Raw genomic sequence first — 57,671 nt, 5'->3', positions numbered from 1 at the left:
GCCGACGACCGCGTCGACCACCACACAAGGCAGCAGCGCCGACCACGCGTCCTCGCGCCGCCGCGCGTACCGCACCTGGCCGACCTTGCGCGGCACGAGCTCCTCGCGTGAATACCGCACCGTCCCCACGCCGACGACAAGGACGTCGAAGAATCCCTCTCCAGATCCGACCACACGCCCGAGCGCGCCTTGCGGGACCAGGCGCTCGCCGAGCGTCCGATCCACGCGGGTCGTCACCTCCGTCCCATGCGGGAGCGGGACGGCGAGGGGATCGACGTCCCCCATGCCGGAGAGCCTTCGCGACATGGGGGCGAGCTTATCGCTGCCCTCGCGCGCGAGCCACACGAATGCGGCGCGCGGACCGCCGCGCCCGTCGTGGGGCTGACGTGCTCTCGCGAGCGCGGAGGGGGCCCTTTGGCGCCGCAGGATGGGGGGCGCACGGCGCGTTCGGGGGCCTCGGGCGCCGCAGGATGGGGGGCGCACGGCGCGTTCGGGGGCCTCGGGTGCCGCAGGATGGGAGACGGGCTCGCGGAGGGGGACGTGCGGCGCCGCAGGGGGGCGTTGCCGGGGTGGAATCGGCGACCTGCGGCGTCGTCGATCGGGCGCGGGGGAGCGCGGGGGGCCGTCTGGGGCGCCGCAGGGGGCAGGACGCGCCCGGGCATCAGGGGTTCACGGCGCCGCAGGTCGGGGGACGGGCGGCCGGGAGCCGGGTTGCGGCGGGGCAGGAGGCGAAACGCGGGGAGCGACCGCGATCCAGCGGGGCCGAGCTTCTCCCTGCCCTCGCGCGTGGGCCCCACGCATGCGGCGCGCGACCGCGAGCGCGACGAGCGCCGCGAACCCGCCCCAGGCCACACGTGTGCCCTCGTTCCTCCCCGCGACCTCGCAGCCGCAGCCCCGCGCCCCGCCCGGCGGAACGGCGCCGCGCACGGCCGACGTCGCCTCGTTCTTCGCGGGCGTGACGCCTTCGAGGGGGCCCCACGCGCCGGACACGATGAAGCTCGCCCAGTAGTACGGGTGGCTATGGTCCGGCCGCCCGAGCAAAGCGAGCTGCGACTCTCGCATCGCTTCGGCGCGCCCTTTTCCTTCGCGGAAGAGCTTTTGGTAATACGTCGTCATGAGGTCGCGCGTCGCCTCGTCGTCGACTTGCCACAGGCTCATCACCTGCGTCTCGGATCCCGCGAGCACGAGCGCGCGGCGCAACCCCCGCACGCCTTCGCTCCCGGCCCGCTCGCCGAGGCCCGTCTCGCACGCGCTCAGCACCACGAGCTCCGTGCCCGTGAGATCGAGCGACGAGGCCTCGTACGCCGTGAGGATCCCGTCGTCTGCCTGCCCTTTGCGCACGTTCGCGCCGGCGAGCGCAATGCCCGAGAGAAACATCGGGTGCGGCACCGGCAGCTTGCGCCCGTCCACCTCCGACGCGACCTGCGGCAGGCTCTCGGGCGGCACTTCGAGCTCGAGCCCGCGCGCCTTCCCCTGCCCTGCTTTCCCGTCGCTGCCCAGGAAAAACCCGTGCGTCGCGACGTGCAGGATGCGCGGCGAAGAGGCCTGCTTCAGCGCCGTCTCCGTGGCGACGCGTTCGAGCCGCACCGACGGGTCGGGCAGGAGGCGTCGAAGGGCATCCGCCTCCTCCGCGGTGCCCGGGAGCGGCGAGAATTTCACCCGTGCAATCGTGGGCAACGAGCCTTTGGGCGCGTCCGGCAGCGCCGTCGCCCCCGCCTCGCCGGGCGCATCGTAATCGGGGTTCGCCACGAGCAGCGGCGCAGAGCGCCGCGCCCCGCCCCCCGCGCCGAGCCGGAGCAGATCACGCCCGGTCGAGAGGTAGGTGAACGAATACTTGGTGATCAGAAACTTGTTTTCCCGATCGATGAGCGCGCCGAACGGAACCAGCGCGAGCGCCGCGTCGGGCGAGATCAAGACGTGCTTCACCGGGCCGAGCTCCGCGCCGACCTGCCCGAAGAGGACGTCGTGCAGCAACGCGAGCTGCGTCCCGGTCTCGTGGGGCCGCGCGCTCGGATCTTGCAGACCCTTGCGGATGATATCGACCTTCCGGTCGATCTCGAAGGCATCGACGCTCATCTGATGGTGCCAGACCCTGCCGTCCGGCCAGAGCACGTAGACCATGTATTTCGGTCGGCCGAGCCTCTCGCTCGCTGCGCTGTAGAAATGCGTGCTGCGCGGCTGGTACCGGACGAACTCCATCAGCACCGCGTCCTTCGGGATACGGGCGGCGACGGCCTCGATCGTCACCTTCGCCCGGCCGCGACGATAACCCGCGCTGCGCTCGGCGATCCGAGCCTCGATCACGTCCGCCTCCGCGCGGAGCCGATCCGTCTCGGCGTTGTGCTCGGCCACGGTCATTCCGCGCGGCCCCCGCGTCATGGCGGCTGCATACGCGCCGCGCACCCGGGCGAGCTCGTCGAGCAAGGTGCGGTCCTCGGGGCTCATGCGTTCGCGCAGCGCGCCCACGTGTGCGGCCGACGCTTCGAGCACGCGCGCCTTGTTGCGCAGCACTGCGCCGAGGGCGATCCGCATGACCTCCGGCCGGCCCCTGCCATCGCCCCCGTATTCGAACGAGACGACACGATCCATGAGCGTCTCGAGGCGCGTCGCGTAGAGCGTCTTGTCCTCTTCCGTACCGCCGACGAGCGCGCTCTCCAGCCATTGCTCCTCGATATCGAGCGCCTTCTCGTAGAGCCCCGCGGCCTGCTTCCAGTCGCTCCGCGCCCAGAGGAGCGCCCAGTCGCTGTAGACCGTGGCGAGATCGGGGTGCCGGGGCCCGAGCGTCCGCGTGAGGATCGCCTCGGCGTTCCGATAATGCTCCGCGGCGAGGTCCTTCTGGTTCGACCCCGTCAGGAACACCGCGATGTTGTGGTGCAGCCGGCCCACGTCGGGGTGGTTCGTCCCGTGCACGCGCGCGGCGAGCGGCAAGGCGCGGTTGAATTGGTCGGCGGCCTTGTCGTAGCGGCCCATGCCGCGATAGAGCGCGCCGAGGCTGCCAAGGTCATTCAAGAGCGAACGTTCGGGGCCGGCCTTCTCGTGAATCGTGATGGCCCGAAGAAACACCTTCTCGGCCTGGGGGAGCCTCCCGGTCGCCATGTAAAGCCCGGCGAGATTCGCGAGCACCGTCCCGAGGGCCGATTCGCGCGCCGCGCCGCCCTTCTCTTCGAGGGCGACGGCGCGCTCGTAGAGCTTCTCGGCGCCCTTCGAATCGCCCTTTTTCTTGAGCATGGTGCCGAGGTTGCCGAGGGCCGTGGCGAGCAAGTCGTCCGAGCCCTTCGACGCCTCCAGGATCTCGACCGCGCGGCGCAACAAACTCTCCGCCTTCGGGGCATCGCCCGTCGCGAGGTACATTCCGCCGAGATCGGAGAGCGCCGAGCCCGTCTTCGCGTGCTCCTTTCCGTACTTCTGCTCGCGGAGCGCGACGAGCCTCTGCGCCGCCGCGAGCGCCTCGCCATACTTTCCCGCGGCATAAAGCGCCTCGACGTCCTTTTCGATCCCCTCGTCGTCGAGCCTCGCCGCGGCGGGCTTCGCGGGGGCGTCTGCGCGCGCGTCCGCTCCCGAGAGCGTGCCGAGGGCGAGGGCGAGAGCGAAAGCGACGTTCGCGAGGCGGCGCATCATGGAGGTTCTACCATCGCTCGCCGGGCGCGTGGTAGCCTCCCGCGCCATGCGTCGGTTCGAGTTCGTGGAAGGGTCCTCGAAGAAGTTCTGGCAGATCGAGCGAGATGGCTCGCAGCTCTCGATCCAGTGGGGCAAAATCGGCACCGCGGGTCAAAGCCAGGTCAAGGATTTTCCGAGCGATCCGAAGGCCCAGGCCGAGCACGACAAGCTCGTCGCCGAGAAGACCAAAAAGGGCTACGTCGAGGTCGCGGCCCCGGACGCATCGGCGGCGCCGGCCCCGGCCCCCAAAAAGGCCGCTGCGCCCGCGCCTGCGCCTGCGCCCGCCGTGTCGAGCGCGACGGAGGCCCCGGCCCCGAAAGCGGCGAGCGCCCCAAAGGCCTCCGCGGACGAACCTGCGCAGGCGCCTCTGCCCGCGGCGCCTGTCGTCGTCGACGTCCCTCGGCTCGAGGACATTCGCCCGAACCTGCACATCGCGCATCGCAAAGGGGCCCTCCGCCCCACGGCCGAGGAGCTCGCGGCCGATCCCTGGCAGGCCGTGCGGACGGCGTGGGCCACCTGGGCGCCGCATTGCCCCTGGGATCAGATGGCGATCCCCGCCGAGCTCGCGCCGGCCGTTCGCGAGGCGCGCGCCTGGCTCGAAGGCAAGGGCCCGACGCCGGTCTCGCCGCTCGCCGCCGCCGTGCTCGACGCATTTCTCGACATGCCTTCCGGCACGCCCGCGTATCCCTTCCTCCGCGCGCTCGCCGAACCCTCGATCACGAAAGACGGTCCGAGGTGGCTCATCGACGCGACCCTCGAGAGGGTGCGCGTCCGGATCGAACCTTACCCGTATCAAATCCGCAACAAGGAGGCGAAAGAGTTCAGCGGGTTCGTCCTGCACCCGGAGACCTCGGGGCGCTACGAGCTCGATGCGAATGGTATCTCGAAGTTCGCGGTGTATACCCAAAACCTCCCCGACGACACCTACGCCGCCCTCGTCACCGCCATCACGACGCGCTGGCCCACGCTCTCGTACTGGCAAAAGCGCCTCGCGCTCTCGTTGATCCCCGACCACACGCCGCTCGCGGACGCGCTCGGCGAGGACTGGCTCGCGTGTGATGGGCACGTCGAGGGGTACGTCCGGCCCTCGTGGGACAAGGACGGCATCAAGCCGGAGTTCCATTTCGCGTACGCGCGCCCGATGCTCGTCAAGCTCGCGAAAAAGGCCGTCGGGATGTCGTTCTCCGGCGGATACTTCGGCGGGCATCTCTGGACGATCTTCGACCTTTGCGGCGCGGACGTGGTCCCGGTTTGCCGGATCCATTGCGACAGCGCCAATTATGCGAACATCATCGTCGAAGGGCTCCACGTCGCGGGGCATGTCCGCGGGCCCGAGACCGCCTCGCTCATGGTCTCGCAGCTCGCGCAGAAGCGCGAAATCGCCCAGGTCGCCGAGGCGTGGCTCGCGAAAAACCCCGCGCTCGCCGTCCCCCCGCTCGCCGATGCGATCGCCGCGGCCTCGACGCTCGGGGATCGGGCCGCGCCGGTGTTCCTCGGGATCGACCGCGCGCACCCGGGCCTCGCCGACAAGGTCGATCTTCGTCCCGCCGCGCGCACGGCCGTGCAGAAGCTCCGCGAAAAGATGGCCTCGCGGCCCGAGGCCTCCCCGGACGAATTGCCCCGCGTCCTCGCCCATCCGCCCTGGCTCTCGGACCGGAGGGCCGCCGCGCTCCCCGTCGTCGCGAACGTCACGATGAAGGCGTATCCCGAGGCGCTGCACGACACCTACAAGATCCTCTCGCAGGCGAAAGCGGAGCGCGAGCAGACGCGAAAACACACGAAGACGTCCTTCGAAGATGCCTCCGAGGACCTGGGCAAACGCTGGTACGGCAAGTACGTCTCGTCCAAGCTGAACGAGCTCTCGGACGCGGACGTGAAACGAGCGTTCACCGAGTGGCCCGCGAATGCGTGGGACGGCGGCTACGGCCTGCTCGTCCCGCTCGTGGTGCTCGGCGAAGGCGCGATCAGCGGCTATCCCCGGATCGCCTCCAGCAATCCCGCGCATTTCGCGGGCGCCCTCGGGGACGTCGTCGAGTCTCCGCGGCTCGCGCCCTTTTTTGCCCACGCGCGCTCGCTGAAATCCGCGCGCAAACCCGCGGAGCGGTGGTTCTTGAAATTCCCCAAGGCCGCGGCCGTGGGCCTCGTCCCCGCGGCCGTGGCTTCCCATAACCAGGCGCGGGATCGCGCGGAGGAAGCGCTGCGCTTCCTGGTCACGAAGGGCCAGGGCGAGATCGTCCGCGAGGTCGCCGAATCTTACGGCCCCGAGGTCTCCGCCGCCGTGAAGGCCGTCCTCTCCGCCGATCCGCGCGATCGGATCCCGGCCAAGCTGCCAAAAATGGGCGATTGGGCCAAGCCCGAGGCCCTGCCGGCGCCCCTCCTCGCCGGCCGGGCCAAGGCCTTGCCGCGCGCCGCCGTCGAGGCCCTTTTCGTCATGCTGGCGATCTCCACGCCCGAGGCCGTGTATGCCGGCATCGAGGACGTGCTCGCCGCCTGTGATCGCGCCTCGCTGGAGGAGTTCTCCTGGGCGCTCTTCAATGAATGGCAGCGCGCGGGCGCTCCTGCCAAGGAGGCGTGGGGTTTTCAGCAGCTCGCCTTGCTCGGCGGCGACCATGTCGCGCGCAAGCTCACGCCGCTGATTCGCGCCTGGCCCGGGGAGAACCTCCAAGCCCGCGCCGTCTCGGGCCTCGACATCCTCGCGCGTATCGGCTCCGACCTCGCGCTGATGCACCTCAATGGCATCGCGCAGAAGGTGAAGTTCAAGGGCCTGCAGGAGAAGGCGCGCGAGAAAATGGATGCGGTCGCGCAGAACCGCGGCCTCTCCGCCGACGAGCTCGCCGACAGGCTCGTGCCCGACCTCGACCTCGACGAGGACGGCTCGCGCACGCTCGATTTCGGCGCCCGGCAGTTCCGCGTCGGGTTCGACGAGGCCTTGAAGCCGTTCGTCGTGGATGGGTCCGGAAAAACCCTCTCCGATCTCCCGAAGCCGAACAAATCGGACGACGCCACGAAGGCCAAAGAGGCGGATGCCACCTGGAAGACGCTCAAGAAGGACGTCAAGGCGATCGCGCAGAACCAGATCACGCGGCTCGAACTCGCGATGTGCGCGGAGCGGCGCTGGGAGGTGGATTCGTTCCGCGCCCTCTTCCTCGAACACCCGCTCCTCGTGCACCTCGTGCGGCGGCTCGTCTGGGGCGTCTATACCGAGGAGGGGAAATACCTGAGCGCCTTCCGCGTCGCCGAGGACAGCTCGCTCGCCGATGCCGACGACGCGGCGTTCGATTTGCCCGACGGCGCGTACGTCGGAATCGTCCACCCGCTCGCGCTCCCGGACGCGACGCGCGCGGCGTTCGGCCAGATCCTCGGCGATTACAGCATCGTCCAGCCCTTCCCGCAGATCGGCCGCGACACGTATGCCCCGACGAACGTGGAGGCGAACGACAGCAGCATCAAGCGCCGCGCGGGACAATTCGTCCCCGTGGGCAAGCTCCTCGGCCTCGTCGAGCGTGGTTGGCGCAAGGGCGAGCCCCAGGACGCGGGCTGGATCTGGGACATGTACAAGCCCTTGCCCGGCGGCGCGACGGCGACGCTCTCCCTCCGCACCGGCATCTCCGCCGACATGCAAATGACGGAGCCGAAGCAAGAGATCGGAGAGGTGTACGTCGGAAAAGACCGCGAGGGCGAAAAGCTCGGCACGCTCTCGCCCGTCGTGTTCTCGGAGCTTGTACGGGACCTCGTGCAGCTCGGGAGCGCCTCGTGAAGAAGAAGCAAGCGGGTTTGCAGCGCGCCCCGGCGGAGCTGCATTTCAAGGACGAGCTCGCGCGGCTCGCCGCGGAGGACACGGGCCCACGCCCGCCCGGGTGGAAGCTCTCGCCGCGGGCGGTGCGCGCCTTCGTGCTCGGGGATCCGGCGCGTGACATCAAGCCGAAATTCGTCGGCCATTCCGCGGTGATCGATCGGGCCATGGTCTCGCTCGCGACCTCGCGCGGGCTTTTGCTCATCGGCGAGCCGGGCACGGCGAAGAGCTGGCTCTCGGAGCTGCTCGCCGCGGCGATCTCCGGGCAATCGACGCTCACGGTGCAAGGCAGCGCGGCCACGAGCGAGGACCAGATCAAGCATTCGTGGAACTACGCTTTGCTCCTCGCCGAGGGCCCGGGCGAGCGCGCGCTCGTGCCCGGCCCCGTGCTCACGGGCATGCGTGACGGCAAGATCGTGCGATTCGAGGAAATCACGCGGTGCCCGGCCGAGGTGCAGGACGGGCTGCTCTCGATCCTCTCGGATCGTGTCCTCACGATTCCCGAACTCGGCGAACAAGGCGTGGTCTTCGCGCGGGAGGGCTTCAACATCATCGCCACGGCGAACACCCGCGACCGCGGCGTCAATGAAATGAGCGCGGCGCTCAAGCGGCGCTTCAACTTCGAGACCCTCTTCCCGATCGGCGACCTCGCGGCCGAGATCGAGCTCGTCCGCCGCGAATCCTCGCGCCTGCTCGACGCCTCGGGCGTGAAAATGACCTTGCCCGAGCCGGTGCTGGAGGTCCTCGTCACGACGTTCCGCGAGCTGCGCACGGGCGTCTCCGGCGACGGCCAGCCCGTCGAGCGGCTCTCGACTGTCCTTTCCACGGCGGAAGCGGTCTCCGTCGCGCACGCCGTCGGCGTCCGGGCGGCCTTCCTCGGCGACGGCGCCGCGCACCCGGGCGACGTGATCGATTGCCTCGCGGGCGCGGCGGTGAAGGACAACGCCGAGGACCTGGAGAAGCTGCGGCGATACCTCGAAACCGTGGTGAGCAAACGCAAGGCGCCGCATTGGGCCGCGCTGCACGCGGCGCGGTCGAGGCTCTAGGCCCGTGCCCGGGAGGCTCCACGTCGTCGGCGTACGGCACCACAGCCCCGCGTGCGCGCGGCTCGTCGCGGCCGTGCTCGCGCGCGTCGACCCGGCCGTGGTGTTGATCGAGGGGCCGTCGGACTGGAACGTCAAAATGGCGGAGCTTGCGCTCGACCACGCGCCGCCGATCGCGATCTTCACGCATTACCTGACCGAGGACGGCCCGGTCTCGTCCTTCACGCCGTTCTGCGCGTTCTCCCCGGAGTGGGTCGCGCTCCGCTGGGCCTTCGAGCACGGAAAGACCGTGCGGTTCTGCGATTTGCCCTCGTGGAGCAAGGCGTTCGTCGGCGTGGAGAATCGGTATCGCGACGAGGACGACCGTTATGAACGAGCGCTCGAAGCGCTTTGCCGCCGCACGGGCACTTCGGACCTCGACGCCTTGTGGGATCACCTCTTCGAGGGCCGCGCCCCGGACGAGCTCGAACCCGCGCTCGAAGCCTATTTCCAGCAGATCCGCGGCGACACGGAGGCGAGCGAGCGAGACGCGCCCCGGGAAGCCTTCATGCGGGACCATGCCTCGTGGGCGCTCACGCGCGGCGACGTCGTGCTCGTATGCGGCGGGTATCATGCGCCCGCGCTCGCCTCGATCACGCCCGGCGGCCCCGAGCCCGTTCCCCCGGCGCCTCCGCTCGGCGGCCAGAGCCACCTCGTGCCCTGGACCTATGCCCGCATGGATAGCTTCGCCGGATACCAGGCCGGAATGCCCTCGCCGATGTGGTGGGAGCTCGAATGGAAGCTCGGCGCGGGCGTGGCGGAGGCGATGCTCGATCGCTGCCTGGAAGCCTTGCGCAAGAACATGCAACGGCCCACGGTCGCCGACCATATCGCGGTTCGCACGGCCATCGGCGGGCTCGCGGCGCTGCGCGGGCACGAGGCGCCGAAGCGCGTGGACGTGCTCGACGGGCTGCTCTCCGCCCTCCTCCGCGAACCACTCCCCGGCCCGCCGCCCTGGTCGCGGCGTGGCATCGTGACGGGCGATTTGCACCCGACGCTGGCGACGCTCCTCCGCACATTCACGGGCGATCGGGTGGGCCGGTTGTCCGCGGGGACGGAGCGACCGCCGCTCCTCCGCGACGTGCACGAGACGCTCTCCCGCCTCGGGCTCTCGCCGCCGAGGAACCCGCAGACGGTCTCGCTCGATTGGCGCATCGAGGGGGATCGCGAGCGATTGCGGGTCCTGCATCGATTGCGATTGCTCGAAATCCCGGGGTTCGTCCGGGTGCGGGGGCCGGCGTGGGGCACCGATGCGCGCATGGCCGAGGCCTTCAAGCTCGTCTGGCGGCACGATCAGGATCCGGCCATCATCGAGGCCTCGCGCTGGGGCTCGACGCTCGAAGGCGCGGTCTCCTTGCTCCTCTCGCACCGCTTGCTCGCGGCGGATTCGCTCGGCGCGCGCGTGGACGCGCTCGGGGACGCGGCCTTCGTCGGGCTCACGAAGCTCGCCGGCGAGATCCTCGATCTCGTGGCGAATGCGGTCGCGACGACGCCCTCGTTGGGCGCGCTCGGGCCGGCCATCGAAAAGCTCCTCGGCCTGTGGCGACACGGCGAATGGCTGGAGGTCGTCGGCGCGCCGATGTTTGCCCCGGTGCTGCGCGCAGCCGGCGAGCGGTCGTTGTCGCTGCTCGCGGGCATTCAGGGGACGGATCTGCTCCCGGCCGATCTCACCGCGATGCGCTCGCTCGCCGAGCTTTTGCGCCATGGCGAGGCGCTTGGCCTCGATCCGGACGATACCCGCGCCGTGCTCGCGCGCAGGGCCACGGACCGGGCCGCGCCCGCGATGCTGCGCGGCGCCGCGCTCGGCGCGATCTGGCTCCTCGACACCGAGGCCGCGCCCGTGGATTCGGCCGTCGACGGCGCGCTCTTCGCCGCCTCGGAGGGGCGGCTCGGCGATTACCTCGCGGGCCTGTTTGCCCTCGCGCGTGGGCCGGCGCTGCGCGACGAGCAGCTCATCGGCGCGGTCGACGCGGCCCTCGGCAAGCTCGACGAGGGCGCCTTCCTCGTCGCGCTCCCCGCCTTGCGCCTCGCCTTTTCGTGGTTTCCTCCGGCCGAACGCGCGCGAATCGGCGCGCTGCTCGCCGCGCGCTGGGGCAAACGGGCGGATGCGCCCTGGATCGGGGACGTCCCCGCGAACGTCTTGCAAGCCGGCCTCGCGCTCGACGCGCGGGTGCTCTCCTGGGGCCGCGCGCTCGGGGTGCTCGAATGAGCACGTACGACGCAGAGACGCGGTGGCGGCTGATCCTCGGCCCCGCCGGCAATGACGGGCTCGGGGCCACGGACGCCGGAGCCGGCAATGCCGGGGACCTCGAACGCGCCCTCGCCTGGCTTTACGATCGCGAGGCCGACGGCGAAGCGAGCCGCTCGATTGCACGCGGCGGCCCGGGCAGCGGGCCCGAGCACCCGCTCGACGTGCCCGAATGGCTCAACAAGATCCACGAGCTCTTTCCGAAAGAGGCGATCGAGCGGCTCGAGTCGGATGCGCTGCATCGTTATGGGATCCTCGACGTGGTCACGCGGAAGGAGGCGCTCGAAAACGTCACGCCTTCGCTCTCGCTCGTCGAGGCGATCCTGCGCTGCAAATCCCGCATGGACTCCCACGTGCTCGACGCCGCGCGCGCGGTCGTGAACAAAGTCGTGGAGGACCTCAAGAAACGCCTCTGCGATGAAATCGAGCATCGGCTCGGCGCGACGCCGTTCCGGCACCGGCGTTCGCGCTTCCGCGTGGCGCGGAACCTCGACGCGCTCCGGACCATCCGAAGAAATCTCCAACACTGGGACCCAGACAAACGCCGGCTCGTGATCGAGCGCCCGGAGTTCTTCGCCCGCGTCCGGCGCTTCGGGCCGCGCTACCAGGTGATCGTGCTCGTCGATCAATCCGGCTCGATGGCGCGCAACATCATTCACGCGGCCGTGGTCGCGTCGATCCTGTGGAAACTCCCGTCCACGCGCTCGCACCTCGTCGTGTACGACACGGAGGTCGTCGATCTGACGCCCTACGTGGACGATCCCGTCGAGCTCCTCATGCGCGTGCAGCTCGGCGGGGGCACGGACGGGGCGAAGGCGCTGCAATACGCGGCGGAGCTCGTGGACGTGCCGCACCGGACGGTGCTGCTCTGGATCACCGATTTCGAGGATCACGCAGACAACCTCGTTCGGGAAGTGACCGCGCTCGTCGGCGAGGGGGTCACGGTGTTCGGAGCGGCGTCGCTCGACGATCAGGTATGCGGCGCCTACGACCACGGCGTCGCGCAGGCGGTCGCGGACGCGGGCGCGCACGTGGCGGCCACGACGCCGAGCAAGCTCGTGGGCTGGCTCGTGGAGAAGATGCGGCGATGAGGGCGGATCTCGCAGCCCTGACGCCCGAGGCGCTCGCCGCGCTGGCGAACGTGGGCCTCGTGAAGCGCGCCCAGCGGGAAATCGAGGCCGGACAGGGGCCGAAGGTCCACGAGGACGAAAAAGGCGTCGTCGTCGCGACCTTCCCGGACGGCATTTCGACGCAGCTTCTCCCGGGCAAGGCGCTGAAGGACACGCCCTGCGGGTGCGGGGCGAAAACAGTGTGTCGGCACCGCATCGCGGCCGTGCTCGCTTACGCGGCGGCGGCCGGGTCCGAGACGCGGCCGCCGTGGGAGATCAGCGCCGAGGAGCTTTTGGTTTGGCTCGGCGAACGGGCGCCGCTCGTGGACGCCGCGGAGGCCGCGGGGGTGGAGGTCGAGCTCGGGACGAGCCCGCCGATCGCGCGTTTCTCCGGGTGCACCGTGCGTTTTTTGGCGGGAGCCGATCTCGCGCATGCGCGGTGTGATTGCGCGACGCCGCGGTGCGTGCACGTGCCGCTCGCGGTTCGGGCGTTTCAGCGGCTCTCCGTGGAGGCTCGGGCGCGGGGCGCGGCGCACGTGCGCCTCGGGCCGCCGCCAAAACCCACGATTCCCACGGCCGTGCTCGCCGGCGTGGAGGGCCTCCTCGGACGAACCCTCGCGCGCGGGCTCGCGGACGCGCGCGGGCTCGCGCAGGCGCGCGAGGAGGTCCGCGCCCATTTGAAGGAATACCCCTGGCTCGACGGCTTGATCGAGGACATCGAGGCGCAACGCGAGGCGTGGGAGATTCGCTCGGCGCTGCACGACGCCGGGGAGGTGCGGAGGCTCGTCGCCGAAGGATGGGCGCGCGTGCGGGCCGCGCGAAGCGGCGGGGATCCCGCGGCGTTGCTCGGCCTCGGCGAGCCGCTCGAAGTCCCGCTCGATCGGGCGCGGCTGCTCTCGCTCGGCGCGCGGCTCTCGGCGGCGGGATCGTCGCGCTCTTTGGAGGTGCTTTTCTGGGACGGCGCCACGGTCGTGTCGTGGAGCGTGGCGATCCCCGACAAGGTCGATCCGGCCTCCGTCATCGCAGTCGCAGGTACGCCGCTCGGGGTCCTGGCCGGCGGGCAGATCATCTCGCGCCACCTCGTGCGTTTGGCGCGGCGAACCATCGAGATCCGGCGCGGCAAGGACACCACGGTGGTCCCGCAGCGCGGCGCGTGGGGCGACATCCCCGCGCCCTTCGGTTTTCCCGGGCCGAGCGCGCTCCTCGCCGACGAAGGAGGCAGACCGCCCTCGTTCCTGCGCCCGCGCGCGCGCACGGCGGCCCTGCGGGTCGTCGCGACGAACGGGGGTGTGCAGGGGTTGTCATGGTCGCCTGGGCGGCAAACGTTGTCGGGGTGGATCGAGGACGACGACGCCCAGCTCCGCATAGAGCGGGCGTATGAAGGGTTCGCCCCCGGCGCCCTCGCGGCGCTCGCGGAGGCGCTCCCGTCGGCACGTTACGTCTCGGGCTGGCTGCGTGAATCGCGCGGCGGGCGGGTGCTCGAGCCGATCGCGGTGGTCACCGATCACGTCGTCATCCCGGATCTCGCGCCGGCCGCGCCGATCCCCGCGCTCCCGATCGCCGCGCCCGAGGCCGCGGATCTGCTCGGCGTCGCGCTCGGGCGGCTCGAATCCGCGCTGGACGCGCTGGCGCAGGACGGCGTGCTTTCGGCGCGGATCCCGCCGCTCGCGCCGGCGCTCGCCACGGTCGGATTGCGGGCGATGGCGGCGACGTATGCACGCCTCGAAGCCGCGCGGGCGGCGGGGGATCTCGGCGAGGCGACAAAAGCCTGGGCCGACGCCGCGATCTCGGTGGCGCTCGCGCGGGCGTGAGCGCGGCTAAAGGGGGTACACGACCGTATTCGGGATCATCGTGGTGTCGTAGATGCACCGCTTGCCGCCGAACAGGAGCTTCCCGTCCTCGACCACCAGCGTGTCCCGGTATTGCCCGGCGACGAGCACGGTCGTCTCGCGCTCCACGAGCGTCTGGAGCAGCACGAAATTCGAGACGGCCTCGATCCGCTCCTCGCTCCGCCAGACCGGCCGGACGTTGCTGATGAAATGCCGGTACGTGCGCGGCGAATAAAACAAGACCTCTTTGAGCGCGGTCGCGCGATCGATCATCATCCCGCGCCCCTCACAACACACCAGCGCGAGCGGCAATCCGCGCTCCTCGTTTTCCCGGGAGACGACCTCATAGAGCGCCCCCGCCGTGAAAAAGAAGGGCCACCGTTCGAGCGCGCCCTCGTCGAGGGTGGCGGCGTAGTCGTAGAGGACGTCCTCCACGGCCGCCCGCAAAGCATATCCGCGCAGGGTTTCCGGGTTCATCACTCGTCCTCCGCCCTGACGAAGCCCATCACGTGCATGTAATGGTGGAAGAACGCCCGGAGCGCGGTCTCCGTCACCATGACGTTCGCGTCCTCCCGATCCCGCCCGCCCATTTCGACGACGGCACACGCGTCCCGGGCATTCCGAAGCCCCTCCTGCGTCGCCTTCAGCGCCTCGCCGTCGTCGAGGGAGACCAGGCCCGCGGGGCCGAACAGGTTCGCCTGGCGCAATCGCCGCGTCGAAAGCGCCTCGTCGTCGTCCTCGTAGCCGAAAAACGTCCACGAGAGCTCGGTGCTGTCGGGTCCACGCGGGACGATGTGGCGCGTCGCCAGCGAATTGCCCTGCTGGTGGAGGATCAGGTTCGGGAAGAGGGTCATCATGACGACGCCGACCCCATCGTGGAACTCCGCTTGCATGTCGAGCAGCCGGCGGTCCTGCAGCGTGTAATCGCTCTTGTACGAGGCCATCTCGCTCGCGGCCACCGTGAGCTGCCGCCCGCCGTGGCGCGAGACGAGCGCCGCATGCCGCCCGGAGGGGTCGAGCCGCACTTCGGACTTTTGATCCGCGCGGAACAGACCAAACGTGACGAGAAACGAATGCAGTAAGGTCGCGTGGTAGGGGTCTTTCGTGTTCTCCAGGATGAGCTTCCAGTTGCAGGGGATCCGCTGGCGCATGTATCCGAGCACCCGCAGGGGACGACCGTCGAAGACCCGATCGAAGTACGCGCGCATCGGATCGGCGAGGTATTTCTCGAACGGCTCGGGCTCCTCGGCATACGACGCGAACACGGCGCCGTTGTGGTTCGTCACCCGGAGCTTGCGCAGCGGGTGGTCAGCGAGGTCGAAATCGTCCGGCATTCCGCCTTCGCCCTGGATGCCCCGCTTGAACGGCACGCCGCAGAGGTTGCCCTCGAGGTCGAACGTCCATTGATGGTAGGGGCACAGGAAGCGCGTGGCCTTGCCCGCGCTGGCGCGGCAAAACTCCATTCCTCGGTGGGCGCACCGGTTTTCGAGGACGTTGATCTTGCCCTCCTTGTCGCGCACCAGGATGACGGAGCGATCGCCCACGTGGCTCCGCTGGAAACGCCCCGGTTCGGGGACCTCCGCGGCGAGACCCACGTAACACCAGGACTGCCCGAAGATCCGCTCCTGCTCGACGCGGAAGACCTCCGGGTCGTCGTAAATCCAGTACGGAGCCCGGCTCGCGCCTTCCGCCGGCCACACACGCATGGGTTGCTTGGTCATTGGACTCTCCATCCCCGAGGAGAACATCGGGACCAGGCAGAGTGCGAAAAAACGACCGTCCGCGCGTCGCCTGTGCGACTCTCGCCCCCCTGCTTGCTCCTGCAGGTCTGCGTGAAAAACACATGCCAGCAATGGAAAACCCGATCACGGGCGTTCCAGGGCGACGGATGAAGCTCGATCGACGTACCTTCTCGGCCCTCGCGCTCAGCACGCTCGCCGGGTGTGAGGAACGGACACCCACCCCCGCAGACGCCGCCGCGGACGCCTCCGCGTTCGCCCCAGCATCCGCTGCGCCCGCGCCCGCCGCCGCGCCCGCGCCCGCCGATGACGTCCCGCCCCTGTTCCGCGCGCATCCCGGGCTCGCGCCGCACCTGCCGCGCCTCGCGCTCGGCCTCTTGCCGACGCCCGTCGCGCGCGCCGCGAAGCTCGGCGAAAAGGCCGGGCTCGCGGGACTCTACGTCAAGCGGGACGATCTCGCCGGCGCGGCCTATGGCGGAGGCAAGACACGCAAGCTCGAGTTTTTCCTGGCCGATGCCCGCGCGAGAGGCGCGCGCGAGATCGTCACGTTCGGCGCCTTTGGGTCGAACCAGGCGGTCGCCACGGCCCTGTACGGCGCGGCGCAGGGCTTCACGGTCACGCTGCTGCTCGCCCCGCAAACGCCGAGCGCGTACGTCCGGACGAACCTGCGCGCCGCGCGCCGCGCCGGGGCTACGATCCGCGTCGTGATCGGCGGCGTCGCCGAGGCCGAGGCCCTCGCGAAGCGGGCCGCAAAGGCGGCCCAAGGCGTCGCGCCGTACCTCGTGCCCCCCGGCGGATCCTCGCCGCTCGGAAACCTCGCGTTCGTCAATGCAGGCTTCGAGCTCGCCGAGCAGGTCGGAGCCGGCCATTGCCCTTTGCCCGATTGTGTCTACCTCGCCATGGGCACGATGGGCAGCGCGGTCGGTCTCGCGCTCGGCCTCGAGCTCTCCGGGCTTCGGACCGAGGTCGTCGCCGTGCGCACGTCGAGCCCCGAGACGTCGAGCGAGGCGCGGTTTTTCGCGATGGCCCGGGAGACCGTGGCCTTCGCGCGTTCGCTCGATCCGACGTTCCCGGACGTGCGCCTCGGCCGCGCCCGCGTGCGATTCTCGACGAACCACCTCGGCGCCGGCTATGGCGCGCCGACACGAAAAGGAGAGCGCGCCATCACGCTCGCCGCGGAGACGGAGGGCATGGCGCTCGAACCGACCTATACGGGGAAAACCCTCGCTGCGCTGCTCGACGACGCCACGCGCCTCGCGGGGAAGGTCGTGCTCTTCTGGAACTCGCAGAACAGCCGGCCGCTCGTGACCGAGGGCGTGAAGCCCGAGGACTTTCCGCCCATCCTCCGACAAATCGTCGCCGATCGCTGAACGCCGCCGTCAGGGCGTCCAGCTCACGTCGACGGTGCGGCTCAGCATGAACAATGCATAAAGCCCGATTTGCATCGCCGGCGGGGCGATCGGCTCCTGGAGCGTCGCGGTCCGCGCGAGCGTCACCTGGAGCGGGCACGGGCCAGGTACCGCCGGATCCAACGGCGCAAGCTCGGCCTGGAGGATCTCGTATTGGCCCACGTCGTTCGGCAACGTGCGGCTCAGCGGCTTGATGCACGTCCCGTCGACGACGAGGCTGAGCACGTGTTTGCCCTCGGGCGCGGCATTCCAGGCGAGCTTCAGCGGAGCATCCCCGAGGAGCGGCTCCGCCGTGAGCCCGATCGGAGGCGGCACGGGGATCACGCGGTCGACGATGCTCCGGTCCGCCCGGCGCTCCAGATCCAGCGTGATATCCCCCAACAAACCCGCGGCATCGGCAAGGTATACGGGGCGATCGTCCTCCTCGACCTCACGCAGGGTGAGGGGGTTTCCCCCCATGCGGAGCCGCAAAGTGTCTCCGTCCGACAAACGCAACCCGCCGAGCGGGCTGGAGATCCGGACGCGCACCGTGGCGCCATCTCCGCTATCGGTTGCGTCCAGAGAGACGAGCATGTCGAGGGTCGAGACGTCGGTCGAGCGCACGGGCTCGTCCTCGCACCCGGCGAGCATCACCAGCGCGACGAGCCCGATCCAAAACGCGCGCGTTTTCATCAGAACACCACGAGCCCGGCGAAGACGCCCCCGCCGATCGATCGATAAAGCCGCGCCGGCTCGCCGCCCCGCACCTCGTCGACCCGCACGCGCGCGCCCAGTTGCAAGAGGCCCGTGCTCACGCCGAGCTCGACATCATGCTCCTGCAACGCGAGCTCGTTCGTGGTGATCGGGACGAAGCGGTAGGCCGTTTGAAGGCCCACGGTCCCCGTGGGAAAAATCCGGAACCGCGCGAGGCCAAACGGCGCGCCGTGATACCCCGGTTCGAGCCAAACGGGGCGGCCGTACTCGAAGGTGCCGCCCACGCCGAGGACGAACGATCCAGGCGCCCGGCCCTTCCAGCGGAACGGAGCGACGAGGCCCGCGCCGGAGAGGCCGATCTCGACCTGCGCATTCTCGTCGAATCCGATTGGGCCGCCGTTCAGGTGAATCTCGAAGCCGAACCGCTCGTGCGGGAAACGCACGACGTCGAGGTCGATGAAGCCGACGAGGACCTGGTACCGCGCGAGCGTCCCGAATCCCAGCATTTTCAGGCCCCGGACGTACATGACGCCCGCGTCGAGCCGCGCCATCTCGACCGTCGAGCGCTCCCGTGGCGCGGAATGGTTCCCGGCCGGCGCGGAGGGCGCCGCGACGGGCTCGGACGGCGGCGGGAGCTCGGGCAGAGCTTCGGCCGGCTGCGAGGGCGCGGCCTCGTCAGGCGAAGCCGCGCCGAGCACGAGGGGCGCGAGGAGGCAGAGGAGGGCGCGGGCGGCGCGGCTCTCGTGGGTTCGTAAAGCTCGGTTTTCCGTGGCTGATGCGCGCATGACTCACCGGGGTCGCACGAGGCGACCTTACCACGACCGGATGAAGTTTGATATCCTCGGCCCCGCCGCCGCTGGGGGCGGACGCGGCTCCTTTCTTTTGCGCGACGAGGACGACATGACCCACATGCGCTCATTCCATCCCTCGATGTCCGGGTGGGGCAAACCCCTGCTCTCCTTGCTGCTCGCCTCGGGCCTCTCCCTCGCAGCCGCCTCCTGCGGCGAGAGCGAGGGTCGTCCCGGGGGCCGGACCGGGGGCTCCACGACGGGCGGCACGCGCAACACGACGTGCGAGAAGGGCGAAAGCAAGGGCGAGGTGACGGCGCCCGAATACAAAATGACGCTCGGCGGCGAGACGAGCTGGTTCGCCTCGCCCGTCGTGCGCGACCTCGACGGCGACGGAAAACGCGAGCTCATCGCGGCCTATTATTCGGTCTTCGTCCACGACGCGGAGGGCAACGTGCTCGCGAAGGCCGAGGGCGGCGAGGGGCGCGTGTACGCCCCGCACGTCGTCGCCGATCTCGAAGGCGACGGGCTCGTCGACATCGTCTACGGCAGCGATCACGAGGTATGGGCGTACGAGTGGAAGGACAAGACGCTCGTGCCGAAGGCGGGTTTCCCCGCGAGCACGACGACCGCGAACAACGCGCCCGAGGTGCGCGGCATGGCCGCCGGAGACCTCGACGGCGACGGCGTGCTCGAGATCGTGGTGACGACGACGCAAACCGCGAGCACGGAGGACGGCGGGGCGCAGGTCTTCGTGTTCCGCGCCGACGGGTCGCTCCACCAGCCCGCGGGGCTCGGGTTTCCGGCGTGGCCGCGCTACAATGCCCTCACGGGCGCCGGGAACGACGCGGATCGCAATGGCATGGGGCATTCCGGGTACGGCTGTTACGGGCTCAACGTGGCGGTCGGGAACATCGACGACGACCCGGAGCTCGAGGTGCTCGCGACCTACGACAACCACCACATCCAGGCGTTCGACCACGATGGCGTGGCGCTCGATGCCGCGCCGTTCTTCACGAACCGCGCGAACGAATTCGAGGGCGAGCGCCTGACCTGGGGCCAGTTCATCCGCTGGGCCGATCCGAAGGTGGAGGCGGACCATTACAACCTGCACACGGGCGAGTGGCCGCACCCGTCCTTCGCCGAGTGGCTCCAGTGGACGGCGTCGCCGCCGAACGTGGTCGACCTCGATGGGGACGGGAAAAACGAAGTGCTGGGCGTGCCGAACGTCGAAAAAAACGAGCCGTACGAGACACAGGCGTATGCGATCATGGTGCTCGAAGGCGCGCACGGGGACGGCAGCCGCTCGGCGATGCGCAAGCCCGGCTGGGAGACCTTGCCGCGCGGGGAAAAGCCCATCGAGGTGGAAGGGTATTACCCGCCGGGCGGCGTGCCCGCGGCGACGACGGTGAACATCCAGGGCGACGACAAACCCGAGATCGTGGCGCCGTTCAACGACGGGTTCGTTTATGCGTTCGGCGCGGACGCGAAGCAGATCTGGCGCTTCAATTACACGCACGGCAAAGCGATCATGTTCGCGACCGAGGTGACCGTCGCGGACCTGAACCAGGACGGCTCACCCGAGCTGATGTTCGCCACGTATGGAGATCCGAACGTGCTCGACTCGGGGTATCTCGTGATCCTCGGCGCGGACGGGACGTTGCTGCACGACGTGCCGCTCCACAACACGGGCGAGCAGAATGGAAATGGCAACGGCGCGCCCGCGGCGCCCGCCATCGGGGACCTCGACGGCGACGGGCAGGTCGAGATCTTCGTGCAGACCTTCGAGCACGGGCTCGACGTGTTCACGGTGCCGGGATCGGCCGAGAATTGCCTGCTCTGGTCCACCGCGCGCGGCGGCCCGCTCCGCATGGGTCAGCCGAACGGAGATTGAGGTTCGATTTTTTGCTCGGTGACGGGTCGCCCCCTTCCCACGGGACGGAGCCGTGATTATCTAGCGCCCTTCCCGTTGGGAGGAGAACCCGATGAGCCAGAACGTTTTCGTCACAGGTACGAACAGCGGCTTCGGCCGCCTGATCACGCTCACGCTCGCGAAGAAGGGCCACACGGTCTTCGCGACGATGCGCGACATCACGGGCCGCAATGCGGCTGCCGCCGAAGAGCTCACGAAGGCCGGCGAAGGCCGCGTGCACGTGCTCGAGATGGCGGCGACCGACGACGCGTCCGTGAACAAGGCCGTGGCCGCGGCGCTGGAGAAGGCGGGGCACCTCGACGTCGTGGTGAACAACGCCGGATACGCGTCGCTCGGCCTCGAAGAGACGCTGACGAGCGAGGATCTCCTCCGGCAATACGACGTGAACGTGGTCGGCCCGCACCGCGTGCTCCGCGCGGCGCTGCCATCGCTGCGCGCGCGCGGCAAGGGCCTCGTCGTGCAGATCTCGAGTGCCCTCGGGCGCCTGGTCTTCCCGGTGATGGGCGCCTACGGGTCGAGCAAGTTCGCGCTCGAAGCGCTGAGCGAGGCGTATCGTTATGAGCTCAAAGCGACGGGCGTCGAGCTCACGATCGTGCAGCCGGGCGCGTTCCCCACGGAATTCGGCCAGAAGCTCGCTGTGGGCGGCGAGCAGGAGCGCGCCCAGGGCTACGGGCCGTTCGCAAACGCGGTGGAGATGATGGGCAAGAGCTTCGAGAAGATGTTCTCGGGCGACAACGTGCCGAGCCCGCAGCTCGTGGCGGACGCGGTCCTCACGCTCGTCGAGGCGTCCGCGGGCAGCCGCCCCGCGCGCGTGGTCGTCGACCCGACCTCGGGGCCCGTGACCGAGGGGCTGAACAAGGCGCACGCCGAGGTCCAGAAGCACCTGCTCGCGGGCATGGGCATGGGCAACCTGGCAGATTGAGCGGTCTCGCTCACCCCTTCCCGAGCCCGAGGACCTCGGCGTAAACCTCGGGATCGAACCCCACCACGAGCGTTTGTCCCACCCGCATCGTCGGGGCCCGCAGGCCGCCCGTCGGCCCGAGCAGGGCCCCGAGCACGTCCGCATCGAGCGGATGCGCACGCATGTCCAGCGTGACGCGCTTTTTTCCTTTCACCGCGACGACACGCTCGGCCTGCCGGGCGAGCGTGAGCGCCGCTTCTTCGCCGAGCTTCAGCTTGCCGGCGTCGGCCATTTCCGCGATCGACACATTTTCTTGCGCGAGAAACTCCCGCGCTCGGGTGCACGAGGTTCACCCCCTGCGATGATAATACCAGTCGGCTCGCTCGTTCATGCCGGATTCCTCCTTCGCCGGCACGATGAAGGGTTTTACCCGGAACGTCAAGCCGTTCGGCGATCGAAGAGGTTGCCTCGCGTGGCGCATGCATCCTAGACTGACAGCCCGCTCCGCTCCTCATCTACATCTACCTGCCATGGAGTCCGCATCATGAGCGTCTCCACCCTCGACGCAGAGGCCAACGCCCAGGCGCCCTCGCTGCGGCGCAGGCTCACGTTGTTCGACGTCCTCTGCATCGGGGTCAACGCCACGGTGGGATCGGGCGTGTTCGCGCTGCCCGACGACATGCACCGGGTGATGGGCGGGTTTTCCCCGCTCTCCTTCGCGCTCTGCGCGCTGCTCCTCATGCCCGTGGCGCTCTGCTTCGCCGAGCTCGCGGGCCGGCACGCCGACACGGGCGGGACATACCTCTATGCGCGCAATGCGTTCGGCGACCGGTCCGGCTTCCTCGTCGGCTGGTTTTGCTGGGCAAACACGTTCGTGAGCTGGGCGGCAAACGCGAGCCTATTCGTGGAGCTCGTGGGGATCCGCGCGCCGTTCGTGGGGTCGGCCGTCGCGGCGGCGGTCGTGATCGCGCTCGGGGCGGTGAATTATTTCGGAGTGAAACCCGGCGCGTGGGTCGTAAACGCGATGACGCTCGGCAAGCTCGGCGCGATCCTGTGTTTCCTCGTCGTGGCCGTGTCGCTCTTCGATCCATCGCGGCTCGGGGGAAAACTCCCGCTCGGCGCGCTCGGCGTGGGGCAAGGCGTGTATCTCGCGCTCTTTCCGTTGCAAGGCTTCGAGGTCGCGCCGATCGCGGCGGGCGAGACGCAAAACCCCCAGCGCAACGTGCCGGTCGGGACGCTCGGCGCGCTGTCGATCTCGGCGCTGCTCTTCATCGTGGTGCAGGCCGTGTTGGTCGCGACGTACCCGCGCATCGGCGAGGAGTCGGGGCAGCCGCTCGTCGACGCCGCGCGCTACATCGGGCCGACGATCGGCGCGATCGTGGTCGCCGGCAGCTTGCTCTCGGTCGGCGGATTCACGGCGGGCAGCGCGCTCGGATCGCCGAGGTACGCGCAGGCGATCGCGGCGCACGGGCTCATGCCCGCGGCGCTCGCGCGGATCCACGGGCGCTGGGGGACGCCGCACGTGGCGATCTTCTGGACGACGGTCATCACGGCGGCGCTCGCCTTTTTCTTCGATTATCGGCGCCTCGTGGGGATGTCGAACATCACGATCGTGATTCAATATCTGTTCACGTGCCTCGCGGTGCCGGTGCTGCGGAAGAAGGACGGCGAATCGAAGGGGTTCCGGGTGCCGGGCGGGAAGGTCGTTCCTTTCGTGGGCGCGATCGGATCGGTGGCGCTGCTCGCAGGCGCGGAGCGGCCGGAGTTCTTGTTCGCCGGCGTGACGCTGGTGCTCGGGATGCTGGTCGCGCTGGGCACGAAACGATTCGGGCGCGCCGAGGGCACGTGAATGCCTTGACAGGCAGGCCCGGGGGCTGATGCGATCCGCGCCATGCGGATGTCTGCTTCGCCCTGGTCTCTCGTCTTGCTGGCCCTCGCCGGCTGTGGTCCAGGCCCGGCGGTCGTATCGGACCCCGACGAGGCGCTGAAGCCACGGCCGTTTGTGTCCGCTGCGGTGTCCGCTTCGGCGAGCCCGTCTGCGTCTGCGTCCGCTCCCGACAAACCGAAGCTCGAAGTGGCGGGCGGCGCGCTGCCGCTGCCGCCTTTTTCGTGCGGCAAGGGCAAGGAAATCACGGCCGCGACGGGCACGTATTGCGTGTTCACGGAGCTGCGCTCGTGGCAGGACGCCGAGCGGCATTGCGAGGAGCACGGCGGGCACCTCGCCTCGATCACGTCCGAGGCCGAGGCGCAGGCGATCCGCGCGGCGATCGTCTCGCCCGTGACGGGCGAAAACCTGTGGATCGGGCTCGTCGAGCCGACGGAGGGGCGATGGCTCGGCCCCGACGCCAAACCGGCACGTTTCTTCGTGTGGAACGACGGGGAGCCGAACAACGACGGCGGCGCGGAGAACTGCGGGTCGTGGCTCCTCGGGAGCGGCCGCTGGAACGACGTCGATTGTTTCGTGCCGCGGATGGCGCTCTGCGAGAGCCGGTCGCCCGCCAGGACGAGAGGCGCGCTCAAGTGCGGCGAGGACAAGCGGATCGTCGTCGGAAAACGCGAGTATTGTTTGCAGGACGCCGCGACGTGGCAAAATGCGCAGGCGCGGTGCGTGCAATCCGGAGGGGACCTCGCCGTCATGGATTCCGCGGAGGAGAACGACGCGCTGTTCGCCGCCATCGGCGCGAAGATCGACGTCGGGTCGATGTGGATCGGCCTCTCGGACGCGGGCAAAGAGGACGACTTCCGGTGGGCCTCGGGCGAGGCGCTCGGCGTGCCCCCGTGGCGCGGCGGCGAGCCGAACAACCTCGGCGACGAGGATTGCGCGGAGTGGCTCCCGGGCGACGGGCGCGCGAACGATCTCGCCTGTCAGGAAAAACGCGCGAGCTTGTGCGAGAAGCCGAAGGCGAGCGTCGCGAGATGACGGCGACGTTCATCCTGGTCCACGGTCCTTTCCTCGGCGGATGGGGTTTTCGGCGCGTCGCGTCGCTGCTCGAAGGCGGGGGGCACACGGTCTTCACGCCGACGCTGACGGGCATCGGCGAGCGCGTGCACCTGCTCGGCCCGCACGTGGGGCTGTCGACGCACATCGAGGACCTCACGAACGTGCTCGTGTACGAGGATCTCCGCGACGTGATCCTCGTGGGGCAAAGCTACGGCGGTATGGTCATCACCGGCGCCGCGGACCGCGTGCCGGAGCGGATTGCGCAGCTCGTGTACGTCAACGGGCACGTGCCGACGAACGGGCGGAATGCAATGGGCGGGTTCGGCGGAGGGACGGCCGAGAGGCTCGGCGAGATGTCGGGCCAAAAAGGGCCCCGGCTCTTGCCGCCCTTTCCGTTCGAGGCGATGGGCATTGACGACCCCGCGGATCGAGCGTGGGTGGGGCCGAGGCTGACGCCGCATCCGATGAAATGCCTCGAAGAGCCGATCGTGCTCGCGCACGGAGAACCCCGGATGCCCCGCGCCTACGTCCACGGCACCGCGCGTGAGGACCTGATCGCCTTTTTGAAGGCCGATCCGATCGCCCATTTCGTGGAGAAAGCACGCGCGGACGGTTTTGCGTTCTACGAGCTGGCCGCGGGGCTGTTCCCCATGATCAGCCACCCGAAGGAGCTCGCCGAGGTGCTCGAAAGGATCGCCGCTTCCGCTCGTTAGGCGGCCGATGGGGCGCGCGTTTGTCCCTGCGCGCCGATCTCGCGGACCACCTCCGCGAGGCGGCCGGCGATCGCGCGGCGGTGGAAGGGTTCAAGGCCCACGGGCCGGGAGGGAAGGAGTGGCTCGCCGCGCTGGAACGAGCGCGCGATCCGTTCGAGCGCCGCAGCAATGGCAGCGGGCTCGCGCGGGGGCACGACGACGCCGAGGCGGTGGCGATCGATGAGGCCCGAGAGCGCGCCCTCGGGCGCGAGCGCGAGGCAAGGCCGGCCGACCGCCATGATGTCGAAGATCTTGCCCGGATAAATGGCCGCATTGCCGGGGATGTCGTCGACGATGACGAGCGCGAGGTGGCTCTCCGCGAGGAGCGAGAGCGCCTCGTCGTGCGCACGAAAGCCGAGGTGCCGGACGATGGGGAGCGGGGCCTCGTCGAAGACGGCGCGCTCGGTATCGACGACGCGGCCGACGAAGCGAATGTCGAAGAGGTTTGCGAGCGCGGGCGCGCGCTCCGCGAGGAGGCGGAGGCCAGCGAAGAGGCCACGCGGCGAGGTATGCCAGAAGGTCGTGCCGGCATAGGTCGCGACGAGCTTGCGTCCAGGCGCATAGGGCGGCGGAGGTGCCGCGGCGATGTGCGCGAAATCGTCCGGATCGTAGCCGTTCGTCAAGGTGATCACGCGGCGCGCGTCGAGGTCGCGATACCGCGCGAGCAGGTTCTGGCGGAACTCTTCGGTGGCCGTGAGGATCCGCGCGGCGCGGCGGACGAGAGCAGGCTCGATCGTGTCGATGGCGCGCGCGAGGAGCGGCCCGCCGTGCATTTCGTAGGTGGCCGCGGTGCGCCATTCGTCGCGGTAATCGAGGACGAACGGGACGCGCGAGAGCGGTCCGAGCAAAAAGGGCGAGAAGGGCGGGCCGCTGACGAGGACGGCGTCGACGTTCGCCGAGAGGCGGCGAATCGCGGCCGCGGCCGCGGGGAGCCAAAGGATCTGCGGGTCCGGGACGAGCGCGGCGGAGGCGAGGCGCGCGAGGGCGCGGCGCGCCCCGGCGAAGCGGCCTTTCGAGGCAGCGCCGCGCCAGACGGCGGCCTTTTTCTCGTAGCTCGGTTCGAGGGTGCGGACGCGGACGACTTTCACTTCGGCCGGGACGTCGCGAAGCAAGCTCTCGTCCCGGATGGGGACGGACGGGTTTTCCGCCGTGAGTACGGTGGTCTCGACGCCCCACGCAGGCAGGTACTTGGCAAACTTGGTGACGCGCTGGACAGCGACGCCGCCAACGGGCGGAAAAGCATAGGAAACGATGAGCAGACGCAAGACCAACCCCCCAGTCGACGATGGGGGCTGCGCTCGGACAAGCCGAGCTACGCCCCCATACCCCCGCGTGAAATGCCGGGCCAACGATTGCACGGCGGCGCGGGCCGGGCAAATGGGGGCCCGGTGTGAGCGAAAAGAGCGTCCTGGGCGCGGTTTTGTCCTTGGCGCCCCGGCGGGATCTCGCGTAGAGATACGCCTGCCGTGGATCTGCTCTACTTCGCGCTTCTCTGCTCCGTGCTGATCTTCGTGCACGAGCTCGGCCACTTCGTGTGGGCGAAGATCTTCGGCGTGAAGGTGCTCACGTTCTCGATCGGTTTCGGGCCGAAGGTGCTGCGGTTTCGAGGACGCGAGACGGAGTATTGCGTGGGGCTCCTGCCCCTCGGCGGCTTCGTGAAGATGCTGGAGGAGAACCGGCAGGAGCCGGTGCTGCCCGAGGATCGCAAGCGTACGTTCGAGGCGCAGGCGCTCTGGAAACGCGTGATCATCGTCATCGCGGGCCCGGCGATGAACATCCTGTTCCCGGTCCTCCTTTATTTCTCCGTTTTCGTGGGGGAGACGCGTTTTTCGCCCCCCACGGTCGGCTTCGTTTTGCCCGGACATCCGGCCGAGGGAAAACTCACGCCGGGCGATCGGGTGCTCGAGGTGGACGGCGAGCGAATCTCGACGTTCGCCGAGCTCGCGCGGATCATCGGGGAGAGCCCCGGCAAAGAGCTGCGGCTCAAGGTGTTTCGCAACAACGAGCACGTCGAAGTCGTGGTGGTGCCGGAGGAGAAGGTCGTCCGGAAGCCGCTCGACATCGTGGAGAAGGTCGGCGAAATCGGAATCAAGCCGAGCCGGCCCGCCGCCGTCGTGGGGATTTCGCGGCCCGATTCACCGGCCTACCGCGCAGGGCTCCGGACGTTCGACCTCGTGACGGAGGTGCGCGGGCGGCCGGTGAAGACGTTCGCGGACCTCGAAACGGCGCTGTCGGAGAACCACGGCGAGACGGTGCCGGTGACGTATTTGCGGCCGGTGAAGGTGCCACGCGCGTTCGGCGGGCTCGCGGACATGGCCGTGTACGAGTCGGGCGTGGCGGCGCTGACGCCGGAGGCGAGCGGGCACGGCGATCTGGAGTCGCGGACGGGGCTCGAATCGGCGGACCTTTATGTATTCGACGTGGCGGAGGGTTCGGCGGAATGGAGCGCCGACATGCGGCCCGGCGATCGAATCGTGGAGGTGGACCAGGCGGTGGTGACGGCGTGGGCGACGTTCCTCGAACGGCTGCTCGTGGCGCCGGATCGGCCGCACATGGTGACGTGGCTGCGGGGCGGGGTGAAGAAGAGCGGGACGATCCTGCTGCGGCGCGAGGACTGGATCGACGAATACGGCCAGCACCGGCCGCGCTATTTCGTGCGGGCGTCGAACTGGTCGCCGGTGGTGCCGGAGGCGTACGTGGAGCACGCGTCGCTCTTGCCATTCGCGCTCAGGAGCGCGCTCGACGAGACGTACGACGTGATCCGGTTCATCGTGGTGGGGATCGTGCGGATCGTCGAGGGCAAGGTGAGCATCTCGACGCTGGGCGGGCCGATCACGGTCTACGACGTGGTCGGCGAGGAGGGCTCGAAGGGCGTCTCGTATTTCGTTTGGGCGATGGCCGTGATTTCCATCAACCTCGGGCTCGTGAATCTGCTCCCGATCCCGGTGCTCGACGGCGGTCATCTCCTGTTTTTCCTGTTCGAGGCCGTATCGAGGCGGCCTCTGCCGCTGCGGGTGCGGGAGATCGCGAGCCTCGTGGGCCTGCTCGTGCTCTTTGCATTGATGGGGGTGGCGTTCAAGAATGACGTGGAGCGACGGTGGGACGTGATCCAAGGGCAGTTGAGGGAGCTCGTTGATTAGCGAAGCAAGGCTCATTGCGGCGCGGGTGCTCGCGCGGGTGTGGAGCGCGGAGGCGTTCGCGGCCGCGGCGCTCGACGCCGAGCTCGGACGGCGGTCCGGAATGGATCCACGCGACGCGGGGCTCGCGACCGAGCTCGTGTACGGGGTCTTGCGGACGGAAGCCGCGCTTGTCGTCAGGCTTTCGGCATTGACGCCGAAGAACAGGCTCGACCTGCCGTCGCCGATCGCGCGGGCGCAAGTGCTCATGGCGGCGTATGCGATCTGCTTTCTGGATCGGGTGCCGGCGTTCGCCGCGGTGAACGAGGCGGTGGGGGCGATCCGCGCGGAGGGGGACGTGCGGACGGGGTCGTTCGCGAATGCGATTTTGCGCAAGCTCGCGGCGGAGGTCGAGGCGAAGGGGCGGCCGTCGCTGATGGAGGCGGCGAGCGCGTCGGCGCCGGGGTGGCTCCGAGGATCGCTGCGTCGATCGCTCGGGCGGAGCGCGGCGGAGGCTTACCTCGCGGCCGGGCCGGTGCCGCCGCCGTTGGGGTTGTCGCTCGCGCTTTCGGAGGATCGGGCGGCGTGGGTCGCGCGATTGCGGGAGGTTTGTCCAGAAGGCACATTCGAGGAGGGGCACGCCTCGCCGCGGGCGATCCTCGTGCGCGGGGCCGGGGACGTGCGGCGGTTGCCGGGCGCGGGGACGGCTTGGATCGTGCAGGAGGAAGGGGCGCAGGTGGTGGCGCTCGCGCTCGGGGCGCGGCGGGGCGAGCGGGTGCTCGACGCCTGCGCGGGGCGAGGAAACAAGACGTGGCTGCTCGCGGACGAGGTGGGCCCCGAGGGCGCGGTCGATGCGGCGGATCTCTATGCGGCGAAGCTCGAACGGTTGAAGGAAGGGCCAGCGGGGCGCGGGGCACGGGCTGCGTACGCGGTCGACTGGGCGGCGCAGACGGGGTCTTTCGAGGAGGTGCCGCGCGATTATGACCGGGTGCTCGTGGACGCGCCGTGCTCGGGGGTGGGGACGCTACGGCGGCGGCCGGAGATCGCGCTGCGGCGGACAGCGGAGGACGTGAAACGTTTGTCGGAGCTGCAGATTGCGATCGTGCGGAGCGCGGCGACGCGGGTGAAGGACAGGGGGTGGCTGGTCTTCGCGGTGTGCAGCGTGCTGCGGGAGGAGGCCGAGGAGGTGGTCGAGCGGCTCGCGGGGGAGCCTTCGGGCACAGGGGTGCGGCTGGAAAAACAGCCGATCGAGGCGGAGCTTCCGCGGGAGATCCTGAGCGAGGGAGCGACGAGCTTCCGGCTCCTGCCCCACGTGCAGGGGACGGATGGGTATTTCGTGGCGGGGTTTTTGGTGCGGAAGGAATGACGGGCGGCGCGGTTCAGGGGTAGGCCACGAGAGGAGGACGCGAGCCCCCTACCCGCCCACCTGCTGCACGAGCCCCCCCACCACCTCACGCACCCCCGCCCGCACGGGCCGCGTCGCCCGCTCGATGACCCGTCCTGCCACGTCCGGCGCGAGCAGCGCCGAGACCGGGTCCAGCAAGTGTTGCACGCGAACGAACCTCTGGAACACGAGCTCATCGTCCGGGACTGTATTCATGAGCTCGTCCATGTACTTCCCCACCACCCGGCTGATCCCCCCGGGGCGCTCGCCCCGCGTCGCCGACCAGCGGAAATCCTCGGTGATCGCCATTCCCCACACCGATTGCAGGACCCGCGCGAGGCGTCGCTGGAATCGGCGCGACAAACCCACGAGGCTCGGGCCACCAATGCGCTCGCGTTGCTCCGCGAGGCAGGCCGCGAGCTCCATCGCGCCGAGCACCGCCATCGTCATGCCCTGGCCATACATCGGGTTGAAGGAGGCGACCGCGTCGCCGAGCGCTACGAAGCGGTCCGGGAAGCGCTTCAGCTCCTCGAAATGCCGGTGCCGGTTCTCCGTCTTCGCCGAGCCATAGATCGGAGAGGCCGGCTCGGCTTTCTGCACGAGATCCCATACCTCGGGGAATCGCAGGTTGCGGACCCAGGCGTTGAATCCCTCTTCGTCGAGCGGCGCGCGTTCGCCCGCGATGCCCATCAGCGTGACGAACCACTTGCCGTCCTCGCACGACATGAAGCCTCCGCCCCGCGGCAGATCCGGGGGGGTCGGGAGGTCCACGACGAGGTTGTACCGCGAAAGGCTACGAGGACCACGATACCAGCGAGTCGAATAAGACAGGGCCGCGTCGACCGTCTCCTCGCGCGGCGTCGAGTAGCCGAGCTCCGCGAGCCACTCGTCCACCCGGCCCTCGCGGCCGCACGCCGCGACCACGAAGTCAGCCCGCAAGACGTCCTCGCCACGGCTGTCGCGGATCTTGACGCCCGAGACCCCGTGACCCTCGCCAACGAGGCCCTTCACCTGGACGCCATGACGAAACTCGACCCGGCCGCCACGCTCGAGCCGACACCGCATCGTGTACTCCCGAAACGGGCGGCTCGCGAAGCTCACCTCGACGCCGCTCGTCGAGTGCGGCAGGCGGAATATCGGAAAATTGATGAGCGATGTGCCGGCATAGTCGCCCCACGGCGCCCCGGCCGCCGTGAGCTCTTCGCGGAGCCCCGGGAAGAGCGCTTCCAATCCCTGCTCACCGCCCGCGAGGAGAATGTGGACGTGCCGGGCCTGGGGGACGCCGGCGCGGTGCTCGGCGCCGCTCTGCGGTTTGTCGCGCTCGAGCACGGTGATGCGGTCGAAATGCTCGGTGAGCACACGCGCGGCGGAGAGGCCCGCGATACCACCCCCAATGACGATGGCATGCCTTCCGGATCCGTGCGTCGCAGTAAACGTCATGGCGGTCCTCCTCGACAAACCGGACCGGGCGGCGGTCAGGCAAGGGCCCGTGGTCCGGGAGCGGCCGCTCATGTTAGTCGAAACGGAATTTCCTGTCAGCCCCGCACATTTCTCTCGGACGGTGGACGGGCGGACTGGAGCTCGGCGAGGATCGCGTCGAGGCGCGCGAGAATGGCCTTTTGCAGGGCGATCGCCTCCGCCGTGTCGACGGAAACCTGCGCGTTGGGCCCATTGGTGGGCGAACCGACGGAATTTTGCTGCGCGGCGGCGGGCGGGGCGAACGCGTTCGCCGCGACGCTCGGGCCAAACGTCATGAGGAAGGTCGCGAGGGCCTTGCCCGATTCGGTTTGCGCGAATTTGTTGTCGTACCCCACGGAGAGGCAGGTCGAGACGAACACCGCGGCGTCCCAGAACGTGCGGCACCGCGGGTTCTTGTCTTTCTCGGCGAGCCAAAAGAGGTAGGCGCCGCCAAGCACGGAGACGAGAAGCGTGTCCAGCGGATCCCGCTGGACGAGTTCGCGAAAACCTTGCTTCCACGTGCCATACCCGAGCGCGCCGCCCTGCGCGCCCGGGGTCGAGACGAGGCCACGCGCGATCTGCGCGAGCGCAGAAAGCGCGACTTCGTCCGGATCTCGGCGAGGCGGGGTCATCGATTCACTCGCCCGGGAGCGGGGCCGCAGGCGGGATGGTCGAGGGGTCGACCTCGTGGACCTGGATGCCGGCGCCCGAGGACGCGGCGCGGGCGACGCCGAGGTCGTCGAGCTTCTTCGCGAGCTCGGGGTCCTTGTCGATCACGGCGCGGAGCTCGGTCGGGAGCGTGGCGAGGAAGGAGCGGGCCTTGTCCGCGAGGCCGCGCTCGTCGACCTGCGAGAAGGCGAGCATCTCGCGAAGGAGCGGGTAGGCGGCGCCCGCTTCGAGGATGGTCTTGAGGACGGGCGAGGCGACGTTGCCGAAGGGCGCGCTCGGGGCGCCCTCGCCGTTCGTCGCGGCGCCGCCGCCCGTGCCCTGGAGCTGGAGGACCTTGATCTCGCTGATGGCGCGGGCCGGGGTCATGAGCTCGCGGGTGACGGCGGGCAGGACGTCGAGCGCTTTGACGGCGACGTCGCGAAGGAGGAACTTCGTGGCGACGGCGTTCTCGGCCTCGACGAGCTTGCGCTTGGCGTCGGCCTCGGCCTCGCCCTTCTTGCGCGTGGCCTCGGCGAGGGCGATCAAGGCCTGCGCTTCCTGCGAAGCGGCCTGGGCCTTGGCCTCGGCGGAGATGCGGACGCGGTCGCCGTCGGCCTCGGCGCCCTTGCGCATGACGTTGGCGTTCGCCTGCGCTTCGAGCTCGCGGGCCTGGGCGAGACCTTGCGCGCGGGCGATCTCGCCTTCGGCCGCGGCGCGTTTGACCGCGGCTTCACCTTCGGCGTGCGCCTTGAGCGCGGCGGCCTGCGTCTCGGCTTCGAGCTTGAGCTTGAAGGCCTCGCGTTCGGCGGCGATACGCGAGCGTTGCGCGTCCTCTTCGCTCTTGATGACGGCGATGGCCTTTTCGCGGTTCGCCTTCGCGGTCTCCTCGACCGTGATGATGCCCTGCATCGCTTGCTGCTGCTCGGCCTCGGCCTGGGCCTTCAAGGCGGCGGCGCGCGCGGCCTGCTCTTCGCTCTGCGTGACCGCGATCTGCTTGGCGATGCGCGCGGTCTCGACGGCCTGCTGCTTGACGATCTCGGCGCTCTCGACGGCCTTTTGCTTGTCGATCGAGGCCGTCTCGAGGGCCTTTTGCCGATCGACCTCGGCGGCCTGGACGACCTTTTCCTTCTCGATCATCGAGGCCTCGATCTCGCGCTGCTTGGCGATTTCGGCGGCCTGCTGCGCCTTCTCGGCGGCGATCTGCGCCTCGCGCTGGCCCCGCTGGCGCGCGGCCTCGGCGACGGCGATCGCCTGCTCTTGCTGGATGCGCGCGGTCTCCGTGGCCTTTCGTTTTTCGAGCGCGGCGAGCTCCTGGGCCTGCTCCTGGACGTAGACGGCCTTCGCGGTCTCGGCCTTCTGCGTGGCGGCGTATTCGGAGACGCGGCGGGCCTGGTCGGCCTCGGCTTGCTTTTGATCCTGCTCGATCGTGAGGGCGCGTTTTTTCGCCTCGGCGTTCGTGAGCTGGATGGCGAGCTCTTTTTCGCGCTGGATCTTCGTGGTCTGCTCGGCGTTCGACTGGACGCTGTCGGTGATGGCGCGAAGGCCCTCGGCGTCGAAGACGTCCTGCGGGTCGAGCTCTTTCACGGGGACCATCGCGAGCGCGGTGATCGAGACGTTCTCCAGCGTGAGGCCGTTTTTCTTGAGCTCGTCGGAGAGCGTGCTCTGGATGTGCTCGGCGAACTGCTTGCGCTGGCCGTGCAGCTCCATGAAGGTCTGGTTCGCCGAGACGGAGCGGAGGGCGTCGGTCAGCTTGCCCTCGATGAGGTCGCCGATGGCCTGCTCGTCGAAGTTTCGCTCGCCGAACGAGCGCGCGGCGGCGAGGACGTCCTCGGCGATGGGCTCGACCTTGATGTAGAGCTCGGTCGTGACGTTGGCCTTGATCTTGTCTCGCGTGACGAGGGCGTTCTTGCCAGAGCGCTCGACGGAGAGCTTGATCGAGTGGAGCGAGACGCGCAGGAGCTGGTGGAGGATCGGATAGACGGTGATACCACCGCCGATCACGACCTTGTTGCCGCCAGCGCCGGTGCGGACGAGGGCCTCGTCCGCGCCACAACGTCGATAAAACTTCGCCAGGGTGACGAAGAAGGCGACGAGGAGGACCAGGAAGCCGACCGTCCCGAGGGCGAATAACTGAAACTCGGGTTTCTGGAAGAGCTGAGGCATGGCTCGGATGCTCCGATCAAGAATACGCCACCGCAAACGCGGCCGGTCGATGAGACCGCCTCGCAGGGGGCCATGGCAAGAGAGAACGCGCTCGCCCGCTCAGGGCGCGCGACGTACGTGGGTGGTATCTTTTGTTTCCGAGGCCTCCGCTTCAGCCTCTGCTTCGCTTTCGGCCCGCGTATCGCCCGCGATGCGAAGCGCGGGCGCGGGCGGCGCGTCGTCGTCGTCGAGCGGCGCGACGAAGATGCGACCGTCCTTGCTGTCGTAATCGACGATGACCACCTCGCGGCCGGCGCCGAGGACGGGTTCCCCCTCACGAATGCGGCAGATGACGTGCACGAAATGCCCCGCCCGATCCTTGGCACGAATCTCGCCGAATTCAGTGGTCACGCGGGTCGAGATGACGACACCCGAGCAGCCCACGAGGTTCCTGCGGCTCGTGGCTTCCTCGCCGGCCGGCGCGACGACCTTGCCGAGGACACGCGAGGCGGTGCGCGTGACGAGGTAAGCGACGAGGAGCGAAGCGGGCAGGCTGAACACGAGGGTCGAGGGCGCGAGGACGCCGGCGCGGCCGAAATACAGGGTGTTGAGCGCGAGGCCCGTGATGCCGAAGGTGACGGCGAAGGTCTGCCAGAGGACCGAAAACGGGACGCGGCCGGCGCCGAGGTCGACGAGGATCTTGCCGCCGAGGCTCGCGTCGTGGTCGTGGTCGGCGTCGTGGTCGTGGTCGTGATCGGCGTCCGCGTCGAGGTCGTGATCAGCGTCGGCGTCGACGTCCGCGTCGTGGTCGGCGTCCGCGTCGGCATCGTGATCGGAGCCGCCGACGAGCAGGCCGAGGACGCCCGTCATTTGCAGGAGCGCGAAGAGGATCGCGACCGTGAATACGATGGCGTAGGGGAGGTTCGCCCAGACGAAGAGGGATTGGAGGAAGTCCAAGGGGCGCGCCTCGACGGTGGCCCGATCGTGTGGCCGCGGCGGAGCGGGGTCAAGATGAAGCGCGACCGATTCGCGCGATGGCTCGCTGAAGGTCGAGGTTGTCCACGCGGGCAAGCGCGTCGAGGCCACGCGGGGCGAGGTGGAGCTTGTGGCACGCTTCGAGGAGGGCGATGTGGACGGACCACGTCACGAGGGGCGGCGCGTCGAGGAGTGGGAGGAGCGTTTCGAGCTCGCGGGCGGCGTCGAGCTTCGTGAGGGCGTAGACGGCGTGGAGGCGGAGAGTCTCGCGCTCGTCGTGGGCGGCGAGGTTTGCGAGGTGAGGGATCGTCTCCTCGGCGGGCGCTTGGGCGACGTAGGTATCGAGGGTCTCGTAGGCGTGGGTGGTCGTGGTGCGCGGATCGGAGAGGTGGCGAAATGCGCGCTCGGCGACGCGCACGTTCGGCGTCATTTGTCGTCGTCGGTGAATGCGAGGATCGACCAGACCGGCTGCATCCAGTGGAGGAGCGCCTCGCGTTCGGCCCCCTCGGCGTCCTTCAGGTTGTATTGAAACCACGCCCGCAGATCGTCGAAGCTGGACCTGACCGCCTCGCCGGGTTTTCCCTCGCGCACCGAAAGCTCGGCGAGGCGTGCGAGGGTACGGCGGGTCGGATAATACTGGAGCGTATTGGCCGCAGAGACGGCGATGCGTTCCTCCGTATCGTCGAGCGCGGCGAGCAAGGGCTCCTCGGCGGCCACGGGTTCGTCCCAGAAGAGCACGTCCGCCGCGGTCTCGCGTAGGCTCGGATCCGGGTGCGAGAGCGCCGCGATTTTGAGCGGGAAAGGAGGCGCCATGGGGCCGAGGATACCACGGGCGCGGGGAGGGTCTGTCGCGCGGGGCCCGTTTGAGGCATGCTCGGCGCCGCCATGCACGACTGTCCCCTGCCCTGCCTCGCCGATCACGCGCCGCCCAAGGAAGCCTTCGGAGGGTGGCTTTCGGCGGATCGGGCCCCGCTGCCCGCTGCGAATGATGAGGAGGGCGAGCGCCTGTCGTCGTCGTTGCCCGAGGTGATCGACGCGCACGTGCACCTGTTCCCGGACCCGGTGTTCGTGGCGCTGTGGCGATGGTTCGATCAGTATGGTTGGCCAATCCGGTACAAGCTGATGGCGCGGGACGTGGTTCACTTCCTGCTGTCGCGCGGGGTGTCGCGAATCGTGGCGCTGCATTACGCGCACAAACCAGGGATGGCGCGGGCGCTGAATCAATTCATGGCGGGGCTTTGCCAGGAGGAGCCGCGCATCCTCGGGCTCGCAACGGTGCTGCCCGGGGAGCCGGGCGCGAAGGAGATCCTCGCAGAGGCATTCGGGATGGGGCTGCGGGGCGTGAAGCTTCATTGCCACGTGCAATGTTTTTCGCCGGACGAGGAGTCGCTGCACGACGTGTACGAGGCGTGCGTCCGGGCAAACCGTCCGCTCGTGGTGCACGCAGGCCGGGAGCCGAAGAGCCCGGCCTACAAGTGTGATCCGTACGTGCTCTGCTCGGCCGAGCGGGTGGAGCGGGTGCTCGCGGAGTATCCGGGATTGAAGCTCTGCGTGCCGCACCTCGGGGCCGACGAGTTCGACGCATACGAGCGGATGCTCGAGCGGTACGACAATCTCTGGCTCGACACGACGATGGCGATGGCCGAATACTTCACGGGCCCCGCGCCGTTGCGGCTCCTGCATTGCCGGCCGGAGCGGGTGCTTTACGGGTCGGATTTCCCGAATGTGCCGTATGCGTGGGACCGGGAGATCAAGCGGCTCGCGGCGCTCGGCATGCGAGAGGAAGCGCTCGCGGCGCTCGTCGGGGGGAATGCGAAGAGGCTGTACGGCTCAGAGTAAGCCCGGGACGAGGGCCTTGCGCTCGGTGGGGTAATCCGGGAATTTTTCGCGGTACCAGCGGTGGTGGGAGAGCGCGCGCGGCAAGAGGTTCGCGATCGTCCAGAGCGCGAACGCGAGGCCCGGCAGCGACCAGGTGCAGATCGCAAAGCCGATCCATTCGATGATCTCGCCGAAATAATTCGGGCAGCTCACCCAGCGGTAAAAGCCGCCGCGGGGGATCTTGTAGCCGGTCTCGCCGGGCTTGCGCAGGTGCAGGAGGATCCAGTCCGCCTGCTGGTTGATGGCGAATCCCGCGAGGAAGATGGCCGCGCCGAGGAAGAAGCGAGGATCCGAGAGCCAGGCCGCGGCATATCGATCAGGGCCGGCGAGGCCGAAGAGCCAGCGGCCATTGAGGTAGGCGTTGAGCGAGGTGAACGCGAACCCGGCTCCGGCAATGGCGATCGGCATTCGCTTGGGGCCGCTCTTGATGCGGAACGGGAAGATGTAGGCGCGGTGGACGTAGTGAAGCTGCCAGAGGAAAAGGAACGCGAGCGAAGCCGGGTCCGTGGGGCAGCCGCCGACGTAGAAGCAGGCGAAAAAGACGAGGACCGACGGCGACTCCATGAGGAGCCAGCCTGTCCGGTTGTCAACCGTGGGGCCCCAGGATTTCGCCTCGTGGCGGCCGTACGGCGCGGTGATGAAAAACAGAGCCGGGAAGATCAGGGCCGCGACGACGAGGGAGCCCCAAAGGAGGTATCGATAGAACGTGGGCTCGTCCATGGATCAGCGGGGAAGCAAGCCGTTCTCGCGGAACCACGCATAGGTCGCCTCCAGGGTTTCTTTCGTGGGGCGCGGCGTGAATCCCAGCTCGGCCTGGGCCTTTTGATGGCTCGTATGGCGATGAATGCGGAGCGCGTGCAAAGAGACGCTGTTGAAGAGCGGGTCGGTGCGGAGGAGCTTCGCAAGGCCCCCCGCGAGCGGCGCGACGGCACGCGCGAGCCACATGGGCGTGGTGAGGCGCGGCGGGCGGCGGCCCGTGACCTCGCCCGCGACCGTCGCGAGCTCGGCAAAGCTGAGCCAGTGGCCGGAGAGGAGGTAGTTTTCCCCACGGCGGCCGCGGGTATCGGCCGCGAGGGCCGCTGCCACGATGTCACGGACGTCGACCCAGGAGAACCCGCCCTCGACGAGCCCCGGCATGCGGCCACGGGCGAGCGATAAGAGGACGCGGCCCATGCGCGAGGGCATGTAATCGTGCGGGCCGAGGACCGCCGCAGGATGCAAGACGACAGCGTCGAGGCCCTTCTCGACGGCGGAGAGGACGACACGCTGGCCCGCGGCCTTGGAGCGGTCATAGGGAGGCTGGCGCGGGTCGGTGATGAGCGGGCGCTTCTCGTCGAGGACCTCGGACGCAGGTTCGGTGGCGAAGGCGTGGATCGAGCTGAAATGCACGAGCCTTCGGACGCCGTGGCGCATGCACGCGTTCGTGATGTTGCGGACGCCTTCGACGTTGATGGGCTCGACCTCGGGGTCGACGGATTCGAGCGATATCTTGGCGGCGCAGTGGTAGACGAGCTCGGCGCCGCGGATGACGCGATCGACCGTGTCGGCGTCGCGGACGTCGCCCGTGGTTCGCTCGCAATCAACGCCGTCGAGCGCGCGTGGCCCATGTCGATAAAGCACATGCACGCGATGGCCGCGCTCGACGAGCGCGCGCGTGAGGTTCGCGCCCACGTGCCCCGTGGCCCCGGTAACGACGACATTCATGGCTGATCGGTCCTCCGTGCGCCCGGCACTATACCGGGCGCGGAGGACACGCCATCCGTTTTTTCCGATTTGGGAGCCGCGAAGCTGCTCTGCGAGGCCGCGCGACGAACTCGCCTCGGGAGCTAGAGAATCCCGGGGAATTCGGTGTTGACGTCGTCGATGAGGTCCTGACGACCGATGCGCAGCCAGGCGTCGCGCGCCGCGTAGAGGTGGTTCTTGAAGATGTCCGGGTCCGCGGCGACCTGGGCCAGTCGGTAATGCGTCCAGCCGATCGAGTAATCGTCCTTGAGGGCCGAGAAGAGGCCAAGGGCGTTCTCGTAATGCGACCGGGCCGCGTCGTGCTCGAACTGCGTGAGCGCGATGTCGCCAAGGCTCTGGATGCAGTTCGCCTCGCCCATCTTCTCGCCGACCTCGCGGAGCAGCGGGAGCGCCGCGAGGTAGTACGCATGCGCGTCCTCGATCTCCGTGCACGCGAGCGCGACGTCGCCGAGGGTCGACAAGCACGTGCCCTCGGCGAGTTTGTCGCCGAGCTCCTTCAGGATGGGCAGGGCCTTCTGGTAATGCTTCTCGGCCACGGAGTGCTCGCCGAGCGCGAACGCGATGTCGCCGAGGTTCTGCAGGCACTGCGCCATCGAGAGGCGATCGCCGAGCTCTTCGAGGAGCGGGCCGACCTCCTGGTAGAGCGCGCGCGCCTCGTCGTACTGCGTGCCCTGGAAGGCGATGTCCGCGATGCCCTTCATGCAGGTCGCGCTCGCCACCTTGTCGCCGAGCTCGTTGTAGATCGGCAGCGCTTCCTTGTACCGCGCGCGCGACTCCTCGTAGTTGTCGCTCAGGGCCGCGATCTCGGCGAGGTTGCGCAGGCAGTTGGCCTCGCCGAGCTTGTCGCCGATGTGCCGGTAGTACGGCGCGGCGTCGGTGTAGCGGAGCTTCGCCTCGTCGTACTCGTCGCGCTCGCTCGCGATGTCACCGAGGCGCATGAGGCACGCCGCGATGCTGAGGCCCGCGCGCGCCTGGTGGAAGAGCGGGAGTGCGTCGAGGTACCGCGCGCGCGCCTCGTCGACCTCCCCACGCGCGAGCGCGATGTCGCCGAGCGCCTGCGTGCAGTCGGCCTCGCCGAGCTTGTCGCCGCCTTCCCGCGCCGCGTCGCGCGCGCGCTCGACGACGCGCGGCGTGCAGTGGCCCGAGGAGCCGATGAACGTGGCGAGCGCGACGGACGCGTCGATGCACGCGATGCGGTGCGGGCCGTCGATGCCACGCAGGATCATCGCCTCGATGTTGTCGCTGTCCGCCGCGAGGCGCACCGCGCTCTCGTCCCCCGCCGGCCATCCGACGTTCGGGCCGTTCGAGAGCGCGAGGCCAGTGTACCTCTGCGTCGCCTTCGCCGACTCCTCAGCGCCAGGACGCTGCAAGGCGACGACCTCACGCACGGCGCGGCGCAAGCGGGAGCGTCCCGACGCATCCTGCGCGAGGCCGAGGGCGACGAGCGCGACGCCCGCGTCGGCAGTGCCCGAGGACGCGAAGGCCGCGAGGTCCTCAGCGCGGACGCCGTTCGGCAGCGCAGCGAAGAGCGGCGCGAGGCGGCGCGCTTCGTCCGAGAGGCGGCCGCTCGCGAGCGCAAGCGCGACGGCGATCTCGATGGCGCTCGCCGACTCGGGGCCGTCCTCGCGCATGAGCAGCTCGTTCTGCTTCTGGTGCCAGGCGCGGACCGCGAGGTCGAGCGGACCGTCACCAGCCGCGCGCGCGAGCAAGGCGAGCGCGAGGGGATTGCCCGCGGCCTCGGTGAGCGCGAACGAGAGGCCCGGATCAGAGCGGCGTGCGTCGCCGGCGATCGCGAGGAACGCGGCCCGCGCGGAGGCCTCGTCGAAGGGTTTGACCGCGGCGACGTGGAAGCCGTCGGGCGGCGCCGCGCTCGATCGCGAGGTGGCGATGACGGCGACGCCGGGGATGGCCGTGAGCCTCTGGAGAAGGTCACGCACGTTCGCGGGGTCCTTCGCGAGGGGCACGTCGAGATCGTCGAGGACGATCAAGGCCGGCGCGCGGCGCAGCGCCTCCGCGATGCGGTTGAGGAGCGGCGCCTCGGGCGTGACGCCGAGGGCGCGGCTGACCTCGACGACAGCCGCTTCGGTGTCGGCCGCCGTGTCGAGGTGCGCGACGTACCTGCGGCCGCCGAAGCGACGGACGGACGCGTCCGCGTGGAGGAGCGCGAGCGCGAGCGTCGTTTTGCCGAGGCCCGCGTCGCCGACGAGGAGCACGGGCCCGGGCGCGTCGCGATGGATGTGCGCCGCGAGCTCGGCGAGGAGCGCGTCCCGACCCACGCAGGGTCCTGCGTCGGGCACCGGCGTTCCGGCAACCCGTTTGTCCTCGGCGAGCAGGTGCTCGTTCCGAGCGACGGCGACGGGGTGCGCGCCGGAGATCTTGTCGAGCAGAACCTTGAGATCGGCGTTGTCCACGAGGAGCGCGATCTTGCCGGCCCGATCGGCTCCGCGCGCGACGCGCCGGGCGATGGTGCCGAAGTTCTGTGCGACGAACGCTTCGACGTCTGCGTCTTGAGGCAGGACTTCCGCGAGCAGCCGGTTCAGACCGGCCTTGGTAAGGACCATACCCGGCAGTTTCACCCCGAGACGCACGCGGGGACAAGATCGGTTGCGTTCCGGTCGAGCCTCGAACGCCGTTTGGAGGCCGGCCCGCGGAGCGACCACGCATCACGTTGCGAAAGGCTCGGTTCTGCCCGCTCCGCCCTCTTCCGTCGTCACGTAGTCCTGAGCACAACCACTGCGCATGACGGAGCCACCTCGGTGACGAGGTGACCATGCAAACGTGTCTGATCGGCCCGGTCGATCGTCGTTTCCGTGCACGAGTCGCGCACTTGCGCTCGACAAGGAGCGCGCGGGTGTCACACTCCCCCTCGTCGCGCGCGTGCCGGTCCGCCCCCCCCAACCGGTGCGCTGCGCGACTTTTTTTTGCCCTCACGGCAAGCCGCGCCGGCGCCTCGTCCCGACTTCCCATCGAGGCCGCGCCCTGGTAACGCGGCGCCATGACGGATACCGACCTCGTCCTCGTGGAGCGGACCGGCGCGATCGCGACGCTCACGATCAACCGGCCGACCAAGATGAACGCGCTGAACGCGCACCTCGTGACAGAGCTCGCGCGGGCGTTCGAGGCGCTCGCGGCCACGGCCGACGGGGAGGACGCCGTGCGCGCGGCGATCCTCACGGGCGCAGGCAAGGCCTTCGTGGCAGGCGCGGACATCGGGGAGATGGCGGAGATGACGCCGGTGGCCGCGAAGCGGTTCGCCGACGCGGGGCAGCGGCTGTGCCATCGGATCGAGGCGCTGCCGTTCCCGGTGATCGCCGCGGTGAACGGATTCGCGCTCGGCGGGGGCTGCGAGCTCGCGCTGGCGTGTGACTTCATCTACGCGGCCGAGGGCGCGAAGCTCGGGCTGCCCGAGGTGACGCTCGGCGTGATGCCGGGCTTCGGCGGGACGCAGCGGCTCCTCCGGCGGGTGGGCGCGGCGCGGGCGCGGGAGCTCGTGTACACGGGCGACATGGTGAGCGCGGAGCAAGCGCTCGTGATGGGGCTCGTGAACGCGGTGCACCCGGCGGCGGAGCTCGTCCTCAAGGCGAGGGAGACGGCGCAGAAGATCGCGTCGCGGGGGCCGCTCGCGGTGGCGGCGGCGAAGCGCGTGATGCTGCACGGCGAGGGGGTCGACCTCGCGTCGGCGTGCGAGCACGAGGCGCAGGCGTTCGCGGGGCTGTTTGGGTCGGAGGATCAGCGGGAGGGGATGAAGGCGTTCTTGGGGAAGACGAAGCCTTCGTTCCTCGGGCGTTAGCGCGCGAGCGACGCGTCGCTCTGCGAGGTCACGTAGCGAACTCGCCTCGAGGGGGTGAATCGGCCGGGCTTTGCCTGGCCGAGAGGGGGACGCGAGGCGTCCCCCTCGGGACTAACTGCTCTTCGTCTTCTGGCCCTTCTCGTCATACACGTAGAAGCCGCGGCCGCTCTTCTTGCCGAGCCAGCCGGCCGCGACGAGGTTCCGGAGCAACGCCGCGGGGCGGTACTTGTCCTCGCCGAGGTCCTTGTGGAGCACCTCGGCGATGGCGAGCACCGTGTCGAGGCCGATGAGGTCGGCGAGCTCGAGCGGGCCCATCGGGTGGTTCAGGCCGAGCTTCGCGCCCGTGTCGATGTCCTCGGGGCTGCCCACGCCCTCTTGCAGGGTGAAGCAAGCCTCGTTGAGGAACGGAATCAACATACGGTTGACCAAAAAGCCCGGTCGATCCTCGGACGTGATCACGGTCTTGCCGAGACGAACCGAGAGCTCGTGCACGAGCGAGTAGGTCTCGGGCGAGGTCTGCACGCCACGCACGATCTCCACGAGCTTCATGAGCGGAACGGGGTTCATGAAGTGCATGCCGATGACCCGCTCGGGGCGCGAGGTCGCGGCCGCGAGGCGCGTGATCGAGATCGACGAGGTGTTCGAGGCGAGGATCGCGCCCGGCGCGAGCGCGGCGTCGGCCTTGCGGAAGAGGTCGATCTTGAGGTCGACGTTCTCCGTCGCAGCCTCGACGGCGAGTTCGACGGAAGAGAAGGCGGTCATGCTGCCGGCAGGGACGATGCGCTCGAGCAATGCGCGATGCTCGTCGGCCGACAACTTCCCTTTCTCTACCTGCTTTCCGAGGATACTGCCGATCAGCGACTTGCCCTTGTCCGCGATCTCCAGGGATGCGTCGCAGAGGACGACCTCGATCCCGGCCGCGGCGGCGACCTGCGCGATGCCGCGACCCATCTGGCCTGCGCCGATGACACCAATCCGTTTCACGGAGGAAGCGTTCATGGGCCGCTTGATAACCCAAGGTGCGGCCGCGTGGAACGGCCGAGGGCGCGCGACGGGAGGACACCGGCTTTCCCGCGCGTTTGCCGCGCCACGAGCGGACGGCCGGGCCGGGATGGAAACGGCGCCTTGAAACGCCGGTCGAATGCAGCGTAGAGTCGGCTCGCGTCAAATAAATCCGAGGATCCTTCTCTCGACGACGCATGGCGGGAGAAGGACGAGCTGTCTGGTCCAAGGAGCCTTTCGCTGCACGTCGAGGTGCAGCGTATGGGTGACCGGATGATCGTGTCGTTGTGCTTCGCCGACCGGGGTAACGATGAGCGTTGAGAAAATTCGCGTGGCCCTCGGGGTCCTGCAGTCCGATCCCGAGAACGAGGCGGCCTGGAACGATCTCGCGGAGGCAGTGACGGCCCCCGACACGTCGACGAACGACGTGGAGCGTCTCCTGGGGCTCGCGCGGGCCAAGCAAGAGGAGCGGAAAGAATGGGGCGCGGTCGCCAAGCTCCTCGAGCTGGAGATCTCCTTTGCCGGAGGGACGCCCGTCGAGCCGCCGATGCAGGCGGAGCTCGCGCGCATCTACAACGAGGAGCTCGTCGACGCCGACAAGGCGCGAGCCTCCTACGAGCGCTTGCTCGAGCTTCGGCCGAACGACGACGCCGCAGCCGAGGCGCTGGAGAGCGACGCGACGAAGCGCGAGCGGTGGAGCGAGATCGTCGACCGCTACGTGGCCGAGTCCGAGAACGCAGACGGCCCCGCCTTCAAGAGCTCGCTCCTGGCGAGCGCGGCGGACGTGGCGCTCCGGTACGGGCACGCGGAGGCGCGTGATCGGATCGACGAGCTCATCGGACTCGCGCTGGCGCTCGATCCGAAGAACAGCCGCGCGACGCGGCTGCTCGAACGCGCGAGCGTGAAGGTCGCGGACTGGGACGGCGTGACGCGGGCGCTCTCGTTCACGCTGCGCGAGGGCACGTCGAAGGAAGATCGGATCGCGGCGGGGCTCCGGCTCGGGCGCGTCGCGGCGGAGAAGCTCGGCGACAAGGGCCGCGCCCGCGACGCCTTCGCGCAGGTGCTCGACCTGCAGCCCGGTCAGGCGGACGCGCTCGCGTTCCTCGCCGAACATTTCACCTCGAACGAGCAATGGGACGAGCTCGTCGCGCTCTACGAGGATCAGCTCAAGGGCGGCGGCGTGAAGCCGGGCGAGGAGCTCGGCGTGCTCGTTCAGATCGGCATGGTGCACTGGCGGATGCGCGGTCAGCCGCAAGCGGCGGAGGCGTACTTCGACCGCGTGCGTCGCGCCGATCCGACGCACGCCGGCATGCTCGCGTTTTTCCGGGAGCACCTGCTCGCCAAGGGCGACAAGGCGCGGCTCTACGCGATCCTCACCGACGCCCAGCGCGCGCTGCCCGACGGGGCCGACAAACGCGCGATCGCCTCGGAGCTCGCCAAGCTCGCCGAGTCGACCGAGAACGCGCACAAGGCGATCGATCAGTACAAGAACATCCTGCGCACCGACCCGGACAACCGCGACGCGCGCGACGCGCTGAAGCGGCTCTACATGCAGACGGAGGGCTACAACGCCCTCGTCGAGCTCTACCGGCAGGAGCTCGAGCGCACGCCGCAGACCGACGTGCAAGGTCGCATCCAGGTGCTGCGCGACATCGCCTCGGTCTACCGCGACCGCGCGAAGAACGACGCGGCGCTCGTCACGGTGCTCACGCAGATCGCGCAGCTCGACGAGCGGGACATCGACGCGGTGCGTGAGCTGACGCGGGTCTACGAGACGCTCGGTCGCTGGCGTGACCTGCTCTCGTATCAGCAGAGGCTCGCGGAGCTGTCCACGAGCGACGCGGAGAAGGCGAACCTCTACCGCGCGGTGGCGCGGCGCTGGGTCGACCAGTTCTCGAACGTCCAGAACGCGGTGTCGGCCTACGAGTCGCTCCTCGCGGTGGCGCCGGGCGACGACGAGGCCGAGTCGCGGCTGAAGGAGCTCTACCTGAAGCGGCGCTCGTGGGCGCAGCTCTACGCGCTCTACGAGGCGCAGCTCCCGAGGACGGAGGACGCGGCGCGCATCGAGCTGCTCGGCGAGATGGCGAAGCTCGCGGCCGAGCGCCTCGATCGCGGTGCGGACGCGATCGCGCACTACAAGCAGATCCTGGAGCTCGACGCGTCGGCGCCGGGCGTGCTCGATGCGCTGGAGAAGCAAGCCGAGCGCGACAAGGATTTCGCGACGGTCGCCGAGGTGCTCGAGCGCCGCGTGGATGCGGCGACGGACGACGCCGGCAGGCTCAACGCGCTGCAGAAGCTCGGCGCGGTGTACGCGGAGCGGCTCAAGGATCCGGTGGCGGCGGCGCGCACGTGGCGCCGTGTGCTCGTGCTCTCGCCGGGGCACGCGCGCGCGCTTCGCGTGCTGCGCGAGTCGTACGTGGCGTCGGGCGACTGGGACGGGCTCGAAGAGCTCTACGCGTCGCAGAACGACTGGGAGGGGCTCGTCGAGTTCCTCTCGGGCGCGGCCGACAAGACGACCGAGCCGAACGTCAAGCTCGACATCTCGTTCCGCGCGGCGCGGATCTACGAGGAGCAGCTCGGCGCGCCCGAGCGGGCCGTGCGCTCGTACGAGCGTGTCCTCAGCGTGTCGCCGACCGACGCGCGCGCGGCGGCGGCGCTCGTTCCGATCTACGAGAAGGAAGAGAAGTGGGCGCGTCTGCCCGCGCTCTACGAGATCCTGCTCGGCGCCACGTCGGACGTGGAGGAGCAGGTCTCGATGCTGCGCAAGCTCGCCGCGGTGACGGGCGGGCCGCTCGCAGACAAGCAGAAGGCGCTCGGCTACGCGCGGCGCGCCTACGAGCTCGACGCGAGCGAGGACGGTCTGTCGCTGCTCGAAGCGTGGTCGCGCGCGGCGAGCTCGTGGGGTCCGTTCGTCGAGGCCGTCGAGGCGCGGCTGAAGCGCGACGAGGAGATCGACGGCGCGACGCGGCGCGCGCTGAAGCTCCGGCTCGCGGAGGTGTACGCGCGCGAGCTCGGCAAGGTGGACGAGGCCGCGGCGACGTACCGCGAACTCGTCGAGGCGGATCCGACCGACGAGGAGACGATCCGCGAACTCGACGCGTTGCTCCGCGCGAACGAGAAGAAGGACGACCTGCGCTGGCTCTTCCAGCTCCGCGCCGATCAAGTCGAGGGCGAGGCCCGCGCCGAGATCCTCGAGGAGTGGGCGACGCTCGAAGAGGAGGTCTTCGGCGACAACGCGCAGGCGATCCTGCTCCTGCGCAAGGTCGTCGAGGTGACGCCCGCGCGTGGGGAAGCGCTGCGTGCCCTCTCGCGCCTGCTCATCGCGGCGGGCGAGGCGGCAGCGGGCGCCGAGGTCGTGGCGCGTCACCGCGACGTGTCCGACGGTGAGCAGCGCGGCCGGTGCGAGGTCGAGCTCGCCACGTTGTACCTGGAGAAGCTCGAACGGCCGGTGGACGCGTTCGACGCGGCGGTGCGCGCGCTGGAGATCCTCCCGCACGAAGCGGATGCGGTGAGCATCCTCGCGCGCCTGCTCGACAAACCGGAGACGCGCGCGCAGGCGGCGCAGGTCCTGTCGAGCGAGTACGCCGAGACGGGCGACGCGCGCCGCGAGGCGCACGCGCTCCGGGTGTTGCTCGAGACCGAGACCGACACGTCGACGCGGCTCGCGCTCTTCCTCAAGCTCGCGGACGTCAACGAGGAGAAGCTCCGCGCGGTGGGCACGGCGCTCGATGTCGTGCTCGGCGCGCTGAACGAGTTCTCGAGCGAGCTCACGGTCTGGGATCGGGCCTCCGAGCTCGCCGCGCGGGCCGGTCGCCCGACGGATCTCGCTGAGGCGTACCGGACGCATCTCGTCGCGGCGCGCAATGTCGAGGGCAACAAGAAGCTGCCCGACGACGTGGAGATCGAACTCTGCGAGCGCGCGGCGATGCTCCACGACGATCAGCTCGGCGATCCGGAGGGCGCGATGCCCTACCTCGATCGCGTGCTCGCGGTGGACCCGACGAACGAGCGGGCGTTCTCGCGCCTGAAGCAGATCCTCACCAACGCGGAGCGGTGGAGCGAGCTCGAAGCGCTCTACGACAAGGCCGCGCAGGGCACGCCGGATCAAACGACGCGGATCTCGCTGCTCAACGACGTTGCCGTGATCGCCGAGGAGATCATGAGCGATGCGGCGAAGGCCATCCGCTACTACGAGCGCATCCTCACGCTCGACGCGTTCTACGAGCCGGCGCTCGACGCGCTGCAGAGGCTCTACGAGCGCGAGGGGCGATGGAAGGACCTCGCGGCGCTCCTGGAGCGGCGGCTGGAGACCTCGACCGACGAGGAAGCGGCCGACATCAAGCTGAGCCTCGGGCGGATCTACCTCGATCGCCTGCACGAGCCGGCGCTCTCGCTCGAACACCTCGAGCGCGTGCTGGAGCAACGGCCGGGTGACGCGGAGGCGCGCCAGCTCGTCGAGCGTCTGCTCGAAGTGGGCAGCCTGCGCCTGCGCGCCGCGCGCGTGCTGGAGGTCGTGTACGAGGCGCGCGACGAGGTGCGTCAGCTCGTACGGGTGCTCGAAATCCGACGCGAGGGCGCGACGGAGGAGCACGAGCGTCGCGAGCTTCTGCGCCGCGTGAGCACGCTGCGTGACGACCGGTTGCGCGACGACCCGGGCGCGTTCGCCACGTTGAGCGAGCTCGTCCCGCTCGAGCCCGACGACGCGATCGTCCGCGAGCGCTTCGTGGACATCGGCCGCAGGCTCGCCGAGCACGAGAAGATGGCGACGGTCCTCACGGCGGCCGCCGACGCGTGCAGCACGCCGCCGACCCAGGGCGAGATCCTCATGGTCGTCGCGCAGATCTGCGCGGACATGCTGGGCGACATGGATCGGGCCGAGAAGGTCTACCGGCGTGTCCTCTCGATCGACGAGACGGATCCGAACCTGGTGATCCCGGCGGCGCAGGCGCTCGCCGAGATCTACACGGGCAAGGGCAAGCACGAGGCGCTCGCCGAGGTGCTCGGCATCGAGGTGCGCCTCGAAGAGGACCTCGAAAGGCGCCAGAACCTCTACCGCCGCATCGGCGAGGTGTACGAGTCGGTCCTCGAAGCGCCCGACAAGGCGATCGGGGCCTGGCGCGCGCGCATGTCGGACGATCCGGAGGACCTCGAAGCGCTCTCCGCGCTCGAACGCCTCTACGAGCGCACCGGCGAGTGGCGCGAGCTCGTCTCCATCCTGGAGGCGCGGCAGACGCTCTCGAACGACGCGAACGAGCGCAAGCGGACGATGGTGCGCGCGGCCGAGACGCTCGCGAGCAAGCTCGACGACGTGTCCGGCGCCATCAGCGGCTGGCGCAACGTCTCCGACGAGTTCGGCCCCGAGCCGGCCACGCTCTCGGCGCTCGAAGCGCTCTACGAGAAGGCCGAGCGGTGGTCGGATCTCGCCGACACCCTTGACGTGCATCTTTCGCTCGCGAACGAACTCGAGGAGCGGCTCGATCTGTTCGCGCGGCTCGGCGACGTGCGACGCCTGCACCAGAGTGATCTGCCGGGCGCGCTCGACGCGTATCGCCAGGCGCTCGTCCTCGATCCGGCGAACGCGCGTTGCAGGAGCGCGCTCGAAGCCTTGCTCGAGGATCCCGAGGCGCGGCGCGACGCGGCCGAGACCCTGCACCCGCTCTACGAGGCCGACGGCGACAGCGAGAAGCTCCTGCGCGTCCTCGAGATCGAGGTGGAGACGGCGGACAGCACGGGCGAGCGCCTCTCGAACCTGCAGAGCGCGCTCCGCACGGCGGAGGGTCCGCTCACCGACACCGGCCGTGCCTTCGGGTACGCGGTGCGCGGCGTGCGCGAGGCCGCTGGCGAGCCCGAGGTCGCGCAGTGGATCGAGACCGTCGAGCGCCTCGCGAAGGCGACGGGCCGGTGGGCGGAGCTGTCGGAGCTCTACCGCTCGGTCGTGGACTCGATCCTCGACGGTGACGTGCAGCAGGACGTGCGGCTGCGCGTCGGCGAGCTCGCCCGGACGAAGCTCGACGACAAGGCGCTCGCGGTCGAGTGGTACAAGAACGCGCTCGATGCGAGGAGCGACGATCGCCGCGCGATGGTGGCGCTCGAAGAGCTCTACGGCGAGGCGAACGACGCGCCGAACCTCTTGGAGATCCTCCGGCAGCGCGTCGACAACGCCGCGGACGACGTCGAAAAGAAGCGTCTCCTCTTCCGCCAGGCGGAGCTGCAGCGCGACGCGCTGAAGGATCCGAGCGGCGCGATCGAGACGTACGAGGCGCTGCTCGACGTCGAGCTCAACCCGAAGGCGATCGACGCCCTGGAGACGCTCTACAAGGAGTCGACGCGCTGGGAGGACCTCATCAAGCTCTACGAGCGTCAGCTCGATGGAGCGGTGGGCGCGCCGGCCGAGCTCCGCGTGAAGATCGCGAAGGTCGCGCACGAGCGGCTCGAAGACGTGTCCCGCGCGTTCGACGAGCTCGCCGAGGCGCTCGTGATCGACGCGGCGCACGTGGGCGCGGTGGGCGAACTCGAAGCGCTGCTCGAAGCGTCGGAGAACCCGGCGCACCGAGCGCGCGCGGGCGAGATGCTGGAGCCGGTTTACCTCCGCCGCGCCGACTGGGCGCGCGTGAAGATGGCCCTCGATGCGCGGCTCGCCGCGAGCGAGGACCCGTCGGAGCGTCGCGACCTGCTCACGCGCCTGGCGACGCTGCACGAGGAGCAACTCGAAGACTACAAGGCCGCCCTCGAGACGGTGGCGAAGCTCCTGCACGAGGACCTCGGCGACGAGGGCGTGTGGCACGAGCTCGAGCGCCTCGCGAAGGTGGCGAGCGCGGAGCGGAGGCTCGCCGAGATCTACTCGGCCGAGCTCACCGAGATCACGGTCGACGACGGCCAGAGCGCCAAGCTCTGCCGCCGGACGGGCGAGATCTACGCGGACCTGAACGACGTCACGAGCGCGCTCAAGTGGTACCGGCGCGCGCACGAGTTCGAGCCCGAGTCGCGCGAGCTGTTCTCCGCGATCGACGGCCTGCTCGTGCGGGAGCGCCGCCACGAGGAGCGCGTCGAGCTCTACCGCTCGTCGCTCGACTACCGCTACGACAAGGAGCGGCTCGACGCGCTGCACACGATCGCGCGCCTCGAACGGATCGAGCTCAAGCAGCCCGAGAAGTCGATCGAGACGTACCGGGCGGCCCTCGACGTCGACGAGTCCGACGCGCGTGCGCTCGACGCGCTGACCGAGCTCTACGCGGAGCTCGGCCGTGATCAGGACCTCGCCGATCTCTACCTGCGGCGCGCCGAGGCCGCGGCGAACGGCGAGGCCGGCGCGCCGTACCGCCTCGCGCTCGCGCGGCTGCTCCGCGACAAGATCAAGGACACGTCGTCCGCGATCGATCAGCTCGAAGCGATCGTCACCGACGTGCCTTGGCATCAGGAGGCGATCAAGGAGCTCGAAGCCCTCACGCGCGATGAGGAGCACAAGGCGCGCGTGGTGGAGATCCTCCGCCCGCTCTACGAGCGCAGCGACGACTGGCGCCTGCTCGTGAAGCTGAACGAGGAGCGCTACCACCTCGCGAGCGAGGTGCACGAGAAGGTCGCCGTGCTGCGCGAGACCGCGCAGCTCTGGGAGACGCGCGGCAACGATCGAAGCCTCGCCTTCCGCTCGATGCGCGCGGCCTTCGCCCTCGACCCCGAGGACGGTGAGACGCGGGCCGAGCTCGAGCGCCTCGCGACGATGCTGGGCGCCTGGGAGCGACTCAGCGAGAGCTACGAGCAGGGCATCGAGAAGACGACCGACGACGTGGTCAAGCGCGAGCTCCTGCTCGCCGTGGCCAAGGTCTACGACGAGAAGGTCGACGATCCGCGGCGCGCCCTCGGCGCCTACCGGAGGCTCAGCGAACTCGATCCGAGCGAGCGTGATCCGCTCGAAGCGATCGACATGCTGTCGATGCTGCTCTCCGACTGGCAGACGTTGATCGCGGTCCTCGAAAAGAAGAGCGAGCTTGCTTCGGACGACGAGAACGCCGCCATCTGGCGCCGGATCGCCGAGACGAAGCTGCAGATGCTCGACGACGAGGAGGGCGCCATCAAGGCGTACGAGCGCGCTCTCGAGCTCGATCCGGAGAGCACGGTCACGGTCGACGCGCTCATCCCGCTCTACGAGCCGCGCGACGCTGCCCAGCGCCTCGTCGAGCTCTACGCGCGCCGCGTGGAGCTCGCGGGCTCGGGCGAGGCCGACCTCCGGTACGACCTCAACGTCCGCGCGGCGGAGCGTTACGAGAAGTCCCTCGACAACCGTCGGGAGGCGATCAACGCGCTCAACGCGGCGCTCGATGCGCGGCCCTCGGACGCGACGGTCCTCGCCTCGCTCGAACGGCTCTACCGCGCCGAGAAGATGTGGGACGAGCTGCTCGACAACCTGAAGCTCCAGGCGAGCACGGCGGACACGCGTGAGACGCGCGTCAAGCTCCGGACCGCGATCGGCGATCTCTACGCCGCCGAACTCGCGAGCCCGCAGGACGCGCTCGAACACTACCGCCTCGTGCTCGACGACGACGCCACGAACGATCACGCGATCAAGGCGATCCGCGCGATCGGCGAGGGTCGCGAGGAGCTGCGCCTCGACGCGGCCGACGCCCTCGAGCCCGTCCTCCGCGCGGCCTCGCGCTGGGAGGAGCTCGTCGGCGTCCTCGAAATGCGCCTCAAGGCGCAGACCGAGGGCATCGACCGCGCCCGCACGCTCCGCGCGATCGCGATCGTCGAAGACGAGAAGCTCGGCAAGCCGCTCGCCGCCGAGGGCGCGCTGCTCCGCGCGCTCGAAGACACGCCGGACGATCCCGAGCTCCACGCCGAGATCGAGCGGCTCGCCGAGCGCTCCGAGGGCTTCGGTCGTTACTGCGACGCCCTCTCGCAGCGCGCGGCGGCGACGTTCGACGCGGTCATCGCGAAGGACCTGTGGTTGCGCGTCGGTCGCATCGCCGAGGACAAGCTCAAGGACGATCGGCGCAGCGTCGAGGCGTACGCGAAGGCGGTCGAGCAAGCCGGCGACGAGCCTGCGCTGCTCGAAGCCCTCGACCGTCTCTACTCGCGGCTCGGGGACAACAAGGCGCTCGCCGACGTCCTCGAACGTCGCGTCGCCGCGATCTCCGACGAGCGCGAGCAGGCGAACTTCCACCACCGGCTCGCCACGATCCAGATCGAGGCGTTCGGGGAGAAGTCGCAGGGCCTCGCGACGCTGAAGCAGGCCCTCGAGCGGGCGCCCGATCACGCGCCCTCGCGCGAGGCGCTGGAGAAGCTCACCGACGAGCGGTCGCTCTTCGAGGAGGCCGCCGAGGCCCTGGAGAGCGTCTACAAGTCGCAAGGCGATCACGCGGCGCTCGCGAAGCTCTACGAGAAGCGCATCGGGTTCGTCGGGACGCCCGCCGAGCGCGTGCGGCTCCGGCTCGATCTCGCCAAGGTCCTCGAAGATCGCTCCGGCGATCCGAAGGCGGCCCAGGGCGCGCTCGAAGCCGCGCTCAAGGACGACCCGGCCGACGTCGACGTGCTCGCCGAGCTCGAGCGCCTCTCCCCGATCACGGGCGGGTGGGCGAGCGCCGCGGACGCGCTGGAGAAGGCCGTGTCCGAGAAGAGCGACCTCTCGACGGACGCGGCGCGCGACCTGTGGATGCGCATCGCCGAGTGGCGCAAGGACAAGCTCGCCGACAACGCCGCTGCCGAACGCGCGCTCGAACAGGCGCTCAAGCACGACCCGACGAGCGAGACGATCCTGCGCAACATCGAGGGCCTGCAGCGCGCGGCGGGCCGCGAGCGTGACCTCGTCGGCACGCTGCGCCGCCTCGCCGCGCTCGACGGCCTCGGCCACCTCGCCTCCGACCTGCGCCGCGAGGCGAAGGGCCTGGCCGAGGGCGTGCTCGCGGACGACGCGCTCACCGAGGCGATCCTCCGCGACATGATCAAGGCCGACGACAGCGACGCGTGGGCCCTCGCGGAGCTCACGAAGGTGCGCGACAAGGCGGGCGATTCGAAGGAGGTCTTTGATCTCCTCGTGCGCCAGGCCGAGCTCGCGGCCGAGGGCGAGAAGATCCGGGAGCTCAAGCACCGCGCGGCCTCGGTCGCCCGGGAGAAGCTCTCGGACGACAAGAAGGCCCTCGACCTCTACAGCCAGATCTTCGAGGACGAGCCGAACGACGCGAAGGCCTCCGACGCGCTGCGCGAGCTTTATGCGAAGGGCGGCAAGAACAAGGAGCTCTTGAACGTCCTCTCGCGCCTCGTGGACCTCGCGGAGACGCCTGCGTCCCGCGCCACGCTCCGCCTGGAGAGCGCGCGGATCTGCATCGAGAAGCTCGACGCGACGAGCGAGGCGATGGAGCACCTGCGCGCGATCCTCGACGAGGAGCGCACGCACGAGCAGGCCACGCTGCTCCTCTCGCAGCTCCTCGAAAAGTCGGGCCGCGACGACGAGCTGGCCGAGCTGCTCAACACGCAGATCGACCTCGCCAAGGAGCGCGGCGATCTCTCCGCGGAGCTCGTCTACAGCGTGCGCCTCGGGGAGGTCTTCGAGAACCGTCTGAACAACGTCCCGAAGGCGATCGAGACGTACAAGGCGGTGCTCGAGCGCGACGGCAACCACAAGGGCGCGCTGCTCTCGCTCGCGCGCCTCTACGAGAAGAAGGGCGACAAGGCCGAGGCGGCCAAGGCGCTCGAGACGGTCCTCTCCTCCGCCACCGGCGAAGAGGCCGTCAAGACGTCGCTCCGCCTCGCGGATCTGTACACGGCGCTCAAGGACGAGGCGGCGGTCCGTCGTGTCCTCGAAGCCGGCCTCAAGGCCGACGAGCGCGCCGCGGACATCCGCAAGAAGCTGCACGCGCTCTACGAGAAGCAGCAGGCGTGGGCCGAGCTCGCCGACCTCGTGAAGGGCGACGCCGAGGCCGCGACCGAGGCGGGCCAGAAGGTGCAGCTCTACCGCAAGGCCGCGGACATCCACCTCGGCAAGCGCAGCGATCCGGGCGCCGCGGCGGACCTGCTCGTGAAGGCCTCGGAGCTCGCCCCCGGCGATCGGGAGCTGCTCCTCGTGCTCTGCGACGCCTACAGCGCCTCGGGCCGCGGCAAGCAGGCCGCGGAGGTGCTGCAGAAGATCGTGGAGTCGTACGGCGGCCGTCGCTCGAAGGAGCTCGCGACGATCCATCACCGGCTCGCCAAGGCGTACCTCGCCGAAGGCGACAAGGAGAAGGCGCTCGCGGACCTCGACATCGCGTTCAAGATCGATCCGGGCTCGATCGCGATCCTGCGCGACCTCGGCGTGCTCTCGATGGAGCTCGGCGAGGCCACGGAGGAGAAGGCGGCGCGCGACACGCACTTCGAGCGCGCGCAGAAGACCTTCCGCGCCCTGCTCCTGCAGAAGCTCGACGAGAATTCGCCGATCTCGAAGGCCGCGGCCTTCTACTACATCGGCCGGATCCTCCACGCGCAGGGCGATGACAAGAAGGCGATCCAGCAGCTCGATCGCGCGATCGACGCCGACAAGAACTTCGCGCCCGCGAAGGAGCTGCTCGCCAAGCTGAAGAAGTGACCGCCGGGGGTTTGGGGGCGAAGCCCGACTTGCTCGGGCGTCGCCCCCAAGCGCCGAATACGCGGCGACGAGCCCTCGGCTACGCAGCAGGGCTCGTCGCTCGCGCCTTCCTCCGCTCTGTCCGCTTCTCCCTCCTCAGCCACCCCGATCTCGACGGTACCGACGGCACCCCCTGGGTGCTCTCCTTCTGGCACGGCCAGCAGTTCGCCCTGCATCGCTGGCGCAAGCGACGCCGCACCGCCGTGCTCGTCAGCCTCTCCGACGACGGCGAGATCCAGACCGGCGCGCTCGGATCGCTCGGGCTCGTCGTCGAGCGAGGTTCGTCCACGCGCGGCGGCGCCATGGGCCTCAAGGGCATCGTCCGCCGCATGCGACAGGGTCACGACGCGGCCTTCGCCGTCGACGGCCCCCGCGGCCCGCGTGGCGTCGTGCGCGGGGACGGTGATCGTGTCGGCGCGATCCTCGCGGCTCGCCTCGCCGGTGGCCTCGTCGTGCCGCTCGCCTCGGCTTGCTCCTCTGCGTGGGTCCTCGCGCGCACGTGGGACAAGTTCGAGATCCCCCGCCCCTTCTCGCGTGTCGCCGTCGCGCTCGGCGCGCCGCTCGATCCACGCGGCCTCGACGGAACCACCCTCGCGCGCGCGATCGACGCGTCTCGCGAGACCGCCCTGCGCGCGCTCGACGCCGATCCGTGACACGCTCTCGAGCGACGACCATGCGCCGCATCGCCTGCATCGACGGAAGGCTCCACGCGCCCGAGGACGCCAAGGTCTCGGTCTACGACCGCGGCTTCCTCTACGGCGACAGCGTCTTCGAAACCATCCGCACCTACGGCGGCCGCCCCTTCGCGCTCGACGAACACGTCCGGCGCCTCGAACGATCGGCCGCGCAGGTCGCCATCCCCATGCCGATCGATCCGCCTGCGTTTGCCGCCGAGATCGAACGTGCCCTCGCGGCCGCGGCGAACCCCGAGAGTTACGTGCGCGCCACGCTGACACGTGGCTCCGGCCCGCCCGGGCTCGATCCGCGCCTCGCGACGCATCCGCTGCGCGTGATCCTCGTCGAGCCGCTCAAGCTCCTCCCGGCGGCGATGTACCGCGACGGCGTCTCCGTCATCACGCATCGCACCGAGCGCGCTTGCGACGCCGCGCATGGCGCCAAGGTCGGCAACTACCTCGCCAGCGTGCTCGCGATCCGCAAGGCGTGTGACGTCGGCGCGCACGAGGCGCTCATCCTCAACACGGCGGGACAGATCGTCGAAGGTACGACCTCCAACGTGTTCGTCGTGCAAGGACGAACCCTGATCACGCCGCCCGAAGAGGCGGGGATCCTCGCGGGCATCACGCGCGCGCACATCCTCGCGATCGCGGGCGAGGCAGGTCTCTCCGTCGCGTTACGCCCGCTCGTTCCGGAGGACGTACACACGGCGGACGAGGTCTTCCTGTCGTCGAGCCTGCGCGAGATCCTGCCCGTCGTCGTGGTCGACGGCGCGCCGATCGGCAGCGGCAAACCAGGCGCGCACACGCAGGCGCTGCACCTCGCCTTTCGGCGGCATGTCGGAATGGGCGACGCGAAAGCGCCCTGGGAAGGCTGAGCGGTGATTCCCCCCTCTCCACGGCGTGGAGAGGGGGATCAGGGGGGTGAGGTCAGGGGAATGACGTCAGGTCGACGCGTCCGCCGACTCCTCCGCCGGAGCGGGAGCCTGCGGCGCCGCCTGCGGCCCGAGCGGCGCCACCGGGATGCGGAGCGAACCGCCGCCCTGATGCGCGAGCACGCTGATCCCCTTCTGGAAGAAGCCCAGCAGGAACGGGATCTCGTTCGGCGGCGACGTGATGAGCCCCGCCTCCTTCACCGCGCGCGCCACCGCGAGCACGTCCGTCGCGCGCTCGTTGCCCTTCCGCGCGCGCACCGAGATCGCCGCGTCCTTCATCCGCGTCGCGACGATCGCGCGCGCCTCCGGCGAGAAGAAGCGATCCGTCGCGGCCGCGATCTCCTCGGTCAGCGCCAGGTTCACCGCCTGCGGATCCCGCACGCCCTCCGGCCCGAGCCGCTGGCCGAGCCGCTGGAGCAGGTCCTCCAGGCTCCCGCGATCGGGCAGCCACGACCGGAACTCCGGCTCCTCGTGCAGCGACGCCGACCCGGGCGCGCGCGCCCAGCCGATGTCGCTCGTGATGTCGGCTTCGAGATCGGCCAGCGGGTGCGGCGGCTCGGCCTCGGGACAGGGCTCCACGAGCTCGCGGCAGCCTTCGAACCCGAGCGGCACGATCTGCCCCGACGTCGCGTTTTGCTTGCGGGCCGTGGCGATCCGATGACGCGCCCACTCCAGCGGCACGGGCGCCGGCGACACGCCGAGCCCTTCGAGCGCGCGGTTGCGGCCTTCCTTGAGCTGCGAGCCGCTCATCCAGGCGCTGCCCGCGTTCAGGATGCCGATCGGGTCCCTCACGATCACCTCGGCCAGGTGGTACCGGCCGCTCGCGTCGCGGCTCGTGATCGAGATGGCCGACGTCCCGCTTCCGTCGGGCGGCAGGAACGTCGCTTCGAGCGTCGCCTCGGCCCGCGTGTCCACGCGCGCCACCCGCGGCTTCGTCGGGATCGCCGTCCCGCGCGACTTCAGGATGTTGAGCGCTCGACGTGCGTTCTTGCGCGCGGCGCCCGGCGCTTCGTCCGCGTCGGCCACCGCTGCGATCGCCTCCACGTTCGAGCCCGCGAGCCACGCGTCCACGAGCGCCGCGCTGCGGTCGCCCGCCTTGCGCGCGGCCTCCACGGCCGTGTCCCAGCCGGCCGACAGATCGGCCGCCTCGAACGCCGGGGCCGCGGCGGCTGCCGGGGCCTCTGCGGCGGCGCCTTCCGCCTTCGCGGGCTGCGCCGGCGCCTTGCCCTTCGCCTGCGCGGCCTTCGCCTTCGCGGCGAGGGCTTCCTTCGCTGTCAGGGCCGGCTTCGGCGCGGAGGCCTTCGGGCCGCCGCTCGCCTTCGGGGGCGGCGCGATGATCGTCACGATGTTCGGCTTCGGCGCGGCCGGCTTCGCGACGGGCGCGGGCGCGGGCGCGGCCGGCTTCGCGGCCGGCTTCGCGGCGACGGCCGGCTTTGCCTGGGCCTCCCCCGCGGCGGCCGGC

37 protein-coding genes and 1 pseudogene (1 of these 38 running past the window's edge) are annotated in these 57,671 nt (G+C 69.7%); 18 read left to right on the top strand and 20 right to left on the bottom strand.

All coding sequences use genetic code 11. From position 1 onward, the window contains the following. Together QHF89_RS02330 and QHF89_RS02325 are read right to left on the bottom strand one after the other, a co-directional pair. Positions 1-306 carry the 5' portion of a DNA polymerase beta superfamily protein gene (locus QHF89_RS02330; RefSeq protein WP_136966247.1) on the bottom strand. Its footprint begins 960 nt before the window's first position, so the window shows 306 of its 1,266 coding nt (coding positions 1-306); the start codon lies at positions 304-306; the stop codon falls past the left edge of the window. 363 nt (positions 307-669) lie between these two features. Next, entirely contained in the window at positions 670-3,618 is a 2,949-nt protein-coding gene (locus QHF89_RS02325) for a CHAT domain-containing tetratricopeptide repeat protein (protein ID WP_284719939.1), read from the bottom strand. A gap of 46 nt (positions 3,619-3,664) precedes the next feature. Here QHF89_RS02325 and QHF89_RS02320 point away from each other — a divergent pair, with 46 nt between their 5' ends. The 5 genes from QHF89_RS02320 to QHF89_RS02300 are packed head-to-tail and all read left to right on the top strand — an operon-like array spanning position 3,665 to position 13,700. Continuing rightward, complete coding sequence (locus tag QHF89_RS02320; RefSeq protein WP_284719938.1) at positions 3,665-7,414, top strand: WGR and DUF4132 domain-containing protein; 3,750 nt, start codon at positions 3,665-3,667, stop codon at positions 7,412-7,414. Then, positions 7,411-8,496, top strand: coding sequence for an AAA family ATPase (locus tag QHF89_RS02315; RefSeq protein ID WP_136934590.1), 1,086 nt, complete (start codon positions 7,411-7,413; stop codon positions 8,494-8,496). Before QHF89_RS02320 ends, QHF89_RS02315 begins: the two co-directional genes overlap by 4 nt. Positions 8,497-8,500: 4 nt before the next feature. Continuing rightward, positions 8,501-10,741, top strand: coding sequence for a DUF5682 family protein (locus QHF89_RS02310; RefSeq protein ID WP_136966249.1), 2,241 nt, complete (start codon positions 8,501-8,503; stop codon positions 10,739-10,741). Next, complete coding sequence (locus tag QHF89_RS02305; RefSeq protein WP_136966250.1) at positions 10,738-11,871, top strand: VWA domain-containing protein; 1,134 nt, start codon at positions 10,738-10,740, stop codon at positions 11,869-11,871. The genes QHF89_RS02310 and QHF89_RS02305 overlap by 4 nt, the downstream gene beginning before the upstream one ends. Further along, entirely contained in the window at positions 11,868-13,700 is a 1,833-nt protein-coding gene (locus QHF89_RS02300) for a hypothetical protein (protein ID WP_136966251.1), read from the top strand. Before QHF89_RS02305 ends, QHF89_RS02300 begins: the two co-directional genes overlap by 4 nt. A gap of 6 nt (positions 13,701-13,706) precedes the next feature. Here the strand turns inward: QHF89_RS02300 and QHF89_RS02295 are convergent, their stop codons facing one another. Both QHF89_RS02295 and QHF89_RS02290 read right to left on the bottom strand, forming a co-directional pair. Next, on the bottom strand, positions 13,707-14,195 hold the full coding sequence (locus QHF89_RS02295; RefSeq protein ID WP_136966252.1) for a nuclear transport factor 2 family protein: 489 nt from the start codon (positions 14,193-14,195) through the stop codon (positions 13,707-13,709). Further along, entirely contained in the window at positions 14,195-15,439 is a 1,245-nt protein-coding gene (locus QHF89_RS02290; RefSeq protein ID WP_284719937.1) for an aromatic ring-hydroxylating dioxygenase subunit alpha, read from the bottom strand. Before QHF89_RS02290 ends, QHF89_RS02295 begins: the two co-directional genes overlap by 1 nt. A 131-nt stretch (positions 15,440-15,570) precedes the next feature. On the opposite strand from QHF89_RS02290, the gene QHF89_RS02285 reads away from it, so the two are divergent. After that, positions 15,571-16,827, top strand: coding sequence for a 1-aminocyclopropane-1-carboxylate deaminase/D-cysteine desulfhydrase (locus QHF89_RS02285; RefSeq protein ID WP_136966254.1), 1,257 nt, complete (start codon positions 15,571-15,573; stop codon positions 16,825-16,827). A 9-nt stretch (positions 16,828-16,836) separates the two neighbouring features. On the opposite strand, the gene QHF89_RS02280 is transcribed toward QHF89_RS02285, so the two are convergent. Continuing rightward, the gene (locus QHF89_RS02280) at positions 16,837-17,538 is read right to left on the bottom strand and encodes a hypothetical protein (protein WP_136966255.1); all 702 of its coding nucleotides are present in this window, start codon (positions 17,536-17,538) and stop codon (positions 16,837-16,839) included. Continuing rightward, the gene (locus QHF89_RS02275; protein ID WP_284719936.1) at positions 17,538-18,344 is read right to left on the bottom strand and encodes a hypothetical protein; all 807 of its coding nucleotides are present in this window, start codon (positions 18,342-18,344) and stop codon (positions 17,538-17,540) included. Before QHF89_RS02275 ends, QHF89_RS02280 begins: the two co-directional genes overlap by 1 nt. Positions 18,345-18,384: 40 nt before the next feature. Here QHF89_RS02275 and QHF89_RS02270 point away from each other — a divergent pair, with 40 nt between their 5' ends. Then, complete coding sequence (locus QHF89_RS02270; RefSeq protein ID WP_284719935.1) at positions 18,385-20,241, top strand: FG-GAP repeat domain-containing protein; 1,857 nt, start codon at positions 18,385-18,387, stop codon at positions 20,239-20,241. 91 nt (positions 20,242-20,332) lie between these two features. Beyond that, positions 20,333-21,202 (top strand): SDR family oxidoreductase, encoded by an 870-nt coding sequence (locus QHF89_RS02265; RefSeq protein ID WP_136966257.1) that lies wholly within the window; start codon positions 20,333-20,335, stop codon positions 21,200-21,202. Between the two features lie 10 nt (positions 21,203-21,212). Here QHF89_RS02265 and QHF89_RS02260 read toward each other — a convergent pair. Together QHF89_RS02260 and QHF89_RS02255 are read right to left on the bottom strand one after the other, a co-directional pair. Further along, positions 21,213-21,518: pseudogene (locus QHF89_RS02260) on the bottom strand (ArsC family (seleno)protein); the annotation flags it as partial. A gap of 12 nt (positions 21,519-21,530) precedes the next feature. Next, positions 21,531-21,662, bottom strand: coding sequence for a hypothetical protein (locus QHF89_RS02255; protein WP_284719934.1), 132 nt, complete (start codon positions 21,660-21,662; stop codon positions 21,531-21,533). 63 nt (positions 21,663-21,725) lie between these two features. Here QHF89_RS02255 and QHF89_RS02250 point away from each other — a divergent pair, with 63 nt between their 5' ends. From QHF89_RS02250 to QHF89_RS02240, 3 genes are read left to right on the top strand one after another with little or no spacing between them, the layout of a single operon-like run. Then, on the top strand, positions 21,726-23,030 hold the full coding sequence (locus tag QHF89_RS02250) for an APC family permease (protein ID WP_136966259.1): 1,305 nt from the start codon (positions 21,726-21,728) through the stop codon (positions 23,028-23,030). A gap of 42 nt (positions 23,031-23,072) precedes the next feature. Next, positions 23,073-24,101, top strand: a complete 1,029-nt coding sequence (locus tag QHF89_RS02245; RefSeq protein WP_136966260.1) for a C-type lectin domain-containing protein — start codon at positions 23,073-23,075, stop codon at positions 24,099-24,101. Beyond that, positions 24,098-24,835, top strand: a complete 738-nt coding sequence (locus QHF89_RS02240; RefSeq protein WP_136966261.1) for an alpha/beta hydrolase — start codon at positions 24,098-24,100, stop codon at positions 24,833-24,835. The genes QHF89_RS02245 and QHF89_RS02240 overlap by 4 nt, the downstream gene beginning before the upstream one ends. Here QHF89_RS02240 and QHF89_RS02235 read toward each other — a convergent pair. Then, the gene (locus tag QHF89_RS02235; protein ID WP_284719933.1) at positions 24,832-26,139 is read right to left on the bottom strand and encodes a glycosyltransferase family 4 protein; all 1,308 of its coding nucleotides are present in this window, start codon (positions 26,137-26,139) and stop codon (positions 24,832-24,834) included. The genes QHF89_RS02240 and QHF89_RS02235 overlap by 4 nt on opposite strands. Before the next feature lie 201 nt (positions 26,140-26,340). Between QHF89_RS02235 and rseP the strand changes: the two genes are divergently transcribed. After that, a complete protein-coding gene (gene rseP / locus QHF89_RS02230) occupies positions 26,341-28,014 on the top strand; it encodes an RIP metalloprotease RseP (RefSeq protein WP_136966263.1) in 1,674 nt (557 codons plus the stop codon). After that, on the top strand, positions 28,007-29,356 hold the full coding sequence (locus tag QHF89_RS02225; protein ID WP_136966264.1) for an RsmB/NOP family class I SAM-dependent RNA methyltransferase: 1,350 nt from the start codon (positions 28,007-28,009) through the stop codon (positions 29,354-29,356). The genes rseP and QHF89_RS02225 overlap by 8 nt, the downstream gene beginning before the upstream one ends. Positions 29,357-29,404: 48 nt before the next feature. On the opposite strand, the gene QHF89_RS02220 is transcribed toward QHF89_RS02225, so the two are convergent. The 6 genes from QHF89_RS02220 to QHF89_RS02195 all read right to left on the bottom strand — a co-directional run bounded on the left by QHF89_RS02220 (position 29,405) and on the right by QHF89_RS02195 (position 35,410). Continuing rightward, positions 29,405-30,814, bottom strand: coding sequence for an FAD-dependent oxidoreductase (locus tag QHF89_RS02220; RefSeq protein ID WP_284719932.1), 1,410 nt, complete (start codon positions 30,812-30,814; stop codon positions 29,405-29,407). Positions 30,815-30,909: 95 nt separating this feature from the next. Beyond that, a complete protein-coding gene (locus QHF89_RS02215) occupies positions 30,910-31,464 on the bottom strand; it encodes an ion channel (RefSeq protein WP_136966266.1) in 555 nt (184 codons plus the stop codon). 4 nt (positions 31,465-31,468) lie between these two features. After that, entirely contained in the window at positions 31,469-33,643 is a 2,175-nt protein-coding gene (locus tag QHF89_RS02210; RefSeq protein ID WP_136966267.1) for a flotillin domain-containing protein, read from the bottom strand. Between the two features lie 99 nt (positions 33,644-33,742). Next, entirely contained in the window at positions 33,743-34,579 is an 837-nt protein-coding gene (locus tag QHF89_RS02205; protein ID WP_284719931.1) for an OB-fold-containig protein, read from the bottom strand. Between the two features lie 49 nt (positions 34,580-34,628). After that, positions 34,629-35,027: a hypothetical protein gene (locus tag QHF89_RS02200; RefSeq protein WP_136966269.1), complete on the bottom strand. Its 399-nt coding sequence runs from the start codon at positions 35,025-35,027 to the stop codon at positions 34,629-34,631. Beyond that, on the bottom strand, positions 35,024-35,410 hold the full coding sequence (locus QHF89_RS02195; protein ID WP_136966270.1) for a HEAT repeat domain-containing protein: 387 nt from the start codon (positions 35,408-35,410) through the stop codon (positions 35,024-35,026). The genes QHF89_RS02200 and QHF89_RS02195 overlap by 4 nt, the downstream gene beginning before the upstream one ends. 72 nt (positions 35,411-35,482) lie before the next feature. Between QHF89_RS02195 and QHF89_RS02190 the strand changes: the two genes are divergently transcribed. Next, positions 35,483-36,436 (top strand): amidohydrolase family protein, encoded by a 954-nt coding sequence (locus QHF89_RS02190; RefSeq protein WP_136966271.1) that lies wholly within the window; start codon positions 35,483-35,485, stop codon positions 36,434-36,436. On the opposite strand, the gene QHF89_RS02185 is transcribed toward QHF89_RS02190, so the two are convergent. From QHF89_RS02185 to QHF89_RS02175, 3 genes are all read right to left on the bottom strand, one after another. After that, positions 36,428-37,195 carry a DUF1295 domain-containing protein gene (locus QHF89_RS02185; protein ID WP_136934025.1) on the bottom strand — a complete coding sequence of 256 codons (768 nt, stop codon included), beginning with the start codon at positions 37,193-37,195 and terminating at the stop codon, positions 36,428-36,430. The genes QHF89_RS02190 and QHF89_RS02185 overlap by 9 nt on opposite strands. A 3-nt stretch (positions 37,196-37,198) precedes the next feature. Further along, the gene (locus QHF89_RS02180; RefSeq protein WP_136966272.1) at positions 37,199-38,179 is read right to left on the bottom strand and encodes an SDR family oxidoreductase; all 981 of its coding nucleotides are present in this window, start codon (positions 38,177-38,179) and stop codon (positions 37,199-37,201) included. A gap of 122 nt (positions 38,180-38,301) precedes the next feature. After that, positions 38,302-40,779 carry a tetratricopeptide repeat protein gene (locus QHF89_RS02175; protein WP_136966273.1) on the bottom strand — a complete coding sequence of 826 codons (2,478 nt, stop codon included), beginning with the start codon at positions 40,777-40,779 and terminating at the stop codon, positions 38,302-38,304. 434 nt (positions 40,780-41,213) lie between these two features. Here QHF89_RS02175 and QHF89_RS02170 point away from each other — a divergent pair, with 434 nt between their 5' ends. Then, positions 41,214-42,008, top strand: coding sequence for an enoyl-CoA hydratase/isomerase family protein (locus tag QHF89_RS02170; protein ID WP_136966274.1), 795 nt, complete (start codon positions 41,214-41,216; stop codon positions 42,006-42,008). A 111-nt stretch (positions 42,009-42,119) separates the two neighbouring features. Here the strand turns inward: QHF89_RS02170 and QHF89_RS02165 are convergent, their stop codons facing one another. Next, on the bottom strand, positions 42,120-43,007 hold the full coding sequence (locus QHF89_RS02165) for a 3-hydroxyacyl-CoA dehydrogenase family protein (RefSeq protein ID WP_136934021.1): 888 nt from the start codon (positions 43,005-43,007) through the stop codon (positions 42,120-42,122). A gap of 313 nt (positions 43,008-43,320) precedes the next feature. Here QHF89_RS02165 and QHF89_RS02160 point away from each other — a divergent pair, with 313 nt between their 5' ends. From QHF89_RS02160 to QHF89_RS02150, 3 genes are read left to right on the top strand one after another with little or no spacing between them, the layout of a single operon-like run. After that, on the top strand, positions 43,321-54,561 hold the full coding sequence (locus QHF89_RS02160; protein WP_136966275.1) for a tetratricopeptide repeat protein: 11,241 nt from the start codon (positions 43,321-43,323) through the stop codon (positions 54,559-54,561). Continuing rightward, positions 54,558-55,253 (top strand): lysophospholipid acyltransferase family protein, encoded by a 696-nt coding sequence (locus QHF89_RS02155; protein WP_136966276.1) that lies wholly within the window; start codon positions 54,558-54,560, stop codon positions 55,251-55,253. Before QHF89_RS02160 ends, QHF89_RS02155 begins: the two co-directional genes overlap by 4 nt. Before the next feature lie 20 nt (positions 55,254-55,273). Further along, positions 55,274-56,152, top strand: coding sequence for an aminotransferase class IV (locus tag QHF89_RS02150; RefSeq protein ID WP_136966277.1), 879 nt, complete (start codon positions 55,274-55,276; stop codon positions 56,150-56,152). Positions 56,153-56,218: 66 nt separating this feature from the next. On the opposite strand, the gene QHF89_RS02145 is transcribed toward QHF89_RS02150, so the two are convergent. Beyond that, on the bottom strand, positions 56,219-57,671 hold a 1,453-nt coding region (locus QHF89_RS02145), incomplete at its 5' end, for a hypothetical protein (RefSeq protein ID WP_284719930.1).

Source organism: Polyangium sorediatum (genome assembly GCF_029946465.1).
In the GTDB taxonomy this organism is placed as follows: Bacteria; Myxococcota_A; Polyangia; order Polyangiales; family Polyangiaceae; genus Polyangium; species Polyangium fumosum.
This window is presented reverse-complemented; position numbering and strand designations above follow the sequence as displayed.

Coding starts and splice junctions, on each gene's coding strand:
- QHF89_RS02325 (WP_284719939.1), bottom strand. CDS start 3,618: ATGATGCGCCGCCTCGCGAACGTCGCTTTCGCTCTCGCCCTCGCCCTC.
- QHF89_RS02320 (WP_284719938.1), top strand. CDS start 3,665: ATGCGTCGGTTCGAGTTCGTGGAAGGGTCCTCGAAGAAGTTCTGGCAG.
- QHF89_RS02305 (WP_136966250.1), top strand. CDS start 10,738: ATGAGCACGTACGACGCAGAGACGCGGTGGCGGCTGATCCTCGGCCCC.
- QHF89_RS02300 (WP_136966251.1), top strand. CDS start 11,868: ATGAGGGCGGATCTCGCAGCCCTGACGCCCGAGGCGCTCGCCGCGCTG.
- QHF89_RS02295 (WP_136966252.1), bottom strand. CDS start 14,195: ATGAACCCGGAAACCCTGCGCGGATATGCTTTGCGGGCGGCCGTGGAG.
- QHF89_RS02290 (WP_284719937.1), bottom strand. CDS start 15,439: ATGACCAAGCAACCCATGCGTGTGTGGCCGGCGGAAGGCGCGAGCCGG.
- QHF89_RS02285 (WP_136966254.1), top strand. CDS start 15,571: ATGGAAAACCCGATCACGGGCGTTCCAGGGCGACGGATGAAGCTCGAT.
- QHF89_RS02280 (WP_136966255.1), bottom strand. CDS start 17,538: ATGAAAACGCGCGCGTTTTGGATCGGGCTCGTCGCGCTGGTGATGCTC.
- QHF89_RS02275 (WP_284719936.1), bottom strand. CDS start 18,344: ATGCGCGCATCAGCCACGGAAAACCGAGCTTTACGAACCCACGAGAGC.
- QHF89_RS02270 (WP_284719935.1), top strand. CDS start 18,385: ATGAAGTTTGATATCCTCGGCCCCGCCGCCGCTGGGGGCGGACGCGGC.
- QHF89_RS02265 (WP_136966257.1), top strand. CDS start 20,333: ATGAGCCAGAACGTTTTCGTCACAGGTACGAACAGCGGCTTCGGCCGC.
- QHF89_RS02255 (WP_284719934.1), bottom strand. CDS start 21,662: ATGCGCCACGCGAGGCAACCTCTTCGATCGCCGAACGGCTTGACGTTC.
- QHF89_RS02250 (WP_136966259.1), top strand. CDS start 21,726: ATGAGCGTCTCCACCCTCGACGCAGAGGCCAACGCCCAGGCGCCCTCG.
- QHF89_RS02245 (WP_136966260.1), top strand. CDS start 23,073: ATGCGGATGTCTGCTTCGCCCTGGTCTCTCGTCTTGCTGGCCCTCGCC.
- QHF89_RS02240 (WP_136966261.1), top strand. CDS start 24,098: ATGACGGCGACGTTCATCCTGGTCCACGGTCCTTTCCTCGGCGGATGG.
- QHF89_RS02220 (WP_284719932.1), bottom strand. CDS start 30,814: ATGACGTTTACTGCGACGCACGGATCCGGAAGGCATGCCATCGTCATT.
- QHF89_RS02215 (WP_136966266.1), bottom strand. CDS start 31,464: ATGACCCCGCCTCGCCGAGATCCGGACGAAGTCGCGCTTTCTGCGCTC.
- QHF89_RS02210 (WP_136966267.1), bottom strand. CDS start 33,643: ATGCCTCAGCTCTTCCAGAAACCCGAGTTTCAGTTATTCGCCCTCGGG.
- QHF89_RS02200 (WP_136966269.1), bottom strand. CDS start 35,027: ATGACGCCGAACGTGCGCGTCGCCGAGCGCGCATTTCGCCACCTCTCC.
- QHF89_RS02195 (WP_136966270.1), bottom strand. CDS start 35,410: ATGGCGCCTCCTTTCCCGCTCAAAATCGCGGCGCTCTCGCACCCGGAT.
- QHF89_RS02190 (WP_136966271.1), top strand. CDS start 35,483: ATGCACGACTGTCCCCTGCCCTGCCTCGCCGATCACGCGCCGCCCAAG.
- QHF89_RS02185 (WP_136934025.1), bottom strand. CDS start 37,195: ATGGACGAGCCCACGTTCTATCGATACCTCCTTTGGGGCTCCCTCGTC.
- QHF89_RS02180 (WP_136966272.1), bottom strand. CDS start 38,179: ATGAATGTCGTCGTTACCGGGGCCACGGGGCACGTGGGCGCGAACCTC.
- QHF89_RS02175 (WP_136966273.1), bottom strand. CDS start 40,779: ATGGTCCTTACCAAGGCCGGTCTGAACCGGCTGCTCGCGGAAGTCCTG.
- QHF89_RS02170 (WP_136966274.1), top strand. CDS start 41,214: ATGACGGATACCGACCTCGTCCTCGTGGAGCGGACCGGCGCGATCGCG.
- QHF89_RS02165 (WP_136934021.1), bottom strand. CDS start 43,007: ATGAACGCTTCCTCCGTGAAACGGATTGGTGTCATCGGCGCAGGCCAG.
- QHF89_RS02160 (WP_136966275.1), top strand. CDS start 43,321: ATGAGCGTTGAGAAAATTCGCGTGGCCCTCGGGGTCCTGCAGTCCGAT.
- QHF89_RS02150 (WP_136966277.1), top strand. CDS start 55,274: ATGCGCCGCATCGCCTGCATCGACGGAAGGCTCCACGCGCCCGAGGAC.